46 protein-coding genes are annotated in these 57,671 nt (G+C 34.7%); 9 read left to right on the top strand and 37 right to left on the bottom strand.

Annotation, left to right across the window (positions count from 1 at the left end; translation table 11 throughout):
• Positions 1-328: 328 nt before the first annotated feature.
• The 7 genes from metF to BCR23_RS04645 form a co-directional block, all read right to left on the bottom strand.
• Positions 329-1,219: a methylenetetrahydrofolate reductase [NAD(P)H] gene (gene metF, locus BCR23_RS04675; protein WP_069634329.1), complete on the bottom strand. Its 891-nt coding sequence runs from the start codon at positions 1,217-1,219 to the stop codon at positions 329-331.
• Positions 1,220-3,484 (bottom strand): 5-methyltetrahydropteroyltriglutamate--homocysteine S-methyltransferase, encoded by a 2,265-nt coding sequence (gene metE / locus BCR23_RS04670; RefSeq protein ID WP_069634328.1) that lies wholly within the window; start codon positions 3,482-3,484, stop codon positions 1,220-1,222.
• 178 nt (positions 3,485-3,662) lie between these two features.
• Positions 3,663-4,382, bottom strand: a complete 720-nt coding sequence (locus BCR23_RS04665) for an epoxyqueuosine reductase QueH (RefSeq protein ID WP_069634327.1) — start codon at positions 4,380-4,382, stop codon at positions 3,663-3,665.
• A 34-nt stretch (positions 4,383-4,416) separates the two neighbouring features.
• A complete protein-coding gene (locus tag BCR23_RS04660; protein ID WP_069634326.1) occupies positions 4,417-5,334 on the bottom strand; it encodes an L-lactate dehydrogenase in 918 nt (305 codons plus the stop codon).
• A 161-nt stretch (positions 5,335-5,495) separates the two neighbouring features.
• Positions 5,496-6,794 (bottom strand): hemolysin family protein, encoded by a 1,299-nt coding sequence (locus BCR23_RS04655; protein ID WP_069634325.1) that lies wholly within the window; start codon positions 6,792-6,794, stop codon positions 5,496-5,498.
• 127 nt (positions 6,795-6,921) lie between these two features.
• On the bottom strand, positions 6,922-8,868 hold the full coding sequence (locus BCR23_RS04650) for a KUP/HAK/KT family potassium transporter (RefSeq protein WP_167352155.1): 1,947 nt from the start codon (positions 8,866-8,868) through the stop codon (positions 6,922-6,924).
• 892 nt (positions 8,869-9,760) lie between these two features.
• Positions 9,761-12,397, bottom strand: coding sequence for a calcium-translocating P-type ATPase, PMCA-type (locus BCR23_RS04645; RefSeq protein ID WP_069634323.1), 2,637 nt, complete (start codon positions 12,395-12,397; stop codon positions 9,761-9,763).
• Between the two features lie 703 nt (positions 12,398-13,100).
• Between BCR23_RS04645 and BCR23_RS04640 the strand changes: the two genes are divergently transcribed.
• A complete protein-coding gene (locus tag BCR23_RS04640) occupies positions 13,101-13,355 on the top strand; it encodes a helix-turn-helix transcriptional regulator (protein ID WP_010762625.1) in 255 nt (84 codons plus the stop codon).
• Between the two features lie 19 nt (positions 13,356-13,374).
• Positions 13,375-13,707, top strand: coding sequence for a hypothetical protein (locus BCR23_RS04635; protein WP_069634322.1), 333 nt, complete (start codon positions 13,375-13,377; stop codon positions 13,705-13,707).
• A gap of 42 nt (positions 13,708-13,749) precedes the next feature.
• Here the strand turns inward: BCR23_RS04635 and BCR23_RS14700 are convergent, their stop codons facing one another.
• The gene (locus BCR23_RS14700) at positions 13,750-13,917 is read right to left on the bottom strand and encodes a hypothetical protein (protein ID WP_167352149.1); all 168 of its coding nucleotides are present in this window, start codon (positions 13,915-13,917) and stop codon (positions 13,750-13,752) included.
• A gap of 81 nt (positions 13,918-13,998) precedes the next feature.
• Entirely contained in the window at positions 13,999-16,899 is a 2,901-nt protein-coding gene (gene lanM / locus BCR23_RS04630) for a type 2 lanthipeptide synthetase LanM (RefSeq protein WP_069634321.1), read from the bottom strand.
• A 479-nt stretch (positions 16,900-17,378) separates the two neighbouring features.
• On the opposite strand from lanM, the gene spx reads away from it, so the two are divergent.
• Positions 17,379-17,777 (top strand): transcriptional regulator Spx, encoded by a 399-nt coding sequence (gene spx, locus BCR23_RS04620; protein ID WP_069634319.1) that lies wholly within the window; start codon positions 17,379-17,381, stop codon positions 17,775-17,777.
• 146 nt (positions 17,778-17,923) lie between these two features.
• Here spx and queA read toward each other — a convergent pair whose 3' ends face one another.
• Positions 17,924-18,955 carry a tRNA preQ1(34) S-adenosylmethionine ribosyltransferase-isomerase QueA gene (gene queA, locus BCR23_RS04615; protein ID WP_069634318.1) on the bottom strand — a complete coding sequence of 344 codons (1,032 nt, stop codon included), beginning with the start codon at positions 18,953-18,955 and terminating at the stop codon, positions 17,924-17,926.
• Positions 18,956-19,115: 160 nt separating this feature from the next.
• Between queA and BCR23_RS04610 the strand changes: the two genes are divergently transcribed.
• Positions 19,116-20,006, top strand: a complete 891-nt coding sequence (locus BCR23_RS04610) for a VOC family protein (protein WP_069634317.1) — start codon at positions 19,116-19,118, stop codon at positions 20,004-20,006.
• Between the two features lie 960 nt (positions 20,007-20,966).
• On the opposite strand, the gene BCR23_RS04605 is transcribed toward BCR23_RS04610, so the two are convergent.
• The 6 genes from BCR23_RS04605 to BCR23_RS04580 all read right to left on the bottom strand — a co-directional run bounded on the left by BCR23_RS04605 (position 20,967) and on the right by BCR23_RS04580 (position 26,954).
• Complete coding sequence (locus BCR23_RS04605) at positions 20,967-21,482, bottom strand: hypothetical protein (protein ID WP_069634316.1); 516 nt, start codon at positions 21,480-21,482, stop codon at positions 20,967-20,969.
• Positions 21,483-21,634: 152 nt separating this feature from the next.
• Positions 21,635-23,182 carry a DUF4097 family beta strand repeat-containing protein gene (locus BCR23_RS04600; protein WP_240482532.1) on the bottom strand — a complete coding sequence of 516 codons (1,548 nt, stop codon included), beginning with the start codon at positions 23,180-23,182 and terminating at the stop codon, positions 21,635-21,637.
• A gap of 8 nt (positions 23,183-23,190) precedes the next feature.
• On the bottom strand, positions 23,191-23,508 hold the full coding sequence (locus BCR23_RS04595) for a PadR family transcriptional regulator (protein WP_069634314.1): 318 nt from the start codon (positions 23,506-23,508) through the stop codon (positions 23,191-23,193).
• A 186-nt stretch (positions 23,509-23,694) separates the two neighbouring features.
• Entirely contained in the window at positions 23,695-24,219 is a 525-nt protein-coding gene (locus tag BCR23_RS04590; RefSeq protein WP_069634313.1) for a hypothetical protein, read from the bottom strand.
• A gap of 38 nt (positions 24,220-24,257) precedes the next feature.
• The gene (locus BCR23_RS04585) at positions 24,258-24,947 is read right to left on the bottom strand and encodes a hypothetical protein (RefSeq protein WP_069634312.1); all 690 of its coding nucleotides are present in this window, start codon (positions 24,945-24,947) and stop codon (positions 24,258-24,260) included.
• Positions 24,948-24,965: 18 nt separating this feature from the next.
• Positions 24,966-26,954 (bottom strand): glycosyltransferase family 2 protein, encoded by a 1,989-nt coding sequence (locus tag BCR23_RS04580; RefSeq protein WP_069634311.1) that lies wholly within the window; start codon positions 26,952-26,954, stop codon positions 24,966-24,968.
• Between the two features lie 337 nt (positions 26,955-27,291).
• Here BCR23_RS04580 and BCR23_RS04575 point away from each other — a divergent pair, with 337 nt between their 5' ends.
• The 4 genes from BCR23_RS04575 to BCR23_RS04560 are packed head-to-tail and all read left to right on the top strand — an operon-like array spanning position 27,292 to position 30,713.
• Positions 27,292-28,473, top strand: coding sequence for a betaine/proline/choline family ABC transporter ATP-binding protein (locus BCR23_RS04575; RefSeq protein ID WP_205688493.1), 1,182 nt, complete (start codon positions 27,292-27,294; stop codon positions 28,471-28,473).
• A gap of 4 nt (positions 28,474-28,477) precedes the next feature.
• Positions 28,478-29,116, top strand: a complete 639-nt coding sequence (locus tag BCR23_RS04570; RefSeq protein WP_069634309.1) for an ABC transporter permease — start codon at positions 28,478-28,480, stop codon at positions 29,114-29,116.
• Positions 29,113-30,045, top strand: coding sequence for an osmoprotectant ABC transporter substrate-binding protein (locus tag BCR23_RS04565; RefSeq protein WP_069634308.1), 933 nt, complete (start codon positions 29,113-29,115; stop codon positions 30,043-30,045). Before BCR23_RS04570 ends, BCR23_RS04565 begins: the two co-directional genes overlap by 4 nt.
• The gene (locus tag BCR23_RS04560; protein ID WP_069634307.1) at positions 30,045-30,713 is read left to right on the top strand and encodes an ABC transporter permease; all 669 of its coding nucleotides are present in this window, start codon (positions 30,045-30,047) and stop codon (positions 30,711-30,713) included. The genes BCR23_RS04565 and BCR23_RS04560 overlap by 1 nt, the downstream gene beginning before the upstream one ends.
• Positions 30,714-31,260: 547 nt before the next feature.
• Here the strand turns inward: BCR23_RS04560 and BCR23_RS04555 are convergent.
• The 7 genes from BCR23_RS04555 to BCR23_RS04525 all read right to left on the bottom strand — a co-directional run bounded on the left by BCR23_RS04555 (position 31,261) and on the right by BCR23_RS04525 (position 41,106).
• Positions 31,261-32,163, bottom strand: coding sequence for a prenyltransferase (locus BCR23_RS04555; RefSeq protein ID WP_069634306.1), 903 nt, complete (start codon positions 32,161-32,163; stop codon positions 31,261-31,263).
• 142 nt (positions 32,164-32,305) lie between these two features.
• A complete protein-coding gene (locus BCR23_RS04550) occupies positions 32,306-34,129 on the bottom strand; it encodes an APC family permease (protein ID WP_069634305.1) in 1,824 nt (607 codons plus the stop codon).
• 361 nt (positions 34,130-34,490) lie between these two features.
• Positions 34,491-34,817 carry a hypothetical protein gene (locus BCR23_RS04545; RefSeq protein ID WP_069634304.1) on the bottom strand — a complete coding sequence of 109 codons (327 nt, stop codon included), beginning with the start codon at positions 34,815-34,817 and terminating at the stop codon, positions 34,491-34,493.
• Positions 34,818-34,962: 145 nt separating this feature from the next.
• A complete protein-coding gene (locus BCR23_RS04540; protein ID WP_069634303.1) occupies positions 34,963-36,126 on the bottom strand; it encodes a cation diffusion facilitator family transporter in 1,164 nt (387 codons plus the stop codon).
• A gap of 237 nt (positions 36,127-36,363) precedes the next feature.
• Positions 36,364-39,030 carry a YhgE/Pip domain-containing protein gene (locus BCR23_RS04535; protein ID WP_069634302.1) on the bottom strand — a complete coding sequence of 889 codons (2,667 nt, stop codon included), beginning with the start codon at positions 39,028-39,030 and terminating at the stop codon, positions 36,364-36,366.
• Between the two features lie 239 nt (positions 39,031-39,269).
• Positions 39,270-39,497: a hypothetical protein gene (locus BCR23_RS04530; protein WP_069634301.1), complete on the bottom strand. Its 228-nt coding sequence runs from the start codon at positions 39,495-39,497 to the stop codon at positions 39,270-39,272.
• Between the two features lie 265 nt (positions 39,498-39,762).
• Positions 39,763-41,106 (bottom strand): FAD-dependent oxidoreductase, encoded by a 1,344-nt coding sequence (locus tag BCR23_RS04525; protein ID WP_069634632.1) that lies wholly within the window; start codon positions 41,104-41,106, stop codon positions 39,763-39,765.
• A gap of 179 nt (positions 41,107-41,285) precedes the next feature.
• On the opposite strand from BCR23_RS04525, the gene BCR23_RS04520 reads away from it, so the two are divergent.
• Positions 41,286-42,767, top strand: a complete 1,482-nt coding sequence (locus BCR23_RS04520) for a helix-turn-helix domain-containing protein (RefSeq protein ID WP_069634300.1) — start codon at positions 41,286-41,288, stop codon at positions 42,765-42,767.
• A gap of 221 nt (positions 42,768-42,988) precedes the next feature.
• Here BCR23_RS04520 and lepB read toward each other — a convergent pair whose 3' ends face one another.
• The 14 genes from lepB to BCR23_RS04450 form a co-directional block, all read right to left on the bottom strand.
• Positions 42,989-43,837, bottom strand: coding sequence for a signal peptidase I (gene lepB, locus BCR23_RS04515; RefSeq protein ID WP_083241885.1), 849 nt, complete (start codon positions 43,835-43,837; stop codon positions 42,989-42,991).
• Positions 43,838-44,191: 354 nt separating this feature from the next.
• Positions 44,192-44,602, bottom strand: coding sequence for a LysM peptidoglycan-binding domain-containing protein (locus tag BCR23_RS04510; protein WP_069634299.1), 411 nt, complete (start codon positions 44,600-44,602; stop codon positions 44,192-44,194).
• A gap of 36 nt (positions 44,603-44,638) precedes the next feature.
• Complete coding sequence (locus tag BCR23_RS04505; protein WP_069634298.1) at positions 44,639-45,991, bottom strand: coiled-coil domain-containing protein; 1,353 nt, start codon at positions 45,989-45,991, stop codon at positions 44,639-44,641.
• A 32-nt stretch (positions 45,992-46,023) separates the two neighbouring features.
• Complete coding sequence (locus BCR23_RS04500) at positions 46,024-46,728, bottom strand: hypothetical protein (protein ID WP_069634297.1); 705 nt, start codon at positions 46,726-46,728, stop codon at positions 46,024-46,026.
• 409 nt (positions 46,729-47,137) lie between these two features.
• Positions 47,138-47,518, bottom strand: coding sequence for a type II toxin-antitoxin system PemK/MazF family toxin (locus BCR23_RS04495; protein ID WP_069634296.1), 381 nt, complete (start codon positions 47,516-47,518; stop codon positions 47,138-47,140).
• Between the two features lie 15 nt (positions 47,519-47,533).
• A complete protein-coding gene (gene alr / locus BCR23_RS04490) occupies positions 47,534-48,652 on the bottom strand; it encodes an alanine racemase (RefSeq protein ID WP_069634295.1) in 1,119 nt (372 codons plus the stop codon).
• A gap of 162 nt (positions 48,653-48,814) precedes the next feature.
• Entirely contained in the window at positions 48,815-49,168 is a 354-nt protein-coding gene (gene acpS, locus BCR23_RS04485; protein ID WP_069634294.1) for a holo-ACP synthase, read from the bottom strand.
• Between the two features lie 478 nt (positions 49,169-49,646).
• The gene (gene cshA, locus BCR23_RS04480; protein WP_069634293.1) at positions 49,647-51,182 is read right to left on the bottom strand and encodes a degradosome RNA helicase CshA; all 1,536 of its coding nucleotides are present in this window, start codon (positions 51,180-51,182) and stop codon (positions 49,647-49,649) included.
• 337 nt (positions 51,183-51,519) lie between these two features.
• Positions 51,520-52,887, bottom strand: coding sequence for a UDP-N-acetylmuramoyl-tripeptide--D-alanyl-D-alanine ligase (locus BCR23_RS04475; protein WP_069634292.1), 1,368 nt, complete (start codon positions 52,885-52,887; stop codon positions 51,520-51,522).
• Between the two features lie 119 nt (positions 52,888-53,006).
• Positions 53,007-54,083 carry a D-alanine--D-alanine ligase gene (locus BCR23_RS04470; protein ID WP_069634291.1) on the bottom strand — a complete coding sequence of 359 codons (1,077 nt, stop codon included), beginning with the start codon at positions 54,081-54,083 and terminating at the stop codon, positions 53,007-53,009.
• A gap of 326 nt (positions 54,084-54,409) precedes the next feature.
• A complete protein-coding gene (locus BCR23_RS04465; protein WP_069634290.1) occupies positions 54,410-54,886 on the bottom strand; it encodes a YaiI/YqxD family protein in 477 nt (158 codons plus the stop codon).
• A 29-nt stretch (positions 54,887-54,915) separates the two neighbouring features.
• On the bottom strand, positions 54,916-55,926 hold the full coding sequence (locus tag BCR23_RS04460) for a DNA topoisomerase IV subunit B family protein (protein ID WP_069634289.1): 1,011 nt from the start codon (positions 55,924-55,926) through the stop codon (positions 54,916-54,918).
• A 416-nt stretch (positions 55,927-56,342) separates the two neighbouring features.
• Complete coding sequence (locus BCR23_RS04455; RefSeq protein WP_069634288.1) at positions 56,343-57,353, bottom strand: sugar kinase; 1,011 nt, start codon at positions 57,351-57,353, stop codon at positions 56,343-56,345.
• 130 nt (positions 57,354-57,483) lie between these two features.
• The coding region (locus BCR23_RS04450) for a KDGP aldolase (protein WP_141706695.1) at positions 57,484-57,671 on the bottom strand (188 nt) is incomplete at its 5' end.

Below are 57,671 nucleotides of genomic sequence, written 5' to 3'. Positions count from 1 at the left end.
TATATGTGTGAAACAACAACGATAAATCATATATTTAAATATATAATTACATTTAATATCAAATAACACCCACTTAAATATTATTTAAATTGAAATTCAAGTTATTTTATTATCCAAAAAAATGTAATTATTCGTTATTTTAACAGTTATATCTATAAATAAAAAAACTCTATGTATACATGGGAAAATAAAAGAAACTAAAAATACTTTGACATCTATCTTGATCAAACCATCTATACATTTTTCTTGAAAAAAACAAAAAAGAGTGGAACAAAACTAACTTCCAGTTTTGTTCCACTCTTTTTGTTTAGTCCCTTTACGATTTCTTTCATTTCAAGATCAAACTTAATTTTGACTCCACTTCAAACAAGCTGCGTGTTGCTTCTCTAATTTTTTGTGCTACATAAGGATTATTCATCGTATACAAATGAATACCATCTGCACCTTGAGCGACTAAATCAACAATTTGATTAATAGCATAAGCGATCCCTGCGTCACGAATTGCTTCAGGATTATGTTCATACCGTTCCATCATTTTTAAAAACTTATGCGGTAGTGTTACATTGGACATTTTTAACATTCTTTCAATTTGCTTTTTATTAACAACAGGCATAATCCCTGCTTGGATAGGTACATCAATGTTAGCAATATCACATTTTTCTTTGAAGGTGTAGAAATAGTTATTATCAAAAAACAGTTGCGTTATCAGTTGATTTGTACCTGAATCAACTTTTCTTTTCAAATTTTTAATATCTTCAACTGAATTCTCGGCGTCTCCATGCGTTTCTGGATAGCAAGCACCAATAATATTGAATTCTCCTTGTTCATGAATAAATGTGACTAAATCATTGGCATGCTTGAAATCTTTTTTTGGTTTTTTATCTGGTAAAATATCTCCTCTGAGAGCCAGAATATTTTCTACTTTTTTCTGCTTTAATTCCTCCAAAATGGTAATAATCTCTTCTTTTGAAAAATTCACAGCCGGTAAATGTGCGACACTTGGCAAAAATTGTTCATCTTGAATCTTCTGTGCAATATCAGCAGTGCTTAAGTTATCTCCTGATCCACCCGCTCCTAGCGTTACACTAATAAAATCTGGTTGCTGCCCTTTCAAACGATCTAAAGTATGATAAATCGTATCAATGGGTGCAGTTCGTCTTGGCGGAAAAATTTCATAGGAAAAAACAGTTTTCTCCTTAAATAAGTCATCCGTTCTCATTTAAATCCCTCCACGTACCTTTTTCGCTGCAAGTACTAAGTTTTTTAAACTGGCTTCAGTTTCTGCTACACCACGTGTTTTCAGGCCGCAATCTGGATTGACCCAAACTTTCTCAATAGGTAATTTATTTAAAATATTATGAATCGTCATTTCGATTTCTTCTACCGATGGAACACGTGGCGAATGAATATCATATACACCAGGACCTACTTGTGTTTGGAAATCTATCGCCTTTAATGCATCTAAAATATCTAAACTTGAACGAGACGCTTCAAATGAAATGACATCTGCATCCATGTTATCGATATCTTGAATGATATCTGCAAACTCGCTATAACACATGTGAGTGTGAATTTGAGTTGTTGGCTGTACTTTGCTATGAACAAGACGAAAAGCTGGTATTGCCCAATCTAAGTACTCTGAGTGCCAATCTGTTTGGCGTAATGGTAATTTTTCACGTAAAGCCGCTTCATCAATCTGGATAATTTCGATACCGTTCGCTTCTAAATCTAAAACTTCTTCTTGAATCGCCAGCGCTAGCTGCAATGTTGATTCTCTGAGGCTAATATCTTCACGAGGAAATGACCAGTTTAAAATTGTTACAGGACCTGTCAACATACCTTTCATCGGCTTATTTGTTAATGTCTGGGCATATTGGGAATAAGCCACGGTAATTGGTCTTGAGCGTGAAATATCTCCCCATATGATTGGTGGTTTTACACAGCGAGTCCCGTAAGATTGAACCCAAGCTTTTTCTGTAAACAGATACCCATCAAGGCTTTCACCAAAGTATTCCACCATATCATTTCGTTCAAATTCACCATGAACTAAAACATCTAGCCCAATTTCTTCCTGAAAAGCGACACATTCAGCGATTTTGGCTTGATTAAAAGCCGTATATTCATCTTCATCGATTTCACCTTTTTTGAATTTTGCTCGATTTTGTTTGACTTCTATTGTCTGCGGGAATGAACCAATCGTTGTTGTCGGTAATACTGGTAGTCTTAATTTGTTTTTTTGAATACTTGCACGTTCAGCCAGCACTGGTAAACGAATAAAATCTTTTTCAGTTAAAGCATCGACTTGTTGAGCGACTTGTCCATTTTTAGAAAAACGTTCTTGATTAAATAAAGAAATATTAGCAGTCAATAAAGATTGATTTTCCACTTTATTTCCGATAATTTTCTTTAGGTCATTTAGTTCAGCCAATTTTTCAACTGCAAAAGCGAAATGATTCGTCACTTCTTTTTTTAATACTAACTCATTAACTAAAGTAAATGGCACATGCAACAATGAACAGGATGTGTTTAATACAACTTCGCCAAATGACTGAATTTTTTCTAGTAATGCTAACGTTTCCTGATAGTTGTTTTTCCATATATTTTTACCATTTACGATTCCAGCAAACAATAATTTATCTTCTGGTAAACCATAATTTTCAAGTAAATCGAGTGATTTCCGACCTTCAACAAAATCTAAACCAATTCCTTCAAATGGCAATTCAACCAATTCCTGATAGGTATCTCGAACGTCTCCGTAATACGTTTGTGCTAATATCTTTAATGTTCCTTTTTTAGCTAACAATTTTTGATATAGCTTTTTAAATTGCTGAACTTCATCAGGCGTTAGATCTAAAACTAAGGCTGGTTCATCTATTTGAAGCCATTCACAGCCAAGCTGAGTTAATTGCTGGATAAGCTGTCCATATGCTGTAATTGCAGCTTCATAAAAATCTTCTGCCTTTTTCTGCCCATGATATGTAGCTAATTTCAATAAAGTAAACGGTCCAAGTATGGTTGGCCGGGTTTTAATCCCCGCCTCTTTTGCTTCATTAAATGCTGTAAATATACTATCACCTACCAGTTTCAACTCCGTTTCGTCATCGATCTCAGGAACCATATAATGATAATTAGTATTAAACCATTTTTTCATTGCCAAAGCTGTAACATCCCCAGCTTCCCCCTGATATCCTCTAGCTAATGCAAAATAAGTATCTAAAGGCGATAATTGTAACTCTTGGTATTTTTTAGGTACGATATTTAGTAAGACTGCAGTGTCTAATGTGGTATCAAAAAAAGAAAAGTCTCCACTTGGAATAAAGTCGATTCCTTGATTAACCAAAAGCTGCCAATGTTTATTCCGCAACTCTTTTCCTACTGCTTCTAATTCTTCTGCAGTAATTTCTTTTCTAAAATATTTCTCTGTTGCAAATTTTAACTCTCTCAATTCTCCCACTCGTGGGAACCCGATAATTGATGTTTTCATACGTTTCCTCCTTTTAAAAAGTATTTCACCTACTTTAACATAAGAAAAAAATATAGAATAACACTTATTTTCTATCACTTAATATAGTTTTAAACTATATATTGAAAAATAAAATACGTTCCATAAAAAAGAGGATGATTTCCTAATACAAAGAAATCATCCTCTTTTTTAGTTGGTTTTATTGTTCAGCTAAAAACTCCTTGGCTTCTGTATTCACAGCTTTCAAATCAATCCCTTGTTTCGTAGCAGCAAACAAACAGCCGCAATAACATTGACGATATACATCGTACTCACGACATAGCTCAATCGAACGTTTATATCCATTGTTTTTCTTAAAGTCACTTGGTAAATAATTGGTTGCATAAAATTTTTGAATATCAATCCCTATCTCATTAATTAATTGGCTATCTTTCTTTGGTGACAACGTCAGCGCACTACCAAAGTAATCGTATTTCAATTCCTGCGCTTTTTCTGCAACAATATCTAAACGCATTTGAAAACAAGACGAACAACGTTTTCCGCCTTCTGGTTCTTCAGTTAGCTCTTTTTCCCGCACCATTTGAATGAATTTATTCGGTTCATACGGGGCAGCTAAAAATTGCACTTGATTGTTTGTTCGTTCATTGAAGTCCTCGACAAATTTCTTTTGAACGATTTCTCGGCGCTGATATTCTGCTCTTGGATGGATATTGGAATTAGCAAAGAAAATCGTCACATCTGCGTATTGAGTTAAGTATTCAAGTGTATACGTACTACAAGGAGCACAGCAACTATGAAGCAAGATAGTTGGACGTATAGTTGCTTTTTCCCATTCTACAATGATTTTTTGCAACACACGATCATAATTGATTTTTTGATTCGGAGACATCTTCTCCATAATTTCTGTTAAATTTATCAATGTTTTGCCTCCAAACTCCGTCTGATGATCCGATTTATTTTTTTAAAGGTAATTTAGTCAGTGCTGTTTTAATGATTTGAGCAGAACTAGCTAAAAGATCATTTTCTTCCTTAGATAATGGACAATCAATAAGGGATTCCACACCATTTCTCCCAATTACGACAGGTTGCCCGTAATACACATCAAACTGTTGACTATAGGTAGAAACAGGTACAATGGTTTTTGAATCATTAAAAATCATTCTGATCAGACGAGCCCCACAAGTTGCAATTCCATAACTTGTGTAGCCTTTCCCGGCAAAGGCATTCCAACCGCCAGCTCGAACATTGTCATCTAACACGTCTAAGTCAAGTTCAGTATTCCAAGTCAAAAGTGGTCTATCACCAACTGTAATTGTTGACCAAGCAACAAATTGGGAGTCTCCATGTTCACCATAAACATAGCCGCCAACATTGCGGCTATCAATTGCTAAACTTCGACCTACAGCCTGTTTCATCCGTGCGGTATCCAACATTGTTCCTGTACCAAATACTTTATTCTTTGGAAATCCTGTTAATTTTTGCATATATGCTGCAATTACATCACAAGGATTTGTGATAGTTATAATAATCCCATCGAATCCTGATTGTTTGATTTTAGGGGCAACTTCTTCCACAATTCGACTTGTAATCTCAAGTTCCTTAAATCGATCGCCATCATCTCCCAGCGCACTAATCTGTCCTGCACAAAAAACGATGATAGATGCATCATTCAACGCCTGATAATCCTGAATGACAATATTCGTTTTTCCAGTCATATAGACCTCAGCATCTAATAAATCATATTCTTCAGAAACAGCTATTTTTTCCTCTTTATCAATCAAAACAAGTTCATCAACTAATCCTTCAATTACTAAAGTATAAGCAAGTGTTGCACCTACATGACCTAATCCAATAATCCCTACCTTACGCATTCTGTCACTTCCTTTTTATTTAATCCTAGCTGAATAATAGCATCACGTCAATCTGATTTGAGTTATTCCGTGATAACGCTATTCAATTTATTGACTTAAATATTTCCTAAAAAAATAAATGCCTCCAAAGAATATTAACCATTCTTTGAGGACATTTATTTTTATTTATCTGTTTTAGTTACTTTAAAATAATCAATGTGAGCTTGTTCATAATCCATCACTTCAATCATAAATCCTTCAATTGCAATCTGATCGCCGACAGCAATCTGATTATTTTTTTGTTCCACAATAAAGCCAGCTAATGTAGACATATCCGATTCTTCAAATGAAGAAATTTTAACTTTAAAAAACCGCTCAAAATCATCAAGAGTAATTTTCCCCGAAACAATGTAAGAGTCTTCCGTCGTTTTAGAAATCAAAGCATTTTCCAAATCTGTTTCATCTCGAATATCGCCGACTAGTTCTTCCAAAATATCTTCGATCGTTACCATTCCGGTTGTACCGCCATATTCATCTTTTAAAATCGCAATATGTTTTCCTTCTTTTCTCATCACTGTCAATAATGTTTTGATTGGGATCGTCGCCAAAGCAACGATCGGCTCTTCAACCATGTCACTGACCTTTTTCTGATTATTTATAAATGATTCTTTAATCAGCGCTGGCAACGTGACATAGCCAAGCACATTATCTTTTGATCCTTCAGTGACTGGATAGCGCGTATGACCACGCTTAAGAGAATGTTGGATCGCTTGTTCTACCGTTTCATCTGATGCAAAAACTTCCATCGACGTCCGATCCACTTGAATATCTTTGGCTAGTGTATCATCAAATTCAAATACATTTTCCAAATATTGATATTCTTCTTTTGTTAGTTCCCCTTTTTTATAAGAATCATCCGCTACATACAATAACTCTTCTTGAGTTAACGTTTCTTCTCCTTCGGATACTAATCGAATCCCAAATAATTGACCCAACTTAGCGGCTGAATGATTTAATAACCAAATAAATGGATACATCACCTTATAGAAATAATGGAGAGGCTTAACAACTGCCAACACCACTTTCTCTGGTTGAGCAATACTGTAACTTTTAGGGAATAATTCTCCCACTACAACCACAACATAGGTCACAATTACAAATCCCAAAACTATAGAAATTGTACTACTGATTGCACTACTGATCGGCAAATCACCCAACAATGGATGCAGTAGCGCTGCTACTGATCCTTCACCTACCCAACCAATGATTAATCCTGTCAAAGTAATACCTAATTGGCTTGTAGATAAATAGGCATCTAAATGGTGCGTGACATGAATCGCCAACTCTGCATTTTTTACACCATCTTTCTTTAACTGCTCTAATCGCGACATCCGAATTTTTACTAATGCAAATTCACTGGCCACAAAAAATGCAGTAACTGCAATCATTAATAGTAATATTAAAAAATTTATTGCAAGCATTTTTTACACCTCATTCTTCTTTATTCTCTTTATCATTATACTTGTCCTTCTAGAATAGTGCGAACAAGAGCTGTTATCTCTATAAAAAAATCTCTAAGTTCTTTAATCAAACTTAGAGATCTTCCATTTATGATAAAACTTTTCTTTCCCTTAATCTTGTTTTCCGTGTATCACCAATGATTAATGGAACAGATTCGTATTTCACTTCACTGTACTCCAAACCAAACCAGTTTTCTGGAGAAGTTGTTCTTTTTTTAATAGCTAATTTTAACTGCATAATTTGACGATCCCATTTTTTCAGTTCCGTTACTTTTGATAACTCTTCACTAATAATGATAAATTGGAAGTCACCCACTTCACGGCCAGGTGTCAATGAATATTTCTGCGGTTGTTTAGGCAAGCGTCCTTCCTTCATAAGATCATGAACAATTTGACGAATATAGACATTAACTTCTTGAGCTACATGGAAACCCAGATAAAGTTGAACTTGAACGATAAAATCCGTGTCCATCATATCAACTGTATATTCTTTCGTAAATGGTTCATCTGTCACTTCAACATTCACAAACCAGTACACATTTGCTCGTTTTGGTTGTTTATCTAAGATTGAATAAATAATTTGACGTCCGATTTCATCCCCAATTTTATCTGGTGTCATGAAAACGACATTCGTTTGAGATTTTGGAACCGTTGGATCATCTTTTAGCATCCTTAATTGTTCTACGTAATGTTTAAGTGGAACAGTATCAGATGTTTTCTCTTTGATAATATTTCCCCATTCCCAAATCGTCATAACAGTCAAAATCAATAAAGCGATTCCTACAGCAACATATCCACCATGGAAGAATTTCGCAATACTCGACACAAAGAAAATGGATTCAATACTTCCAAAAAACAACGTAATTAAATAAGCAACCCACTTCGGAGCACCTTTTTGTAATAAATAAAACATCAGTAAAATAGTCGTCATCAGCATCGTCACAGTAATGGAAAGACCATAGGCTGCTTCCATGTGTGTGGACGTTCTAAATGTTATTACAATTAATGAACAAACGATCCATAGCATCATATTGACTGCTGGAATGTACATTTGACCAATATTTGCACCAGGATAAATGATTTTTAATCTTGGTAGTAATTTTAATTTAATCGCTTCTGAAACTAATGTAAATGAACCTGAAATCAAAGCTTGAGAAGCAATTACTGCTGCAACTGTTGCAAAAACAACGCCGATCAGCATTATACTATTTGGCATCATTTGGAAAAACGGGTTCAAATTTTGAATTTCTAATGTTGCTGGATCATTTTTTACATTTAAAATCCACGCAGCTTGCCCTAAATAGTTAAGAATTAGACAAACCTTGATATAAGGCCAACTAGCACGAATATTGTGTTTACCCACATGACCTAAATCTGAATACAACGCTTCTGCACCTGTTGTTGCTAGGAAGACATTTCCCAATACGAATATCCCCAATTTATTATCTGGACTAAGCAGTAAATGTATCGCATAATACGGATTCAATGCTCTGAGTACTGTCCAATCCTGTCCAAAATTAATCAAACCCATTACGCCTAAAAAAGTGAACCAGGCGAACATGATTGGACCAAAAGCCTTACCGACAGCGTCAGTACCAAAGCGCTGAACAGAAAACAATATAAGGATGATAACTAATGTAATAATAACGATAATATTTTGATTATTGCCAAAACGATCAAAGAAAACAGGAATCCCTCTCAAACCTTCAATCGCAGTAGTAACGGTTACTGCAGGAGTCAATACCCCGTCAGCAAGCAACGCAGCTCCACCGATCATAGCGGGAATGATTAGATATTTTCCTTTTCTACGTACCAATGTGAATAAGGAGAAAATACCTCCCTCCCCATGGTTATCTGCATTTAAAGCAATGACAACATATTTGACTGTCGTTAAAATAGTTAACGTCCAAAAAATCAATGATACCGCACCGATAATGAAACTTTCTGATACATTCCGAAGTCCACCATTATCTCCAACGATCGCTTTCATTACATACAGCGGACTTGTTCCAATATCACCATAAACCACACCCATCGCAACCAATAAACCAGCAGCAGTCAATTTCTGATGATGGGAAACTTTTGAATTCTCTACCACAAAATTCTCCTCCTAAATTTAAAAGCTGAACAGGCTCAATCAACCTCGACTAGAAAATAGGAAAATATGAATGTGACGCTTTTAGTCACAAACAGATTTTATCTTTTTCTCGAGAGGTTAGCCTGTGAAGCTAGATAATACAAAAGCTGAACAGGCTTGTTCAACCTCGACTAGAAAATAGAAAAATATGAATGTGACGCTTTTAGTCACAAACAGATTTTATCTTTTTCTCAAGAGGTTAGCCTGTGAAGCTAGATAATACAAAAGCTGAACAGGCTCGGTCAACCTCGACTAGAAAATAGAAAAATATTGATGTGACGCTTTTAATCACAAACAGATTTTATCTTTTTCTCGAGAGGTTAGCCTGTAAAGCTAGATAATACAAAAGCTGAACAGACTCAGCCAGTGAAACTAAACATCAAGACAAAGGCGACTTCAGCCTAATCCTTTAAAAAATAAAACAAGAGACCTAAGTGAAACGCCACTTGGCCCTTACACTTAGGTCTCGCAATTATCATTCTTAGACCCGTGTTTGCACACTTGCTGTTGAACTAAAAACATAGATAAACTATGCCGTTGCTCCCCTAAGGTTTTTACTTGAATATTCAAATAAAAACATCGGTTGTGATTTTCATTTAATTAAAGAAAACTAAACTTAAAAAAAATTAAAACAACTGATTTTGATAACAACTATAATACTCCTTAAACATTTTAGCAAGTCTTTTATGTAAATAATTTCAATAGTATTTTCAAACGAACATTTCAATTGTCTAAATACTATAAAAAGAAACGGAAAAATGCTGAACAACTAAGCATTTTTCCGTTTCTTCTACGCTACATCTTCCTCTGGTGAATAATGGAATTTAATCATCTCATTCACAAAAATTGGTATGATTGATAATCCCATAACCAACAACCAATGATTGATTCCAATCGGAACTAAACCGAATAACTCTTGTGTGAATGGCAGTAAAGCAATCACTGTTGTAATAATAATTGCCAACACAGCCATTTCAAAAAGTGATTTGTTCGTTGATAACCTTACTTTAAAAATCGATTGCGTACTTCTCACGTTAAAAACATGTAAAATTGATGAATAAGCCAAGATTAAAAATGCTACTGTTTGGCCAATTTCATAACTAGCTTCGAAAAAGTAAGAAACAGAGTCAACATTTGCACCTAAATAAAACCCAAATAATGTAATGACAGTGAATACAAAAGCATTAATTCCAATTTTCTGCCATAACCCACGGGCAAAAATCCCTTCGTTTCTAGGAATTGGCGGTTCATCCATGATTCCATGTTCAGCTGGCTCTTTTCCTAAAGCAAACCCTGGAAGACCATCCGCAACAACGTTAACAAACAATAATTGAACAGCCGTAAATGGTGCTCCCCAACCAAGCAGCATAGCAATCAAAACAATAAATATCTCTGAGATATTACAACTTAGTAAAAAGTTTACCGCCTTACGAATATTTCGATAAACAGCTCTACCTTGCGCCACAGCATCAACAATCGTTGCAAAATTGTCATCAGTCAAAATCATGTCAGCTGCACCTTGTGCTACATCTGTTCCTGTAATTCCCATCGCACATCCTACATCACTAGCTTTCAGAGCAGGCGCATCATTGACTCCATCACCTGTCATTGCAACAACCGCACCTGTACGCTGCCACGACTTAACGATCCGAATCTTGTCTTCTGGTGTAACTCGGGCATAAACTGATAAAGATTTCACTCGTAGATCCAGTTCTTCATCTGACATTTTTTGTAGTTCTGCTCCTGTTAAAGCTTCACTTTTGTCTGTTAAAATTCCTAGTTCTTTCGCAATTGCCCCAGCAGTTACTACATGATCTCCTGTGATCATAACTGTTTTGATACCTGCCTTCTTAGCTCTAGCAATTGCTCCTTTACTCTCAGGTCTTGGCGGATCAATCATACCAATCAATCCTAATAGGCGTAAATTCTTCTCTAAAACCTCTGAAGTGATTTCTGTAGGTTCTTCATCATAGATTGCATAACCCACTGCTATCACACGCAATGCTTTTTTTCCAAAACGATCATTTACTACAGCTGCTTGTTCAACATCACCAAAACGAAAACGAGTCAGTAAAACATCAAAAGCACCTTTAGTAACTGAAATATATTTTTTCCCCATCTTATGAACCGTGGTCATCATTTTACGCTCTGAATCAAATGGAATTTCACCAATTCTTGGGTATTTTTCTTCAAGTTCAGCTTTAGTATGATAGTTTTCCTCTACCGCACGAACGATTGCTGCTTCCGTAGGATTCCCTTGAATAACTAAGTCATCTCCATCTTTGTCAACAATAACATCCGTACAAAGTGAGGCCATTTTTAATACTTCCATTGCTTCATCAGTCATAGCATCTTCTGTATCAGTTACCTCATCTCCACGAGACCAAACACGCCTAACACGCATTTTGTTTTGTGTCAAAGTACCTGTTTTATCAGAACAAATCACATTAGCAGTTCCCAGAGTCTCCACAGCTGGTAAGCGACGGATAATCGCATGTTTTTTCGCCATCTTCTGTACGCCGTATGCAAGAGTTAGCGTAACAATCACCATTAATGTCTCTGGTACTGCTGCTACAGCTAGAGATACTGCTGTCATAAACATTTCCAACATCGGTTCACCTTGCAGCTCACCAATGATAAATACTACTACTGCCGCAGCCAAAGCGATCAGACTGATTCGTTTTCCTAGCTGATTCAAACGTTTTTGTAGCGGTGTTTGCTGCGTCACATCATCATTCAATAATTCTGCAATTTTACCCATTTCGGTTTGCATTCCTGTTGCTGTAACAATTGCTCTACCGCGACCATTAGCCACAGTACAGCCTTTAAAAACCATATTTAGTTGATCTCCAAGGGGTGCGTCTTGTTTCACTATGTACTCGGAATTTTTTTCAACTGGTTCGCTTTCTCCAGTCAGTGCCGATTCTTCCACTCTAAGCTGGCTAGCTTGAATCAAACGTGCATCTGCCGTAATCATGGAGCCTGACTCTAATACAAGTACATCTCCAACAACAACGTCTTCTGCATCAATGGTCTCTACCTTACCATCACGTAAAACTGAACTGCTTTGCTTGTTCATATCCTGCAATGCTGATAACGATTTTTCTGCATTTCCTTCTTGAACAATTGCTAAAACCGCATTGATGATTACAATGGCGATAATCAAGATTCCTTCAAAATAATCCCCATGATCTGTAGCAATTGCTGTATAGAATGAAATAGCTGCAGCAACTAATAAAATAATTGTTGTGAAATCAGACAAGCTATGTAGAAACTTTTTTAATATAGAGTCTTTTTTCGCTTCTTGAAATTTGTTAGCGCCATACTCATTCAGCCGCTTTTTTACTTCCTGTTCCGTTAATCCTTGTTCTTTATTTGTGTTCACGTCTTTGATAATTGTCTCGATAGGTTGTTTGTATGCGTCCATCCTATCCCCCCATTCTTATTTTTTTCCTTCTATTAATATAGTACCTATATTCACTATAACATGTTTTTTTTTCAAACTTCAATAGATATTGCGAATTTTTCATATTTTCTACTATTTTTTTGACCTTCAGGTTAATAACTCAACAAAAATAGGGTAGGATCGTTCTTAAGAAGACTTTTAACTTGAAAGCGTTTTCTTTTTATGATAATATAAATTTAGAAGGAAGGAGGAAAAGTCAGTTCTATTGAAGAATTTCTCGAAGCGTGAAAATAATAGACACAAAATTGTTAGAAGAACACGATTCACCTTTCAAAAATTATATATGCGGAGTATAAAAATCATAAAAAACATCTTTAAAAATAGTGAATATGTGTAAAAAATGGGAAATTTAATCCCAAAAAAACAAAAAAACACATATAAAGATAGTTTGATTGAAAAAAATTTAAGTGGCGAAAAGTAGATAATGTTATGAAAGCAAAATTTGGTTTATGAACAAGAAATTCAACTAATTACTTTGCATGTGTAACCAAAAGTAAAAAAAATATCATTCGATAGACTGATTCCTTCCAGAAACAGAAGCCAAGCTAGTCGAGAAGCTTGGTTTTTTTCTTTGCATGATATTTGTAAGTGAAAGTAAGATATGGTATAGTGACTATGCGCTTTTTATTTGATACATAATTTTAGACTATTGGAGGGATTTGCATTGCCAAAAAAGAAGAACTCATCTTTTGAGAGTTCCATTCACGTCTACAGAGCCATGAAACGCATGACCCAACAGGAACTTGCTGATAAGGTGGGAGTATCTAGACAGACAATCATTCAGTTAGAAAGAAATAGGTACAATCCTTCCCTTTTACTGGCTCACGACATAGCAGACGTCTTCGAAGTGCCGATTGAACAAATCTTCACTTTTAAGAAATTGACTGAAGACGAGCAAACGAACGAAGAAACCGACTAACGGAAGGAAAGGATAAATTATGACCGAATCACTCAAATCTTTTTTTGATAACTTGCCTGTGAATCACTGGAGTAGTTTCCTAATAATTGGATTATCATTGATTTTTATTATCTACTCTGTTTATTTTTTCTTCAGCAAAGAAGGAAAAGACGAACGTGGAAAGAAAATTATTTCAACAGCAAGTTTTATTTCATTTATTGTTACAATTGTCCTGTTATTCATCTTAGGTACTACACTTTATGATGTTGTAGCCTATAATCAAGTTTCGTATTACTGGATGATAAATTTAGTTTTACTGTTTATATCTGGAACTGAAGCTTTTGGTATCATGATTTTAAAGAAATCAAATTAATAAAAAAAAAGAACTAGATTAATCTAGTTCTTTTTTTTATTTTTAGAAGCATATAAGTACAGTATACCAACCAATTGCTGCTTCACTTTTTTCAGATTTATCCATCATATCTTCTGAAATTTTACTTCTTTCAAATGAAGCTCCTACAACTGCATCCACTTTTTTTAAGTCTTTTGCTACTTCCATTTTTTCAATAGATAATTTTCTCATGATATTATTTCTCCCCCTTGCGTTAATAATTAAATTATAAAACGTTCTCCGTAATAAGTAAAGTTCTTTTTTCAGTTTGTGTCAGTTAATAAATAACAGGGATCGAACACCAAACGAATCGTATGCGCGTAATAGTTGATAACCAACACCTGATAATCCACAAAAAAGGCTGATTGGACTATTTTCTGGATCAGATTTTAATGTAACCACTTCTTCCTTTAGTAAATCAATATTATTTAAATAATTATCTGAACTTCCATACTGACCATGACACAAACAAGAATCTGCTAACTCTCTACTCATCCCTTTTTTTACTTTTTCAACAGGCATCGAAAGATTGATCAGCTTACAAACTTCTTGAATTCCAAATGCCCCACGACACCATGATGCATTCGCTATTTCCTCAGTTTCAAGTTTCTTTTCAAATTTTTTTTGGTACCAGTCAATTTTCTTCCCAACCTCAACTTTTTTTAGTATTTGATTGGCTTTGCTTAAACCGTAAAGTACACCAGCATATCCGTGGGCAAAGCTATTATCTTCCATTTCTTCACACCTTATTAACTGTACATAATATAAAAGTAATTCATACGCTTCCTTGCTATGAAAAGTTTGATATATAGCTGCTAAAACGGATAATAAGCTTGCTTTCCCATAAAGCCACTCGTCCAACTGATTCTCTTTTTCTTTTGGAGCGTTTTTTAGCGCATTTAAGCTACGTTCCATATATAATCGATGTTTATCATCTCTAAGCAAGTTTGTCACGTAAAAAGCGACTGTTAGACGCATTCCTTCGCCAAAAAAAGCACTATCATGTATGTTGGTTTCATTCTCAGTTAAAAATAGTTCTTTTTCCAATAAATTAATCACTTTTTGATAACTGTCTTTAGGAACAAAATCGTTCAAATAAACGAAAAATAAATATACACCACCGCTCCCATTATAAAGATCTGTATCAGGATAAGTAATACCTAATTCACCATCAGATTCAGGAAGAACTGATAGCCAGTCAACTTCACCAGACTCTTGATTTAAGTCAAGCTGATCTATGATTTTATCACCAATATCTGCGGCTTTTTGCAGTAATGGTTGCTCAACTGAACGATTTCTCGCGGGAATGATGACATCTTGTTCCCCATATTCTAGCGTGCCTAAACTTTCTTTCAACAAGAGATAAGAAAAATTACTTGTTGTTTCTGTGATTTGCTCCATATGTGCAACTGTATCTTGGAGAGGCGTCTTTTTTAACAGTTTAGGTATCTCTTGGCCATTAGTGTATACATTTGTTGAAGAAGTATTTGCTGTAAATAAAGGTACATCATGATCCTGCATTGCTTGAACTTCAAAAGGAATCAATTCTTTTGGAATAATTTTACTTGCCCAAAGATTTTCAATAATTTTTTCACGTTCAATATAATTAGACATACATTCTGTGTGCAATGTATAGTGTAATAAATTACCATAATCCTGTGTATCTCTATAAATCAAACGAATCGTTGTATCAGCAAACAATTCTTTGAATTTTTGAATAAATTTCGTTTTATTATTTAATAAAAGCTGATTCATCTCTTTAAATCCATTTTGTATCACATGACTATATAATTGATAGTCAACTTCTTTTCCATTCAGACGGGGAATATTTTGGGCACCATCCAAATAGGCTTCTTCTAATTGAAAAGCAATATCACTAGAGCCATCATTTCTCAGTTTTCGGATTTTTTTAGGTAATTTTTGTTTGGTGCCGGACAACGCATCCATTTCCAGTTCTCGTTTCCATTTTTTCTTTTGTGGGAGTAACCCAGAAACAATCACAGAATGTTTTTCTATCCGTGTTTGTTTGGATAATTTTTTGGATAAGATAAACATTTCAGGGCGAATCAACGTTTCTACATCGATCAACACTGGGTGTGATCCGTGGGCAATCAAATTCTCCATGTGCAAATCTGTTGCACCTAGCCAATACACAATCGCTAAAAGTTGACCATAATTTTTATAAAAGCTCATCACTTCTGTTTCATTTTTACATTCTCCATAGGTGACTTTTTCTTCAATCGTAAATGTAGGCTGAATAATTCGCTTGATTTTATAAAAAGACAATGTGGGATTCAGTTCTTCTAGATACGTTAATAACTCGTTGAACCCCGTACCTATTGCCAAATTTTTAAATTTAAAAATCAGTGCTATTCCTTCTATTTGAAACTGAATAACTGTTTTTCCACGCTCGTGACTATCACCTTGTCCTAGCTCGATTTCTGTGATATCCATTGGTATTGATACATCAAATGTCTCTGCCAATTGTTCAATAGAGTCACTCAATGAAGCAATAAATTCCTCCATTGTTTTACAAGCAAACATCAGTCTAACCGCAAGAAGTTTAGCAAGGGTTGGATACTCACCGTAAAAAAGGTAAGTTCGCTGTTTGTCTCCAAGAAATTCTTCGATGTATTTAGTAAACTCTTCCTCTTTTGATTCTGCTTGCAATTGATATTCTTCGATCATTTGATGAACATCCCATACCAATGTTTTTTGTGCTAAGAAAAAGAAATCATCCCTTAGCTGTTCCACCAGTTCCTCAATTACTTTTTCAGACAGCTGAATCAATGGAAACTTTAGTAACATACTCCGAATATGATTCTCATAGTAGTTTGCGTGAAAACGTAACGCAGCTTTTAATCCCAATTCTTTGATTGGAATTTCAGCTTCAAACAAGTATTTATGCAATTGGAACCAGTCACTTTTTTCAATAGTCGGCAACAATAATTGTGCACGTTCTTCAGTGAACGGCAGAAGCCCTCGACTAAAAGTATGTTCGTTCAACTGATAATACTGAAACATTTTATCGTAATCAGCAGCTTTTAATAGACTTTTTCGTGACTGCCACTGCTTCAAATACAGCTGTTCATCTTCTTCAATGCTAAGGTCTTTCCAATCCTGAATTCTTTCTGAAATCGTTGTTGCATAAGTATATGTCAACTCTTCACTCATCTTTGTCTCTCCTTTAACATGATTCCTCTCTTAATAATAATAAAAAAATAGAAGAAATACTATGGCAATTTTATTTTAACTGTATGCCAATAAAAAAAAGCATTGTATAAGACAAAAAACAACGATTTTTGTCTTATACAATGTTTTGAATAAATTTCATGTCCGCTTTTGATTAGTGTCCCTTCAAAAGACCAAGCATTTCATAAACTCAAATTCAGGGAGAAAACGTCACCAATATTGATAAATAAATGCTTATAAAACTGAAAAATGACATAACAGCCAGTATTTCCTAAATTCTCAGCTAAGATTGCACTTTCTCTAACAAAAATAACAACCGTTTGTGAATTTTTAGTTATTTCTTTCATTTGATAGAAAAAAACAGCCATTTTGAAAGCATTTATTTTGTTAATTCTTTACTTTTAGTATATTATAGTTATTAAGAGGTATGTACCAATATTTTCGAAAGGATATGAAACCATATGTTAAAATTATATACGACAAATAGCTGTACATCATGCAGAAAAGCACGGAGATGGCTGATTGACCATGATATTCCATTTGAAGAAAAGAATTTTGGCACTACTCCTATTACATTAGACGAACTAAAAAATATATTAATTCTTACAGAAGAAGGTACTGAGGATATTATTTCCATCCGGTCCAAAATTTTTCAAAAGTTAGCTACTGATATTAATGAACTGCCATTACATGCATTATTGGAGTTAGTAAAAGACAATCCTGGATTACTACGTCGTCCAATTATGATCGATGAAAAAAGATTACAGATTGGTTTTAACGAAGATGAAATTCGTTGCTTCTTACCAAGATCAGTTCGTAAAAGAGAGCTATCGCAAACATTACTTCTAAGCGGATTATAAATGTTACTACCTCGAATATAAAAAATCAGAAAAAACTCACTCTCAATTAACTCGAAAGTGTGAAATAAACAAGCTGTGAATCATATAGCTCATTTATTCCTCCCACTGACTCAGTTAAAGGCAGAATGAGTTTTTTTCTGTATTTATTACTTTACAAACATCGCATCTCCAAAACTAAAGAACCGATACTTTTCATCAATAGCATGTTGATATGCTGCAAGCGTTAAATCTTTTCCTGCAAATGCACTAACTAGCATCACTAATGTTGATTTTGGTAAATGAAAGTTAGTTGAAAAAGCTTGTACCACTTTGAATTCATATCCCGGAGTAATAAAAATATCTGTCCAGCCACTATCTGCTTTGATTTGTCCATCAAATTTTGTTCCGATTGTCTCCAATGTGCGAATCGACGTTGTTCCTACCGCAATTATTTTTCCGCCATTTTTCCGAACATCATTTAATTGTTCTGCTGCATCTTCTGTCAAACGATAAAATTCGCTATGCATTTCATGTTCCGCAATATTATCCACACTAACGGGACGGAAAGTCCCTAGACCGACGTGTAAGGTCAAATAAACGAGCTTCACGCCTTTTGACTGGATTTTACCAAGTAGTTCTTGGGTGAAGTGTAAACCAGCCGTAGGGGCCGCAGCAGAGCCGTTTTCTTTTGCATAAACTGTTTGATATCGTTCAGGGTCTTCTAAACGTTCTTTAATATAGGGCGGTAAAGGCATTTCTCCCAATGATTCTAAAATTTCCAAGAAAATTCCTTCATAATTAAATGTCACAATTCGCCCGCCATGTTCTAGCTCCTCAATAACAGTTGCCGTTAAACGCCCGTCACCAAAGCTGATTTGCGTTCCTACTTTTGCCCGTTTAGCTGGTTTGATTAAGGTCTCCCAAGTATCCCCTTCTGTATTGGTCAAAAGAAGTACTTCCAAATGTCCCCCAGTCTCAGGTTTTTCTCCATATAGACGAGCTGGCAATACTCTTGTATCATTCATGACTAATGCGTCTCCTGCATTTAATTCATCAATGATATCGTGAAAGTGTTTATCTTCAATTTCTTTTGTTTCACGATTTAAAACCAACAGTCGTGAACTTGTTCGATCTTTTAAAGGTGTTTGAGCAATCAGCTCTTCTGGTAAATCAAAATCAAAATCTTCTGTACTAAGCATATTGGTCACTCTTTCTACTGAATTTGTCTTGGCTATTCTACCATTTTTTAGGATATATGGCTACGAAGAAAACTACAGTATAAAGGCAAAATACTTGAAACTATTGTTTATAAGGAATAAGCTTACTTTTAGTAAGTGATCAATTCAAGGAGGTCTTTTAATGTTTGCACCTATTCACCATGTATCATTATTAACAAGGTTTGCTAACGAAAATCAGTTTTTTTATACACACATTCTAGGTTTGCGTTTTGTAAAGAAAACAGTCAATCAGGATAATCACAAAATGCTTCATTACTATTATGGAAATTACACAGGCGAACCTGGTTCTGTCATTACATTCTTTGTCGTTCCCTCACTCGCTCAGCGTTATGACAATGAACATTTTTTAAGCTCAATTGGACTAAAGATCCCTCAAGGTAGTATTTCATATTGGGAACAACGTTTAACTAATGCACAGATCAACTACACTAAAAAGGGACATCAACTTTATTTTACAGACAATGATCAAGTTGAGCTTCGCCTAGTTGAAGTAGAGCAAGAACCTTTAGCCCAAGAATTTCAAGTAAAAAATGACATTCCTGGAGAAAAACAAATTCTAGGGCTTCTCTCTACAGAAATTTATGTTTCTGAACCTAATAAGACAGCTGATTTTTTCTTTCAGTTATTAGATTGGAAATCAAAACAGGGATGTATCCAATTAAACGAAACTGATTTTATTCAGATTTTACCCACTGGAACATCTGAAAAAATGCGGATGGGTCGAGGAAGCATAGATCATATTGCATTTTCAGTTGAAAATGAAAAAAAGCTCCATGACTTGTATGAAAAAGCTAAAAAACAAGGTTGGTTCATTGAAAAAATCGTTCATCGCGGCTACTTTAAAAGTCTATATATTAGAGAACCAGGTGGTAACCGTATTGAGTTTGCTACTTTAACACCCGGATTTACAGTTGATGAACCTTTGGAGTCGTTAGGTGAACAGCTTGCTTTGCCATCTTTTTTAGAAGAAAACCGATCTGAAATAGAAGCAGGAATTTATAAAGAAAAATAAAATAAGAGATCCTGATTTTTTTACTTATCAGGATCTCTTATTTCAGTTTTTCAAGATAGTAAAAAAGTTAGCTTTTATACTTCAAAATATACGAGGTCACTTAGATATATTGCTTTTCAACAATTAACACCAATTGATTATTTTTAATTATGAAAGTAAGTGTTTTAGTTGAAAAATTTTAATTCAGAATGTTAAAATCTAATTAGCTTTTTCTTCTCTTAAAGATACAAACAGGCGCTTAGGAGAAAAAATAAACTGACTTGCTCTGAATAAGTCACCTCTCTTTTTACTCCTTTACTCCTGTTCATATCCCTGAAGTTTCAAAGTTATACAGTTGGCTAATAAGAACATTACCTCTCCAACGATTCTATTAGTACTTGTCTATCTTTGATTCTTCTGAAATTGCAAAGCGACGGTTGTATTTATCGGATAACTACAGGCTGTCGGCTTCAGCCATTCACTATCCTCAATACAACTCATCACCATTTTGCAGATAGAAACAAAATAAAAAAATGGTGCTGGTAAACTCTACCAACACCATTGCATGTTCAACAAATAGGCATCACATTATCCAGCTCACCATCTAGAGAAAAAAGTTCTAGATATTTGTCCAAAAATTGAGTAAAATGGAATATGTCGATGTTACGCATTGACATGGGCAACTTGATTGGTCAGCGTTCTCTGACTTTTCAGGGCTTCATGGATCAGCGCCAACTGATCTGTGAAGTGCCTTTTTTATTTTATTCGTTTCTATCTATTACTCATTTTAAAGAAAAACAATTTCATAGTCAACAAAGTGTCAGCAGATTTTTTATTTATCTTGTTTTATTATTAAAATAAATCAATTTTACTTTAACAATTATTACTCTGTATGAAACTTCCTTTCATTGTGAAGATAATAATAAAAAAGCCTAGAACAAAACGAGAAAGTAATTTCGTTTTAGACTTTCCACTCTTGAATTAACTGATGCTCGGTGTATCAATATAATCTTCATAAGACCATAAAGTGTCGGCTTTTACCGTTTCTCCTGTCGCATTTAACACTTTTTTTGAAGTTATCATTGCTTTATAATTAATCTGTTCTTCGTCAATAAGATATATCCAGTTCTTACCGTCTCTTGCTTGAATTACATCGGTAAAATCTATCATATTTTTTTTCAACCATTGCTTTATATCTATTTCAACGTTTGACTCATCATGAAATAATTCTTTTTTTAATAAAACAAACTTCGCAGAAAAATCCATTCCTGCTGCCATCCGATAAAGTAACTCAGCTTCTTCAAAACACCTTTCTTCGCTGTAAATATCTCCGAGTAAGACCAATGAACTGAAACAATCATTCAGTCGAATCCCTCCATGTTTGATACTTGTTTCAATAACCAACTTAAAAAAATAAACAGCTTGTTGATGATTTCTTTCAACCCAAGCTAGTTGTCCTTGATTAAACCACTTTTTTATTTTCCTCTTATTAAACATTTTTTTCTCCTTAAACTTTTTCCCTGAAAAAAGAAGCTGGGACAAAACTAATTTTGTCCCACTCACTTCTATAACTATGAATTTCAGTACCAACTATTCCCTATGATCATAGGCTTTTAGAAAAACTTTCTAACTATCAGATCTTGTTGCTTTTATTCAACTTTTTCGAGAATTTTAATATCTCCGGTTTTAGATTTCACATCAATTTTATACTTTCCACTATCAGACGCCTTTGAGAAGTCATTTTTCAATTCTCCGGTCTCTGTGTTGGCTGTAACCTTGACCGATTGATCGGGATCTTGCAGCCATTTGATGAATCCTGATTGACTTGAAACATTTGCATTTACTTTACTGCTTTGTATAACAATGGTTGGACCATATCCATTTCTCAATTCTAATGTTCCTTGATTTTCTTCTGAAACAATTTTACCTTGTTCATTGGCCATCAAAAGATCACCTTTTGTTCGTTTAACGATTACTTGACCCTCTGTTGCCGTTGCTGCGAGTTTCTTCGTTTCAGAATCTTCTAAAATCATTCGACCCGAATGATTGTTTAATACGACATTGTCAGAACGTAAGAATTTCAAAATTGATAATCCTTGATCCCCTTCAATCATTAAATCACCTAACATACCAGTAATAACTGTTTTACCAGAAATACTTTTAACCTTTAAATTCATTGCTGATTCCTCTATGATGACATCTCCATAGTTACTATCTATATTCCCTTCATCTGCGATAATATTTTTCGCGTAGACATCGCCAGAGGTCAAATCTAAATCAAAATTTTTTGTTTGAATATCCAATAAACGTAGATCTCCCTGACTTAATCCTAAGTGGAAATCATCAAGAATTGTTCCTTTTGGAATAAAGAAAATCACCTCTGAACGACCTGTTCGAGTGAATGTATCAAAGATGTTTTCTTCGTCTAAAGTCAAGTTTACTTTGTTATCATACGATCCATTTTCTATTTTTTGAATGTCACTTTCTTTGAATCGACCTTTGACCATCAAACTTGGTTTTTCAGTACTAGACACTTCTACAGTCGTAATCTCAACATCAGCATCTGAATCAAAACTGAATGCAGCATGGTTATTAGAAGATAAATTGATTTCTTTATAATATTGTCTGCCTGTATACATCAACTGACCAGTTACTGAAAAAAACAACAGCAGTACCGCTCCAATTGCTACAAAGCTAATTGATAATCCATTGACCCAACGTCTTTTTTTACTGACCCAACCTTTTGCTAATTGTAAAGAAATTGCCAATAGTAATAAGCATAAAACCGTTGGAATCCCAGCTAGATTTCGTTCTTCATTAATCTCTTTTACTATATATATAAAGAAAAAAGAAAATAAGACTAGCAACACTAGCAATAATAAGGGTTTTAATACCTTAAACACGGTTTTTGCAAATTTTTGCATTCTTTTTTTCTGTGTTTGAATAAATACGTCTTGAATTTCTTCTCTAGGAACGACAGAAGTTTTAGCATTGATTGCAGCATCTAAACTTAAATCTGCGTAGTAATCTGCTGCTATCTCTTCTGGAGGTGCGAGTCTTGCGACAACCTCCGTTTCTGTCTGTCCCTCTTCTAAACAAATGGCCAACTGCTCCAACAAATCTTCCTTTAGTTCATTAAAATCTTCTATATCTTCTTCAGCAAAAGCAGCTTTTAGTTGGTTTAAATACTCTTCCATCGTGCTCACTAATCTGCCTCCCTCAGTTTACTCACTTGTTCCACGAATTCATCCCAATCACGCTCTAAAGTTTCCAAATATTCTATTCCTTTTTCCGTCATTTGGTAATACTTTCTGGAAGGACCATCTGGTGATTCTTTAGTATAGATGATGCAATAAGACTCTTTAACTAGTCGACGCAAAACTGGGTAAAGCGCCCCTTCGGTAATTGGTATAAACTGATTCACTCGTTGTGTTAACTCGTAACCATATCGATCTTCTTTTTTTATAAAATGAAGTACACACATTTCTAAAGCACCTTTTTTAAACTGGCTTGAAGCCCTCATCGCTCAATCCCCTTATCACAGTTTTGACTGACGAATTACCCACTGTTTCCATAAACATCCACTGAAATAAATAGACTACACGATGAGCAATTATGGCTAATTATTTTGATTTTTTTCTACAAAAATATCAAAATCAGCCCCGCACTTCAATGCTTTTTGCTTTAGAACACAATAGTATTTATTCCTTTATCGGTGGTTATTGCGGTTGTAATTCTTTTTCTCTTGAATAATACCTTGACGCTCTTCTCGTGTCAAATTAGGATCTTGCAGCTGTTCGCCCCACTCTCTATTTTTTTGACCTCTTTCACGTCCAATGGCAGAGGCACCAGAAACCGCTTCGGCTTCTTCCTGATTACTTGCGGTTGCGGTATCTTCACCTTGTGTCGGTTCTATAGTTTGATTTTGTGTTATAGTTCGCTCTTTTTCTTCCTCTTGTATAGCTTTCTTTTTGTCTTCTTCTGCTTTTTTGTCGGTCTCTTCTTTTTGCTTTTGTATTTTCTTTGCTTCTTGTTCTTTTAATTTAATTTTGATTGAATTTTCAACGTGAGCTATTTTTTTGGTGACAATCTCAGATAGTCGCTCTTTTTTTAATGCAAACCGTTTTCTGACGATTTCATCTTTAGAAAAAGCAGCGTCCGCAGTATTTACCGTCTGGGTCGTTCCAACTCCTATCATCAAAAGAGCTATGCAAAATACTATAAATTTTTTCATTCTAACTTCTCCTTAATCAACATATTTCTTTATTGTCGTTATCCTTGGAAAGCATCTAGTAATTCATTAAATCGCTTTTCTTCATCTACAATAATCCAGTACTTTTTCTCTTTTTTATCGGGTTCCAGTTCTAGGTGAATCGTTTTTGGTTTACTTGCTGCTTTCAATTCTTTAAACGTCTTTTTAAGTGCTTCAAATTGGATTTGATTAAGGTCTTTGTCATTTAATGTGTTTAATTCTTTTAAGATATCGTTTAACTGCTTTTCATCGGAAATTTTATCAATATCATCTAAATGATTGATCTTATCATGACCTTTCTTTTTTAACCATTGAACTAATTCTTCATCCGTATTTTGATCAACAATCTGATCAAACTTTGTCTGATCCAGACCTGTGACACTCACTTGTGCTTTTTGTTTTTTCGATGTAGTGTCTTTAATTTTTACAGAAAAACTTGTCTCTTTTTCAAGTCGTTCCTGATAAATAGTTACTAATTCTTCTGCTTGTTCTTTTGATAAATCAAATAGCTCAGAAAAATCGCGAACTAAATCAGCTTGACTCGGTACTTCTAATTTATAAAAGTACTTCTCAGCTTCTTCTTTATCTATACCATAAATGGCATTATTGATGAAAGCTGTAGTAACATCTTTAGGATCTGCAGATTTTGCACATCCAGTCAAAACAACAACCATAAAAACTAACATAATAAATACTTTTTGTTTTTTCATACGTCTAATTGGCTCCTTTTATGACAACAACTGTTGATTTTTTTGTGCATCTTTTCTATTTTTAAATATATATTTAAAAATCGTATAAAATTTTACTCTGATGGAATGGACATCTCCTACTCTATACTTTGTATCCGAATAAATAAGTCCTAACCAACGGTAATGATTATTACGTGAAAATTTTTGAATCTTGAATGTTATCTCAACTTTCCCTGCTATATTAATAATACGTGAACGAATCACTTTTACATTTTTTATTTTTTGAAAAGAAAGCAATGCTTCCTCTTGATTCAGTAATAGATTCAAAAATGGGGCTTTTTGATCCACTGTGACAATCACACTTCGTTCTCCCAAATAATTGATTTGAACTGGAATAACCTGATTTTCCTTCACTAATTTCCCTTGGTACTCAACAGGAATATTCATCGGCAAGCGTGGTCGTTCATAGGCAACACAGACGGCAACCGTTAAACTGATAATGTTATAAAACAGCCAGTAAATATTAATAGAAAAAATCTGCCACCACTGCAAAGATTGCCAATCTAATTGCAGGATGTAATAAATCAATGCAAAACAGTTTACTGCTAATAACAGGATTTGAACTTTACTGTTGCGCCAATCAAAATAGCTTCTTTCCCCTTGAACTCCTTTGATGGTCACATGAAATTTTTTGTTCTTTTTCTGACTGAATAGCGTTTCTTTCCAAACTGCCCATGAAACCTGCGGCGCCGTAACTAATTCATAAATATTACTTATAAAGGAATTGTATTTTTTTCTGGCAACTGATTTATACATTAAACTACCTGACAGAAAAGCCGGCAGCCAAAACACAACTAATTGTGCTAAAGTCGTGTTCAAACTAGGAATATTCAAAACTAAATATAAAAATGGACTAAGTAAATAGACCAACTTATACATCCCGGAATACCAATACATCACACCATCAATATAAAACCATTTTTGAATAAATGTTAAATTTTGTAATTTTTTCAATGTATATTTTTTAGCAACCTGTACATTCCCTCGTCCCCAGCGATCGCGTTGTTTTACATAATCAGCTAAAGTTTCTGGAGAAAGTCCTGAAGCTAGGGCTTCATTGACAAATACTCCTTGCCAACCATTATTTTGTAACAATAAACCTGTAGCCATGTCTTCCGTAATTACACCCGTTGTAAATCCTCCAATAGAATCCAGCGCATCACGTTTAAATAATGCGTTGCTACCCACATATAAAACCGCATTAAATTGATCTTTTCCTTCTTCCAAAGTACGCATAAAAAAATCTTGTTCATTATTAATTTCGCTGTCTAAATACAGATTATGCTGAAATATATCTGAATTAAAGAAGGTTTGAGGCGTCTGAATAAATCCGACTTGATCATCTGTAAAATACCCCAACGTCCGTTGTAAAAATTCTCGTTTTGGTACCATATCAGCGTCTTGCGTTACTATGATCTGTCCATTCGTTTTTGTTAACGCATAATTTAAATTCCCTGCTTTGGCGTGTTCATGTGTTGGACGAGCAATAAATTCAACTTGATGTTTTGCCGCCAACTTTTTTACCAGTTGTCGATTTCCATCGTCACAAAGATAAATCTTCACTAACTCTTTCGGATAATCAATGGACAAACAGCCTACGACGGTTCTCTCTAAAATTTCAATATTTTCATTATATGTGGCTATCAAAATATCTACAGTCGGTAATCTTTCCAAATCATCCAAAGATTTTTCAGGACGTTTATACGGTTTCCAAAATAAGAAAACCAACGTAAGTGACTGAACAAATCCCATAAATTCAGCCAAGTATAATAGACTTCCAGCAATTATTTCAGCAATGCTACCATTAGGTATCGTAACCATAAAACGCCATACCAAGTAAATAAGCTGAATAATGACAAATCCCAATAAAACGAATTTTCGATAACTTTCATCCTTTTTAGAAAAAATGTAAAATAAAAATAAATAACCTAAACTAAATACCAAGTAAACTAACCCAATTTTTTCCATTTCTTTCTCCTTTTCACTCCCTATTAGTTATAAAATAGTAGCTGTTCTAGTCAACAATATACTAAGATTCTCCACTATTGTCAATAGAATAATAGTGGATTAAAAAAACTACCCGTCTTTTTGATCTAATACACCGAAAAAATCCTCTGATTTGTCCAAATCATTGTTTTGTAGCATACTAGTAGTAGAAACGTTTGTTAGGAAACACCAAACGAACCTAATTTATTCGGAAAGAAAAATCGTAGAAAATGACCGAATAGTCATACTCTACGTCCATTTTTCTTCACTGAATTCGATTAGGAAACAAGATCAAGAAAAAGAATTTGAGGTGAGAAAGTTGATCGAATTTCAACATGTTTCAAAAATTTACAAAGGCGGTAAAATCGCTGTAGACGACATCAATCTGTCTTTTGACAAAGGTGAATTTATCTGCTTTATCGGAACCAGTGGCAGTGGAAAGACAACTTCCATGCGGATGATCAATCGTATGACTGATCCATCAAAAGGAAAAATTTTGATCAATGGTGAAGATATTCAGACAATCAATCCAGTAGAACTACGAAGAAAGATCGGTTATGTTATCCAAAACATTGGGTTAATGCCACACATGACAATCAGAGAAAATATTGTGCTTGTCCCCAAGTTGCTAAAAGTCGATTTAGAAGAACGCAATAAAATTGCAGAGAAAATGATCGATTTGGTTGAATTACCTAGAGAAATGCTGGATCGTTATCCAAATGAGCTCTCTGGGGGGCAGCAACAACGGATCGGCGTGGTCAGAGCCTTAGCTGCAAATCAAGATATTATTTTGATGGATGAGCCCTTTGGTGCCTTAGACCCAATCACGAGAGATTCTTTACAAGACCTAGTCAAAGATTTACAAGAACGTTTAGGTAAAACTATTGTTTTTGTAACTCATGATATGGATGAAGCGTTAAAATTAGCCAATCGTATCGCCATTATGAGTGAAGGTAAAGTCATTCAGTTTGATACACCGGATAATATTTTACGTCATCCAGTGAATGAATTTGTTGAAGAATTAATTGGTGAAGATCGCTTGATTCAAGCCAAACCGGATATTACAACAGTTGGTGAAGTAATGCTAAACAATGCGATTACAATCACACCAGAAAAATCATTATCAGAAGCGATCAAGCGAATGAGAGAGAAACGCGTAGATACATTATTAGTTGTTGATGGTACTGGTGTTTTAAAAGGCTTTATTGATGTTGAAACTATAGACCGCCGTAGAAATACCGCAACAAGTGTTAGTGATATCATGAATCCAAAAGTATTCTTTGTAAAAAAATCTTCTTTACTGCGTGATACCTTGCAGCGAATTTTAAAACGTGGTTTAAAATATGTTCCTGTTGTGGATGATCAACAAAAAGTGGTTGGCATCTTAACCAGAGCTTCTTTAGTTGATATCGTTTATGATGTTATCTGGGGTGAGGAAGAAACAGACATGCTTAATGGAACCGAATCAACCGATGTCAAACAACCTCAAGCGGAGGTGTAAAAGAATGAATCAGTTTCTTTTAGAAAGAGGAAATGAACTTGTTACAAAAATAGGTGAACATATTTTTATTTCTGGTGTGGCACTTATTTTGGGGGTTTTCTTTGCAGTACCAATCGGGATTTTACTAACCAGAACCAAAAGAACCGCCGCTATCGTTATTGGACTGACCAGTGCTTTGCAAACTGTTCCTTCATTGGCATTGCTTGCTTTAATGATTCCAATTTTTGGTGTTGGAAAAATTCCAGCGATCATCGCACTGTTTATCTACTCATTACTTCCCATTTTACGGAATACTTACATTGGTATCAAAGAAGTCAGTTCTGATTACAAAGACGCCGCAAAAGGTATGGGCATGACAAATGTGCAATCAATTTTCATGGTTGAATTACCCATTGCTATGCCAACCATCATGGCTGGAATTCGATTAGCCGCAGTTTATGTAATTGCTTGGGCAACATTGGCTTCTTACATTGGGGCTGGTGGTCTTGGAGACTTTATTTTCAGCGGATTAAATAATTATCAACCTGATTTGATTTTCGCTGGAACAATTCCTGTTACCATTTTAGCTTTAATTGCAGACTTATTGCTCGGTCTGTTAGAGAAAAAATTGACTCCTAAAGCACTAAAGGAGGCCGAACAATGAAGCGAACTATAAAATTATTACTTCTCTCATTTAGCAGTATACTATTATTATCTGGGTGTTCTTTACCAGGATTATCTTCAAATTCGGATGATTCTACAATTTCAATTACTGGTGGAATCACCTCTGAAGCACAAATACTAGCAAGTTTAGTTGCCGGTATGATTGAACATTACACAGATGAAAAAACAAACATTATCAATAATTTAGCTACTACGACTATTAACCATCAAGCAATGATGAATGGTGATGCTCAAATCTCAGCAGCTCGTTATACTGGAACGGATTTAACCACAACGTTAAATATGGAACCTATCAAAGATCCTAAAAAAGCGTTTGAAGCCGTACAATCAGAATTTCAAAAAAGATTTCAGCAACAGTGGTTTAGTTCGTACGGATTTGCTAACACCTATGCGTTTATGGTTACTCAGGAAACAGCTAAAAAGTATAACTTAAAAACAATCAGTGATCTAAAAAAAGTCGGCGACCAATTAACAGCTGGCGTAGATACTTCTTGGATTGATCGAAAAGGTGACGGCTACAAAGGGTTCACCGAGACCTATGGATTTGATTTTAAACGTGTGTTTCCAATGCAGATTGGTCTCGTTTATGATGCTGTAGCTGCAAATAAGATGGATGTTGTTTTAGGTTATTCAACAGATGGACGCATCGGTAGTTATAATTTAGTCATTTTAGAAGATGACCTCCATTTCTTTCCGCCGTATGACGCCTGTGCTGTAGTAACAGATGCCTTACTCAAAAAACATCCAGAATTAAATGATGTTCTTGCTAAATTGTCTGGGAAGATTTCCACAGAAACCATGCAAAAACTAAATTATCAGGCAGACAATGACTTGATGGAACCTGAAACTGTAGCTGATAATTTCTTAAAAGAAAACCATTTCTTCGAATCTGATGGAGGTGGAAAATAATGCAGAATTTACAAGATATGAATTTACTGCAACAGTTTTTCTATTACTTCGAACAAAACGGCAGTTATGTATTGAGTCAATTTGTCCGGCATTTTCTAATTTCTGTCTATGGCGTATTGTTCGCTGCTATCGTCGGGATACCGATTGGCATTTTCATTGCCCGTAGAAGAAAAATGGCCGGTTGGATTGTTAGTATCGCAAACTTAATTCAAACAGTCCCGTCTCTTGCAATGCTTTCGATTTTAATGCTTGGTCTAGGACTTGGCGTAAATACCGTTATTGTCACGGTATTTCTCTATTCTCTTTTACCAATCATCAAAAATACTTATACTGGAATGATTCAGGTTGATCGTAACATTTTAGATGTAGGTAAAGGTATGGGGATGACAAAATGGCAACGCCTTTATATGGTGGAATTGCCTCTATCCGTTTCTGTCATTATGGCAGGAATCCGTAATGCTTTAGTTGTCGCTATTGGAATTACAGCAATCGGTGCTTTTGTAGGAGCTGGCGGCCTTGGTGATATCATTATTCGTGGAACCAATGCAACAGATGGCACAGCAATCATCCTTGTTGGAGCCTTGCCTACTGCTTTGATGGCAATCATTACAGATTGGGTATTAGGAATGATAGAACGCCGATTAGACCCGGCGAGTAAACATTCATAGAAAAGCGCAATGAGCTGTTCAGCTCTAACTGAAAAATAGGAAATCCTGTTGGTGATGCCCTTTATCACTAATAAGATTTATCTTTTTTCCGAAGAGCTAGCTCATGCAGCTGGATCATAGAAAAGCGCAATGAGCTGTTCAGCTCTAACTGAAAAATAGGAAATCCTGTTGGTGATGGTCTTTATCACTAATAGGATTTATCTTTTTTCTGAAGAGCTAGCTCATGCAGCTGGATCATAGAAAAGCGCAATGAGCTGTTCAGCTCTAACTGAAAAATAGGAAATCCTGTTGGTGATGGTCTTTATCACTAATAGGATTTATCTTTTTTCTGAAGAGCTAGCTCATGCAGCTGGATCATAGAAAAGCGCAATGAGCTGTTCAGCTCTAACTGAAAAATAGGAAATCCTGTTGGTGATGGTCTTTATCACTAACAGGATTTATCTTTTTTCTGAAGAGCTAGCTCATGTAGCTAGATTATAGAAAAGCGAGTAAAAACCACTTCACATTCTTACTCACTTTTTATTCGTTCACTTTAAATTACCTCTGTTCACTTAATACAAGCCCCAATCAAATAAACAATAGGATAACCTAGCATTATTAAAGACATCCCTTTAAGCACAAGAGGAAAGGTTTGTTTTTTTATTTGCTGTTTAAAATATGGACGTAACATGCCTAACGTCACAGGCAGTAGGAGAATCATCCCCAATGTTAATTGTGGTGCTTGCTTAAAATAAACTGCCACTATAATAGCAGCATAGCTTAAACAGGTCAAAAGACTAAGTAAATACACACTATTTCTCTTTCCAATATAGTAAACTAGCGTTCTTCGTCCATTCTTGATATCTTCTTCAAGATCACATGTATTATTTGCCAATAAATTATTAAACATACAGAAAAACATCGGTAAGAAAGCAATTAACATTGCCCCAAGAGAATGAAAAGTCATTTTAACCTCTCCATAATTCGCTAAATAAGCACTTATAATCGGAATCATAAACCCACTTAACATAGCAGGAATGGTTTCAGCAATCGGTAAACTATTGATTGGTCTTTTGCCATAAGAATAACCAAATCCAACATAATAACCCAGAATACCTAAGATTAACACCAAGACATCTGTACTAAAAACCAAAATAGCACCAAAAACTAAAGAAAGACTAAGAAAAATTAAGTACGTTTTTTTGACTGTCTTTAAAGAAAGATTCCACTTACTGAGTGTACTCGTTTGCTTTTTATAATCGTCATCCTTTGCATTTTTATAGTCCATATAATTATTAAACGTGTTCATGGTGATGTGGTACAAAAATAAGATCACTAAAAAAATAAGAATTCGCCAATTGAAAAAACTTCCTTGCAAATAGTAACTATACGCCATTCCTAATAAAACTAAAAACCAATCTAAAGGAGTCGTATAAATCTCTCCTAACTCCCACAAAATTTTAACTGACATATTTACTCCCATCTAACTCAATTTATTTTCACTTAAATACGATTATAACTTCTTTCAAAAAAAAAGAATAACATTACCTTTTTACAGGAAATAAAAAAGCCGTAAAATCATTCAAATAATGAACAATCTTACGACTTTACTGCTACTTCTTCAAACGATAACTAAATGTCGAAACAACAATATTTTCTCGCCAAGATAAACGCAGACGTAAACGTAAACTAGTCTGATTATGCAAAATATTTTGCCATCGTCTATTAGGAACAAATTGTGGAATCAAAACAGTCGTTGTATAATTCCTTTTTGCAGAATTTTTACTAACGATATCAACATAACGCAAAATTGGATTAGTTATTGAGCGGTAAGAAGAATGAACGACAGAAAAACGAATATCTGGAAAATGTTTTTTGAACTCTGCTTCGATCTCTTTTTCCTTTTCAATATTTTCATCTAATGATACATGCATAGCAACGACATAGTCACCAATTGAGCGGGCATAATTGACTGCTCCCACGTTTGCCTGAGTTGCATTTCCTACTAAAACTATGACGGTATTTCCATAAAATTTTTGCTGTTTCACTTTTTCTTCCAAGCGTAATTGTTCCGCTACATTTTGATAATGAGCATGGATACTGTAGAAAATAAAGATCAAGACAGGCATAATAATAAAGAATGGCCAAATATCACCTAAACGATACAAGAACAAAATAACAATAATCCCATAGGAAATGAATGCTCCAACAATATTGGCGATTGATTTGGTTAACCATTTCTTTGTTTCTTTTCGCCATTTGATAACCATCCCTGTCTGAGATAAAGCGAATGGAATAAATACGCCAATCGAATACAACGGAATTAGTCGTTCTGTTGACCCTTGAAAGATCAACAACAAGAAAACAGAGCCTGCTGCCAAAGTCAAGATTCCATTAGAATAACCTAAACGGTCTCCACGATCCATATACATATGAGGCATAAACTTGTCTTTCGCTAAGTTATATGCCAAAACTGGAAAGGCTGAAAATCCCGTATTAGCTGCTACAGCCAAAATCAAAGCTGTTGTAAACTGCAGTATATAGTAAAGCAGATTCTGACCAAATACAGCTTTTCCGATTTGAGCCAACACAGTGACTTCTGTTTGAGGTACGATTCCATACCAATAGTTGATAAAGGTAATTCCTACAAAGAAAAAACCTAAAATTCCAGCCATCAATGCTAACGTGCCAGCTGCATTTTTCGCTCTAGGCTTTTTAAAAAAAGGCACTGCATTACTAATTGCTTCTACACCGGTCAAAGAAGAGGAACCAGATGAAAAAGCTCGTAAGATCAAGGCAATCGTAATACCAGGTACTACGGCTCCCGGAATTGCCGTTGCGTGGAGAGGAACGGCACCTGTCACGATTTTAAATAAACCAGTAACAATCAGCAATGTAATAACTGCGATAAAACTATACACAGGTAACATCAAAAAGCTTGCCGATTCTCGTAATCCCCTTAGATTCATCAACATAATCAATAAAACAATACCAATAGAAATAGCTACTTGATGCCCGTATAACGCAGGTACTGCTGAAATAATTGCATCAGCACCAGCAGAAACTGAAACCGCAACAGTTAACATATAGTCCACCAATAAAGAACCTCCTGCGATTAAACCTGCATTTTTCCCTAAGTTTTCACTACTTACTACGTAAGCACCGCCGCCATGAGGATACGCATGAATAATTTGCCTATAAGATAATGTTAATGAAATAAGTAAAATAATGACAAAAGCAGCAATTGGCAACGAATACCAAATGGCAGCAGCGGATAAAGTAACTAGCACGACAACAATTTGTTCTGTCCCATAAGCAATTGACGATAATGCATCAGATGACAACAACGCCAATGCCGCAAATCGACTTAATTTATGCTCATCATTTTCAGCAGATTTTAGTGGCTTTCCGATGAACAATCGTTTTAAATAATCCACTTTTTTAACCCTCTCCTTCTTTGATTTTTTTTAGAAAAAAGCACGTATTTTTCCATAAACAATCACATATGCTACGCTTCTAGTCTAAAATTGTCAATTATTTACTTATTGAACTATTTAAATATTCATCCCTTCCTCTTTTTCTATTAAAGAAATTCTCAGACCCTTGATTTTCTTTAATTCATTGCGTTTGTTTTAGCGTTCCATGGATAATAAAAAAGACACAGACTTTTATGCAGTCTGTGCCTTTTTCATTATTAGACCAATGTCTATGATCCAAGTAATAATAGAAAGAACGATTTCTTATCACAAAAGGACTAGCTCAAAATCTCCAAGCTATTTCGGCCAGTCTTTTTTTTGATCAATAGTAGTCTTGATTCATACTTCTTAATTCATCTAGATGCCACTCTTGAACAATTGGTTCTTCTAATGAATAACTCTTTGGTTGTCCTAACTGTTTGTGGTAGTGGGCATTTGAATTCAGCATATGAGAAATTGTTTCATCCTGCATTTTTATTATATGTTTTAAACGGACTTTCTCCAACTTTAAATCCATTATTTCTTCTTGTTGCTTATCTTTTTTCACCAACAAATTTTGTATTAATTGTTTATCTCTTACCGTGACCAAAGTCAAAACAACGATTACAACAACCATTAAATATAGAATAACTAATAAATTTATATCCATTTACAACTCCTCCTAACATACATACCTATGTTAACATGTTAGGGAAGGGAGTTTTTTTCAAATTTTTAGTTAAAATAACTAATTTTAGATGTTTTTTGAGAAAAAACAAAAATAATTCACTTTTTTAATATAATTAAGATAACATTCATAACAAATAATTGTGATCAAATGTCACTTCAACTGTATAATCACCAATTTTTCTATAAACTTGTTCTTGAATACGTATTTTTAATTCTTGATCTGTTGCTTTAAAATCGTTTGGAACAACCAAATCAAACAATATACGAGGTTTCCCACCATGATGAACCAAACGAATATCATGACCTTTTAATTCGCTATTGATTCCTTTAATAATTTTTTTCAGTTCTTGATGAATGAACTGCTGTGTTTGATCGTACAAGTTTACTGGATCAATATGACAAACTAGATCAACACCTAATTGTTCTTTAAATTTATTCTCAATCTCATCTATCGTTTCATGAGCCTGCGTTAAATTCCAACGATCATCTATTTCAATGTGGACTGACGCAAATGTCTTATTGGGCCCATATTGATGGATCAATAAATCATGATAACCAACAATTTCTGGAACAGAAGATAGATATCCCTTCATTTCATCAATAGCTGCTTGATCGGGTCTTATTCCCATCAACTCATTCACAAATTCCCGAATCAACTGCAGACCGCTATAAATAATGTAACAAGCAATCAACAGCCCCACATATCCATCGATTTTAAGACCAGTAATCCCTTCTACAGATGCTGAAACTAAAACGGCAACCGTCGTATATACATCATTAAAACTATCTTTAGCGGTTGCAACCAACGTATTAGAATCAATTTTTTTAGCAACCCGTTGATAAAAAACACCTTGCCAAACTTTAATAAAGATAGAAACTAACAATACTATCAAGATCACTGGCGTCACTTTGATGCTTTGCGGTTCTATGATTCGATCGATCGATGTCATAAAAAATTGAAAGCCGACAAACGTAATCAACAATGAAACCAACATTCCACTAATATATTCAAAACGTTCGTGTCCATAAGGATGTTCTTTATCCGCTGGTTTCCCTGCTATATGAAAGCCCACTAAAGTCAAAACAGAAGAAATCGTATCCGATAAATTATTCATCGCATCTGCCATGATCGATACACTTCCTGAAACCAAACCAATCAATAACTTACTTACAAAAAGCAACATGTTAGATAATAAGCCGATAACTCCGGCAAAAACACCAAATGCTGTTCGAATATCTGATTTTTTTTGTTGTCTCTTTTCAAAATGATTAATTAAAACATTTATCATAACAATCCCTACCTCGTTTTAGCATTCTTAACACTATAAAATGATTTCAATTCTTTGTATAGTAAAACCTTTTGTTTTTTAGTGACTTTTTATTGTTTAGCACAACCCAAGTTGATTGATCGGAGATCTTTGTTTTTTTATTAGGTGCACCTTGAAGTCGTAACTTTAGCAAAAAAGATTGAAACATCCTTATAAAAGGACTGCCTCAATCTTTTTTATCTGATATATCACTTATCTTTAATGGAAAATACGACTTTCATGAGAAACATTTGCCAATTTTTTCGTCTTTTCTTCAATAAATGGATATAAGAAAATCCCTAATACACAGAAAACGATACTGATCATAGCTAAAATAATGATCGCTTTCCAAGCGTTCGGCCAATAGATTCCTCCAGCAGACTCCCTCAGTAAATTCACTGCATGGGTAAATGGTAAAAATGGATTAATAAATTGGAAGAATTTTCCAGAAACTTGGATGGGATAATTCCCTCCTCCTCCAGAAATGGAGAGAACTAAGATAATAATCGCAGCACCTTTACCTACATTTCCAAAAAGTCCTACTAGTACATACACCATCATCATAAAAGAAAAACCAATTAACAAGGCAAACAACACACTATAAACCGGTTGTCTTACGTCTACACCTAATAAGAAATAATTTCCTAGAGTAACAATCAAGGCTTGTGCCAACCCCATCACTAAGAAAGTCATCATTCTCGCAGAAAATTGTTCCCGTTTTGAATATTTCCCGCGGTCTTTTTCGTCTAGATAAAAATCAGTTGTAGCAACACTTGAAAATAAAACAGCTCCTACCCATAAACAAAGTGCTGTATAAAATGGTGTACTAGCAGATCCATTATTAGCAATTGGATAAATTTTATTCTCAGCAATTTCTACTGGTTTCGTAAAGAAGTCACTTTCAGCTGTAGCATCCATTTTAAGCAGTTTTATAACTTCGCCAAGGTCAACATCCTTTTCCCCTTTGCGAATTGCTTCTGCGGCTTTATGGAGCCCTGATTTGATATTTGGCCAGTCATTTTGGATTAAGTCATTCGCTTTATCCAAAGCGGCTTCCAGATCTGGCATTTTTTCGTTCACTGTTTTTAATGTACCAGTAATGTTTTCTTTAATTCCTGGATAGTCATTTTGAATGAACGAGGCAGCTAACCCTAATTTTTCTTGGATAACTGGTAATTCATTATTATATAAATCGGCTCCTTTATTAATGCCATTTACAATCGTATCCATATGACCGTTCAATAGAACATTCGCATCATGGATTTCTTGTTTGATTGCGGGTAATTCCGCTTGGTATTTTTCTAAAATTCCAATTGCGTTAGATACAGTTGCTTCCGTTGAACTTAGTAACGCAGCAAAATCAATTTGTTTTGCTTTATTCAGCAGATCTTGTGCCGTACTAATGGTGCTGATTAATTTAGTTAAAATATTATTGACCATTGTTGAAACTGCATCAACATCAATACTTCCAGCAGTTGCTGCAATATCATTTGCAGTATTTTGAATCGCTTCTAAATCGGCATCAGTAATTGCATTTACATCCAAACTATCAACTTTAGCTTTTAAAACTGAGATCATGTTGTTAACTGTATTCAGTTTAGCAATGGTCGGCTGTAACTCTTGATTTCCAGCAGCTTCTTGAATCTGAGTCATGGTTTGGATCAGTTGTTGAATGACAGCTTGTTGACGCCCTAAGCTATCAGATAGCTGTTGTTTTAATACTTCGCGTTCTTCTGGTGTCAAATGATTGTTCCGCAATTGCTCAACGACAGAGGCAACACTCGAACTAATGGTTGAAATTGCTTGGAGTGTTACTTTCATGCTACTAGTGATACCCGGCAATGCTTCTTGTAATTTTGCAGCACCTTCAGACGTTGCAGTTGCTAGACTGTCCGCTTGATCACCTAATTTTTGAATCTCCGGCAATGCACCTTGAACGCCTTGAATAATCAGCAAGCCTTGTTTTGCTTCATTTATTCCTTCATTCATTGTTTGTTCAACAGAAGCGAAATCTTCATCGATCATTGCTAATTGTTTACCAGCATTTTGGATTTCAGGTATTTTCTCCTGCAGTGTTAATATAACTTTCGCCTGCTCTTTGATGGTCGGCATTTTATCATTTAGATCGACTAGTTTTGCACCTAAGGCATCCACTTGAGGAAGGTATCCCACAAACTCATTGGCTTTACCTAATTTTGTTTTTAACTCGGGTATTTTTCCATGAAGTGCTACAACTTCTTGTGTATATTTATCAATTTGATTAATATTTTCATCTGTTGAAAGAATCATGTTTCTTACTTTTGTGATACTGACTAAATTAGAATCTAGATTATACCCAATTTCATTAAACACACTAACTAATGTACTGCTAGCTGTTTGAATAAATTGATCTGTGATTTGTGCTTGCAAAGAAGATGCGCCTTTGTCTGCAATTTTTGGTGCAATGGCATTAATCTTTTCATTGATTGAATAGTCTATTTTAGGCTTTGTGATCTCTCCAGTGGTAAAGCTTAATAGGTCTTTAGAAAAGTCTTTTGGTAAATAAATACCTGCATAGTACTTTCCAGATTTTACCCCTTTATCCAATTCTTGTTTTGAATCAACAAACTTCCAGCCTAACTGCTTATTTTCATGAAGATTTTTAAGCACTTCATCACCAATATTCACTTCTTTGCCTTTAAAACTTGCAGGTTTATCATCGCTATAAACTGCTATCGGCAATTCTCCTGTGTTCGCATACGGATCCCACAAAGCTTTGATATTGAACCATGCATAAAGCGATGGAATAATCATCAGTGCAATAATCAAAAACGTAGCGATTGGGTTTTTAAAAATGCGTTGCCAATCTAATTTAAATAACTTCAATGTATTTTTTATATGTTTCATTCTGTTCACCCATTCTTTTTAATGACTGATTTACTTTAGCATAACTTTTTTATCAATAACAAATGAAAAAACTGATTTTTGTCTATTTCTACGACAAGTTTCCTGAATTGTCGTAGAGATCTCAAAATATGTACTTACTATTACACACCAATTAAGTGATTTTCCACTATCAGCTCTTCCTGACACTCTAAAAAAGGCAAACTCATCCAAATGAATCAGCTTGCCTTTATTTTTTTAGCTTATAGTTTTGCTGAATAATCTGATACTACTTTTTTCACTTCATTAACTGAATCAGGATCTAAATAAGAAAGTGCTCTAGGGACCACACTCATAAGATACATCTTATCGAGTTTATCCGTTGATTTTCTTTCCATCAATTCTGCTAGCAAATGCTTCATGTCTTCTTGATGATCGGCTTTGGTTCGATCTATTATGAAGTCATAAAATTTCTTTTCTTCTGCTTTCATCGGCTATCCCCCCTAGAATTTTATTCTATTATAAGCTTAAATAATAATAAGTAGAAGTAATTTGCTTTTTTTTCAGATAATATTAAAATTGTACAAACAAGTCCTGAAAATAAAAAGCCCCACTAGACTTAAAACAACCGAGCAGACTTGAGCATCAATTCTATCCTCTTTTAAAGAAATTAGAAGAAGATAGAATGTCTTTTAATCATTCTTATGTCTAAACTTCTATTTAATAAATTTAACGTAAAACTATGTCATGAAACATTTATACTCTGTACTTTTCAATCAAAAATTCATATGCCGCTCGGCTGATAATATCCATTGGTTGATTAATTGCTGGATTAAAATAAAAATCCATCGTAACCAATTCTTCCAAACTTGTTCCTTTGTCGATTGCTAAAGATAGAGTGTTTATTGATTGTGTAATATCCTTTTCAGACATCAACTGACCACCGATCAACTTTTGGGTACCTTTTTCGAAGACCATTTTGATATGTACTTCTTCTTGCAATTCAAGATAAGGCAACTGGCATGGCAATGTTAAAAAAATACTTTCGACTTCAATTCCTTCAAATTTTGCTTCTATCTCTGTTAAACCTGTACTAGCAACATAGTTGTTGAAAATTTTAGTTGCTGTTGTTTTTTGAGTCATATTGTATTTCATTGGGTGACCCAATACGTTCACGGCTGCAACAGTGGCACTCCTTACAACATTGTTTACCAAAGGAATAAATGATTTTCGATAACTATTACGAACCGGATAAGCAATCACATCTCCTACTGCAAAAATATCAGGATCACTTGTCTGCATCTGTTCGTTTACACGAATCGTTCCATTTGCTTTTAAATCTAAGAATTCTTTTACTAAAGACGTATCTGGACGAGCATTCACTGCAACTATGACATAATCATTTCTGATTTCTTCGTTAGTTGTTTTCGTTATAAACATTTCTTCCTCAACATCTGAAAATCCAATAACACTTTCGTTCAGATGAAGAATTACTCCAGATTTTTTAATTTTTTCTTCAATAATTGAAGAAATTTCTTTTCCTAAATAACGAAAAAGCACTGAATCAGCACTTTCAATCAAATGAATTTCTTTTCCCAGATCTTTTAATGCATCACACAACTCTACTCCAATATATCCACCACCAACAATTGAAATAGATTTTGCTTTTTCCAATTTTTCCAACACTTCCACAGAACTAGGATAGTTTTTAAATACAGTAACTTTCTCTTTACTTGGCAGTGTTAGATTAGTAGAAAATTGGTTTGAACCTGTGGCAATAATCAATTTTTCATAGCTTACTTCATGTATTTTGCCTTGAGAATCTTGATAGACAATTATTTTTTGGTCTGGATTTATTGTAGTAACTGTAGCATTAAGTAACACATCTACACCTTTACCAATCAATTCTTCTGAAGTAAGATACCTTACTTTATTCAGTTCATCAACCATTTGATTCATTCTCAAAACAATCCCGCTTGACACAAAACTGACTTCACTTCTCTTATCAATTAAAATAACCTCAGTTTGAGAATTTAATTTTTTTAATGTTAATGCTGCCTGAAGACCGCCATGCGAGGCCCCAATAATTACTACTTTCACCAAGATTACTCTCCTTTCAATCAAATAAATCATCGTAAAAATCATATAAACAAAAAAACACTCTGTTTGGTTATATATAAATCAATTTTTTTAACATTAATACGTTACATATTTCTTTTTATAAGTTGCGTATTGCCATTTTCCTATGAATCAAGTATCCTTAAAGTGAGGTGTCTATTATGCTAAAACGAGATTTTTTAGAAAAGCCCTTCGATTATATGAATGATATACTATTATTTTTATACAACAATCAAGGCAATGCGACAAAAAATGAGTTAGTCAGTGAGTTTCAAATTAGCTTACCAACTTTGAATGAATATTTATCTTTCCTGCAAAGTTTTCTTGAAGAAAATAACGTAGATAAAGAAGTCGAAATAACTCTACAAGGTGAAAATATTTCTTTGAAAAAACACCCAACATTTCCATTAAAGAAAGTTGTTGTTCTTTTTCTAGAAAAATCAATTAAATTTCAAATGGTCAATCAGTTATTCACTAAAGGTGAATTGACCTGTGATTATTTTCAGCTGAATTATGCGATCAGTTCTGCAACCTATTATCGTAAAATTACTGAGTTAAATGAACTCCTAAAAGAATTTCATTTACAAATCAAACGTGGAAAACTGATCGGCGAAGAAAAGCAGATACGCTATTTCTTCTTTAGCTTCTTTTGGTTTCTTTTTGAAGATAAATCCAGTTTGGAAAAGGAAACCGCTAATCAATATCTAGGATTTGTAGATATTTTAAAAGAGTCTCTTAATCTAGCTTTTGATCCAACTGAAGTTCTTCAGATTAAATTGTGGATGAAAATTTCCTTCAGACGACTCACTACTGAATTCAATCCGGTCATCAGTCCAAATTACGATTATCCCGATCGGCCGTTATTTGAAGAAATTAATTTAGCCTTACATACATATATGAAAAAGATCGATCGTCCATATACTATTTACGAAGCGTACATGTTTTATGACTTCTTTTGTTCTTTGCATAATTTTTCGCCTAATTCTTCATTTGCATTCAGATTGGCGGAAAAACAACGCAGAGAAAGTTCTTATTTAAATTATATGAATAAAGTTATCTTAAAATATTTAAAACAACAAGGCTATTTATCAAGCTATGCTTCATCGGCTCGTTTGTTGTATATTGAAAATTTGTTATTTCAGCTACATTCTCAACTTTATTATTTTGATGGTTTCATCCTCCCTTTTGACAGCTGGACGATAAAATCAATCGTCAATGCACATCGGCATCCATTTTCGGGTAATGAAGTTTTTGAATTGATGGATATCGCTACAAAAAAGTTTGATCAAGATGGCGAAAAGGGCAGCTATAAAAATAAATTTACTGAGATTCACTATACAATTATTTTAAATCATATCGCTGAGCTAAACGAAGAAAAAATTGCAATTGGTGTCTATCATTCGTTGAATCCTTTTATTGGTGATTTAGTTATCCAACATTTAACCAATGTTTTAGGTCATAAATATCCTATTAAAGCAGAAGCTTGCAAAGAAGATAGCCACTACGATATACTACTGTCCAATATTTATAGTGAATCAATCTCTGAAAAACAAGAATTAGTCTATATCTTTTCAGATATCGGTAATAGCTATGATATGACAGAAATAGAAAAACTGATTATAAAACTGATTGACACAAGATGATTAGTACCTTATTTACGTATCACTAATTGAAATTATAACAGAGAACACCAACTGGATGTTCTCTGTTTTCTATGCACCCATTAAATTTAATGAGAATAGTCATAATTATATAGTAGCATACGTTCTTATTTTATTTTTTTTATTTTTTAAAATCCCCATAAAAATAATAACATTTTGATTTTTCTATAAAATAAAAAAACAATAAAAATCTATTGTTTTTTTTATTTTATCCATCCTATGTGATCAAACGGCGCAAATCTAAACGAAACTACCCCTTCAATCGCCTGGCCATCCACCAAACCAAAGGCTCTACTATCACTAGAGTTGTTTCGATTATCTCCTAATACAAAATAATGTCCCTTGGGAATTTTTTTCAGTTGTGACATTTGATCCAAAGACTCTTCTGATACATTTATTTTGATTGTTCCATCAGGTAATTCATTCGCAGCAGATAATTCCGATGCTTTGGGTAAGGATTCTGCCTGATGATTAATGAATAAATCGTTTCCTTCTGTCCACACTAGATCTCCTGGCATACCAATAATCCGCTTAACATATTGAAACTCACTTTTTACGGGTGGTTTAAATGTAATAACCTCATATCTTTTGGGTTCTTTTGTACGGCGAACGATAACCCTATCCCCATTTAATAATGTTGGTTTCATTGAGTCCCCATCTACCATGTGAGGAGACGTGTTTAAGATGAAGAAAAAAACAAATACTGCAAATATCACTATTGGAAACATAAATTTGATGATTTCAATGATATTTTCTTTTCTTTTTTTCTTCTTTCTTTTTTCAAATTCTTCTTTCGATAACTTTTTCTTTTTTCTTCTTTTATTGGAAGGAACAGATTTTCTGACTAACTCTTCCTTAGGTCTTGATTTGATAGTACGGTCTTCTCTTACTGAACTCACTCGTTCTCTTGGTTCCGGTCGTTTCTTTTTAGCTAAAGAGTTAGATTGCGAGTTTTTTCTCTTTTTATTTTTACTTTTTGTTTTTTTAGTATTATTAAATTTCCTTTTTAATTGTCGTTTTAGCAGTCTAAAACGTTCGTTTATTTCATCCATGGCACACCTCAATCATCATACCGATTAATACTCTTAATTAAGAATAACAGACTACTGTGAAATTTTCCATATAAAACCCATTGGAAATATCCAGTATTAATTCCTACATTACTACCACTAACTGGACTTTTCAGCATCTTTTAAAGTATCTTTTAATTTTTATACACTTCTTTAAACATGTCAATAATGATCTTATTCGATCAACTTAACCTTACGTGCATTCTTTCGGATTTAAAAAAGCGAGTGGCACAAAACTTTGAAAAAGTTCTGTGCCACTCGCCAAACATCCATTGAACATCTAACGAAAAGTGCAACGTTCTATTTCATCTTAGCAACTTAACAATGCGTATCTGCTCAATCAAATACTAATTCTTGTCCTTCAATAATGACACCACTACTAAGCTGATTCTTATTCATTAACGTTTGAACCGACTGGCCTGAGTCTTGAGCAATCTCCCATAACGTCTGACCGTCTTTTACAATGTATACTTCCTTAGGTGCTTCACTGTTCTTGTTCTCAGCAGAAGAAGTAGAAGTACCCTCAGCGGTTGTTTCTCTTTTAGGGGGATCTATTTCCTGAACTGACGGTACAACGGGCGCTGGTGGTGGTGCATCAGCGCCAACACCTGCAGTTGGTACCGAAACAGCTCCGCCTGCTGATGCGCCTAAAACAACTGAATCAGAAATAGAGTAAATAGCAGTACTAAACAATATTGTCGAAAAAATCAACAAGACAGAGTATTTTTTATTGATTCGTTTTTTCATATTGTTCTCCCCTTCATTTGGCGTATAGTAAGTGAATTAGTTTCCAGTTTTATCTAAACGTGATAGCTTGCTTAAACGTTCTTCTAACTCACGATAAATTGTCATTACTTCATTCTTAGATTCTTCTACTTCATTAGAGATATTTTTCGCACGGTTACCAATATTTAGCATTTCAAGCTCTGCTGAATTAATCATATGCTTCGCTTCAACTTGTGCTTCACTGATAATTCTATTTGCTTCTTTCTTGGCAGAAACCATTACTTCACCGATTTCTTGTTGTGATTTCAAGGCTTCTTCTTGTAATGATTGATTTTTCAATAATAAATCATTGATTTGTTGTTTCGCCTGCAATAGTTCAGCTAATTGATTTCCAGAAGCTTCACCTGTTGCTGACATATTACGCATTGTTTCTAGTTCTGCATTTAAACTCTCTAGTTCTTCTTCTTTTTCTTTATAGATACTTCTTAGTCCAGCTAATTCAGATTCAAAGACATTTTTTTGAATAGAATATTTATCATTCAAACCTTGGATACGGCCTAGATTAATTTCTAATTCGCTCTTATCTTTTAAAACTGTTTCTAATTCTTTCTTCAAGCCTTCAACACGGCTATTATCAACAGAAACATCGCTATTTGTTGCTAATGAAATCTCTTTGTCTTTTAATTCTTGATTTTCTTGTTGTAGTTGGCGCATTTGTTCTTGAAGAACAGAAAGTTTTTGTGTCAACTCTTGATTTTCTTTATCAGTAGTTTGAAGTTTTTCATTCAATGATTCTAATTCCATCTTCACCGTCTCCAATGCTTCTTGTTTTTCTCCGATTGATCCTCGGGCTGCTAGATCAGCTTGTAGTTGTTGTATCTCTTTTTCTTTTTCTAGAATTTGCATTTCTAACGCTTTGTCTTTTTCAACAAGCGCTGTCTCAAGATAAGCAATCTGTTCTTGACCACTGATATTCTCTTTTTTCAGTTCTGCTATTTGTGTCTTCAAACGATTGATTTCTTCTGTGGAATCTGCTGATTCATTGGCATCTTCTAATTCAAAAATTTCTGTTTCTTTTTGATTTAGTTGTGTCGCTAATTCATCATTCTTCTCTTTTAATCGTTCAAGTTCATCTTGATTGCTTTCAACTTTGATTACTAATTGTTTATTTTGTTGAGATAAGCGGAAATTTTCTTCTTTATTTTGTTCGAACTCAGATTCTTGCATTCTGTATTCTTCGATTAGTTCTCTTAAACGAGTAATTTCTTGTTCCTGTTCTGCTACCAAACTGCTATTGTTTGCTGTTACAGTAGTTCTTGGTTGCTCACTCTCCGTATTAAAATCAACATCCTGTGATAATTCTTCTTCGGAAACCTCGTTAATTTTCTTAATTAACCGTCTCTTTGCCATACTTTTTACACCCCGTCTTTTATTTCTCTACTCTATTTGTCTAATACTACTTTTTCTAAGTTACCGTCTTTCGACTCTCTTGAATAAACCGTTGACTGTTTAGATAATTTGTTTGTTTTATCTCGATATGTAAAGTTAAAATCAATCATTGTGATTTCTTTTACTGGTTGCAACTCTTTGATAAAGGTTTCAATATTTTTCCCAGCTGTTTGAAAGTCACTAAATGTCAAAGCTGTTGGAAACACCGAAACTGTCAAGGTTTCCGTTTTTTGGCTGATTATAATTGCTACATTTGCCTCTCCAAAAAAAGGCTGCCAATCTCTTAAAAGTTGAAGTTCGTAATTATCTAAAGCTTGTGCATCTCGGCTTTCTACCACTTTTTTCCAAGGGAATTCTGCCAATTTCAATGTATTTTCTTTATAGCTCTCAATTTCAGCGCCAGAAGAAGCTCCTCCTCTGGCATCCTTGATCTCTTCAATCTTCAATTCTAAATCTTTATTGTCTTTTCTTAAACTATCTTGATTGTAAAGTACGCCAAAAAGTATTAAACAAAAAATAATTGCTGCAATCATTAAAAACAACAATGACCGGCTATTCTCTTGATACTTATAAAAATTAATCTTGCGCTTCATTTTTGGACTATCAGAATCTAAACTCTCTAGCTGGAATCGAACATACAACTGATAACTGAAGAAAAGAAACAGTATTACAACTAATACAAACATGAAAATCGTCATCAAATATAAACTCCTTTATCCCTTAATAAAAAAACACTAAATATATCTACTTTTTTGAAAGTTATTCACTTTCCACCCAATTATACATAGTTTATTGTAACATTACGTTGCGTTATTGCCAACTTTTTTTTATAAAAGCGAGTAAAAGTCAATAAATTCACCATGTCATTCAGTAAATTTTAGCATTTTTTTATTATTTTAACCAAGAAAAGCAATTTATACAGTGTAGATTTTCTATCTCTATTTCTTGTTATAAGTTTTTTTGTTATTTTAGTATCAAATAACAAAAATCAGTAGTCTATAAGTAGTCAACAAAATGATACTTTGTACTATTCCATTGAATCAAACAATTATTCTTCACAAAACTGTAAGACTTGTTCTATGTGTTCAATTAAATGTCCCGATACACTTAACGATATGTACCTAGATTTTCTTCTTCTAACTCCGCTTCCAGAATTCCCACGCTGACGCCTAGCGCCCTATTTACAGAGTCCATAATATCTATGCTTAGATGACAAACTTTTTCTTTTAAACGTATTTTATCGATGGTTCGAATTTGTTCTAATAAAATGACAGAATCACGTTCAATTCCAGTTTCTTCCGAATTAATTCCTATATGTGTAGGCAATTTTGGTTTTGCCATCTTTGCCGTAATTGCAGCTACAATGATGGTTGGACTAAAATGATTACCTAAATTATTTTGTATGACAAGTACTGGCCGTACTCCCCCTTGTTCTGAGCCTACAACAGGGGATAAGTCTGCAAAATATATGTCACCCCTTTTGACCATTTGAAACCTCCTATTCTATTTGTATTCTCTGGGCAGACGTTCGGAAAACATACATGCCACTTCGTAGTGGATTGTTTCCAACTTATCTGCTACCATCTGCATCGTGATATTTTCTCCATGATCGTTCCCAATTAGCGTGACTTGTGTTCCAACATTTACTTTTCTCGGTAACCGAATCATACATTGATCCATACAAATTCTTCCGATAATTTCACATTTTTCACCATTAACAAGTACTGAAAATCCTTGCAAATGACGTAACCAGCCATCTGCGTAACCGATCGGTACAATACCTATCCATTCGTTTTCACTCGTTGTATAGGTATGCCCATACCCTATTCCTTCTCCTGGTGGAAGTTCCTTCACTTGAATCAATCTTGAAACTAAGCTCAAAGCAGGTTTTAATGGATAAACTTCCGGCAACTCATGCCCAGATGGATTTAGTCCGTACATCCCTATACCAAAGCGAATCATATTCCCTATGCTTTCAGGATGCCAAAGTGCTGCAGCACTATTGCTTACATGGACATATTTAGGCAGTTCATTCAGCACAGCCAATACTGCTTGAAACCGTCTGTTTTGTTTTTCAAAATAGCTTGCATCTTTTTCATCTGCTGCAGAAAAATGAGTAAATAAGCCTTCCCAAATAAATTTCTGTGATGTTTGCACTAATTCGACTGCTTGCTTTGCGCCCTCAGGTGTAATAAACCCAATCCGCCCCATACCTGTATCAACTTTTATATGTACTTTTAATGGTTCCTGTGTTTCTATATGGCCTAAATAATCGATTGCTTGTTCCAACCATTCTTGAGTTGCTACCGTGACGGATAGATCGTATTTTAGTAACAAATCTATGTACGAAACATCTACGATACTTAAAATGAGTATTGGTTCTGTAATACCAGCCTCTCGTAGCTCTATTGCTTCATCTACGATTGCTACACAAAATCCTGTAGCGCCTCCCTTGATAGCTGCTTTTGCAGTTTGAACCGCTCCATGTCCATAACCATTCGCTTTAACTACAGCAAACAATTCTGTTCCTTGCGGCATTCGTTTGACTTCATTACGAACATTTTCCTGAATTGCCTGTGTGTCGATTACTAACTTTGTGGGACGATGCCATCCTACCGCCATATATGTCCTTCTTTCTTAAATAGCCTGAGCAGAATCAGTCAAATCAACTTATAACAATTATAGCCTAGCTTTATTAATTGATTTTTGATTAACAACTTCTTTCTCAATTTCTATTCAAATTTAGTAGATAAAACAAAACTATTTTTGTAAGTTCCTATTCCTTTAGGGAGTTTCCAAAATAATTTGAGCAACTGCAAAGGTATCTGTATGTGAGATGGAAACAAACACCTTACCGTCATGAGGAGATTTTGTAACCGTTGGCGCTCCACTGTCTTCTTTCAAAATTTCCACATCTTGCAACCCTACATTTCCAATACCTGTACCCCAAGCTTTAGAAAAAGCTTCCTTACAAGCAAAACGACCTGCCAAAAATTCTACTTGACGTTTATGCGGTAAGTTTTGAAAAATTGCATATTCTTTATCGGTAAGAACCCTTTTTATAAAAGAAGACTTATTTATAATAATTTTTTCTATTCTTGAAAGTTCTACCATATCTATACCAATTCCTTTTATCATTCTCCCAAGCCCTCTTTTTTATTTTATAAATTACTCTTATTCTATCAAATTTCAGCAAATTTTCCACATAATAATGTAAAAATTAATAAAAAGCTGAATTTGTTGCTGAAGCTACACTAAATATAAGGCTAAACTAGCTAGTTTAGCCTCGAAAAAAAAACAAGAAACTATAATCTTATTTCAATCAAGTTTTATCTTTTTTCCAAAGATCTAGTCGGTAAGGAGATTAAACCAAAGAAAAGGTATGAGACAAAAGTAAAAATCACTTTTGCCTCATACCCTAACTGCGACTAAACGCTGGGAGCACAAGCAATCTCTTCGGAAAGAAGCCTAAATTCACAAAAATTTGAAGAATACTTTTTGCGGATTCCTTCTTACTTCTCGGGATTTAACGCTTCTGTCCCAACCTCTCGTCTAAATCTACATAAATATGATGTAGAAACAAGTTAACTCTTGTTTCTATTTTTTTATGAATTTATTAATTTGAGTTATCTCTAATAACAAAGCTGCGCTTTTTATCGTTGTGGCGTTTTGCTGAACGGTTGTCTTTGCTCTTATTGAAGCCGCCACCGTTTCCGCCTGTGCCTTTGTTATTTTTATTACCACGGTAGCCACCACCACCGCTCTTATTACGATTACGGCTGTTTCCACCGCCGCCGCTGCGATTATTTTTGTTGAAACCTTTTTTATTAGATGGCAAAGGTCGTTCTGGTGTAATTTTAACCGGAACAGCATCTGATGGATCTTTAGAAATAGTTTTTAGTAGTAATGCTGCTAAATCTTCAGCAGAATATTTTTCTAAAAGATTTTCAGCAGATGGCAAGTAGTTTTCTAGACCATTTTCTGCTAATTTTTCTTCAACGGTTTCAATAGCTGCACCTAATTGTCCTTTAAATGCTTCTTTTTCACTTGGCGGACGTAATGGTGTCATACGTTTTTTCGTTAATTCTTCAATAACATGAAGGTAGCCCATTTCATTAGGTGTGACGAAAGTAACAGACATTCCGCCTTTTCCTGCACGACCAGTACGACCGATACGGTGAACGTAGCTTTCTGGGTCTTGTGGAATATCGTAGTTGTAGACGTGTGTCACGCCTGAAATATCTAATCCACGTGCCGCAACATCTGTAGCTACTAAAATATCTAAATTACCATTTTTAAATGAACGTAAAACGCTCATACGTTTTTGCTGTGATAAGTCTCCGTGAATTCCTTCTGCTTTGTATCCACGTGCTTCTAAACCACGTGCCAACTCATCTACACGGCGTTTTGTACGACCAAAAACGATTGTTAGTTCTGGTGTTTGTACATCTAACAAGCGAGTCATGATGTCGAATTTCTCAAAATCTTTTGAGCGCACATAGTATTGATCAATTAAATCAGCAGTCATTTCTTTTGCTTTGATCTTCACATGTTCTGGATCTTTCATGAATTTCACGCCGATATTTTTGATTGCAGGCGGCATTGTTGCTGAAAATAGTAATGTTTGACGTTTTGCTGGTATTTTAGAGATGATCTTTTCGATATCTTCTAAGAATCCCATGTTTAACATTTCGTCTGCTTCATCTAAAACTAATGTTTCGATTGTTTCTAGTTTTAGTGTACGGCGATTGATGTGATCTAGTAAACGTCCAGGTGTTCCTACAACAATATGTGGATTATCTTTTAGTCCGCGAATTTGGCGACCAATATCTGCTCCACCGTATACTGCTTGAACACGAATTTTTTTATCGCGTCCTAAACGGTATAATTCTTCTTGTGTTTGGATCGCTAATTCACGTGTTGGTGCAATTACGATTCCTTGTAATACACGGTTTGATGTATCGATTTTTTGCAACATAGGCAAACCAAAAGCAGCTGTTTTACCAGTACCTGTTTGAGCTTGTCCAATTACATCTTTTCCTTGTAGCGCTAGAGGGATTGTTTCCTCCTGAATTGGTGTTGCTTCTTCAAATCCTGAACGTTCGATCGATGCCAATAATTCTGTTTCTAAGCCAAGTTCTTTAAATTTCAAATGATATCCTCCTAAATAGTGTTTGTTCCAGAAGAAATTTTTTTCTTCTTAAATTGTGTTACAGGTGATTTGACTTTCACTAATTTCAAAAATGTTCATGGTGCTCAAAAAACCTTCAACATAGGTTTATTTTATTTTCTCATTAGTGTTACCGAAAAATCCACCTTATGAAGCTACAGGCACTAGAAAAGCCAAACGACTTCGTTCAGCTTTTTTAATCTTTATATTCAATAGAGTATTCTCATTGAATGAGACAATCTATTTTTTTACTTCGATCTTTCGGCAATAGGTTATTTTAGCATAGTTTTATATTTTCAGCAAGTTTTATGAAAACTTGTTAACTTTCAAGTAGTTCTGCCACAACATCCTTTAATCCCATCCCGTTACTTGCTTTTAAAACGACCATATCAGCAGGTTCCAGAAGTTTTTTTAAGGTGTTTATTAACTTGTCTTTCTCTTCTTTATTGAAGTAATAAAGCTGTTTTTCCGAGTATTTTTCTTTCAGAATTTGATATAAAGTTTTCATTTCACTCCCATATAAAATAACTTCTGAAATTTCATCTGGATTCAAATGCTCACTGACAGACCCATGCATAGAAGCCGAATCTGGTCCAAGTTCAAGCATATCACCTAACACCGCAACCCGTTTTCCTTGTGTGGACATTTGACTAAAGCTATCCAGCACTAAATTCATTGCTGTTGGATTGGCATTATAAACATCACTTAAGATTTCGATTCCTGTACTTGTTTTTAACCACTCCGTGCGATTCTTAGTCAATTCAAAATCAGCTAATCCGTTTTGGATTTTTTCTTCAGGGATCTTAAGCCATTGACCAATACTGATAGCAATCAAGGCATTTCCCACATTGTATTTACCTGGAACTGGAATCGTAAATATTCTAGTTGATCCTTTGATTTTAAAGGTCGTCTGCTCTTTTTGAGCTTCAATGATCTCTGCTTGACAGTCAGCCTGCTCAAAACCAAATGTTTTGATGGTTTGCGGTAATCCTTTTGTCAACGGTACTAACAACGACTCTTCGGCAGGTATGAGCAGTAATCCCTCATCAGAAAGTCCAGTAACGATTTCCATCTTAGCTTTAGCAATTCCTGCTCTAGAACCAAGGTTTTCAATATGTGCTTCACCAATCATAGTAATTGCAGCTACGTCAGGCTGAGACAATTTTGATAGAAAATCGATTTCATTCGCATGATCCATTCCCATCTCTAAAATAAGTTTTTCTGTTTCATCCGGCATATGTAAAATAGTATAAGGTAAGCCGATGTCATTGTTATAGTTTCCTTGAGTCTTGTAAGTTTTAAACTGTTGAGCTAAAACCGCTTCTGTCATGTCTTTCGTGGTTGTTTTACCGTTACTTCCTGTAATTGCAATCACTGTAGGCTTCATCTTCTGTAAATAGTAAACAGCTAAATCCTGCATCGCTTTTAAAGTATCTGTTACTTGTAAAATCGGTAATTGGCTAGGTGGAACTTCTAGTGCACTCCAAAATGCAGCTCCAAGGCCTCTTTCCATAGCATTTTTAATAAATGAATGACCGTCATTTTCACCTTTTAACGGAACAAATAAATTCCCTTGTGTAATTAAACGGCTGTCAAATTCAATACCAGTCAAATCAAAATCTTCCCACTGTTTCCAATTGTTGGTAGCTTTTGTCGCTTCAGCTACTTCCCAGAAAGTTAAGTTCATTGGTTTCTCTCCTTTTAAACATAAAATAACTTTTCTAATCAAATAATTTCTATAAGGCGGCTAACCATAAAAGGGCTGAGACAAAACTTCTAATGTTTTGTCTCCTCCCTTTCGATAGTCTATCTTTCGTAAAAACTTTGTCTTTGCTTAAAACGATTTAAAGCTAATTGAATCAATTCTTCGATTAAATCATTATATTTTAAGCCCATATTTTCCCATAACAACGGATACATACTGAACTCTGTAAACCCTGGCATTGTGTTCAACTCATTTAAAAACAATTCGTTTTTACTAGTTAAAAAGAAGTCACATCGACTTAAGCCACTGCCATCTAAAATAGTATATGCTTTTTTAGCATATTCTTGTGCTTTTTGATGTACCTCATCTGGTACTTCTGCTGGAATCTGCATCGTAATTTGATTATCGATATATTTTGAATTGTAATCATAAAAATCAACATCTTTAACGATTTCCCCTGGTAATGTTGTTCTTACGTCCTCATTACCTAAAATGGCTACCTCAATTTCCCGTGCTTCGATACCTTGCTCAACGATTGCTCTAGAATCATAACGATAGGCTTCTTCTAAGGCATTTTGCAATTCTTCACGATTTTCAGCTTTACTTATTCCAACACTGGAACCCATGTTAGCTGGTTTAACAAAAACTGGATAAATCAATGATCCTTCGCATTGTTCAAAAACTTTTTTAGGATTTTCCTTCCAGTTACTTTTTAGTACGGGAACATAAGGTACTTGAGGAATTCCAGCTGTTTGTAGTAGGTATTTTGTCATGATTTTATCCATTGCATTCGCACTTGCTAAGACACCTGCACCCACATAAGGGAGTCCTAATGTTTCTAAAAATCCTTGGATCGTTCCATCTTCACCATTAGGTCCATGCAGCACAGGGAAAACGATCGTATCTTCTTCTTTAATTTCACAAGGCATGATCACCTTACCTGTAAATTCTCCCCATTTATCTATTTCGCCACTATCAGACCAAGTTAACTTAAGAACATCTGCACTTTCTGGTTTTTCGGATAGAAGTGGACCTTTGACCCACTCACCTTCTTTACTGATAAAAACCAATTGGACTTGGTAGTAATTATAATAAATCGCATTTAAAACGGAATAGGCAGACAATATAGATACGTCGTGTTCTTCACTTCTCCCACCATATAGCAATGTAATCTTCAAATGCTTTTCCTCCTAAATTTTAAAGTGTGACAAGCTCATTCAGCTTCGACTGAAAAATAGGAACTAGGACTGAAATACGCTTTCCTCATTCTTATTTTATCTTTTTTCAAAGACAACGCCTGTAGAACTAGATAACACCATTACTATTATTGTTGTATCCAATAGAAAAATTCAAAATAGCTCTTTCATATTTTAGCATAAAAGTTTTAGTCCGAATAGAAACAAATAACGAAATAGAGGAAAAAATTCCACTTCGTTATTTTTTCAAACGAGAAGAGTGTTTTAAATTACCAAAAAAATGACCTTTATTATGAAAAAACAGACATTCATTTTAGGATGTCTGATTCTTCGTTTGGCTCGTTTACTTCTTTGAGTAATACGATAAGCTTCTCTTTGAACTTTTCGCGGTCGGCCTGTGTAAAAGCTTTAGGCCCTTTGGTATGACCACCACTCTTGCGAACCTTCGCACTAAAATAGCGTTGCTCCAATAATCCGGCAATATTCTCTCTTGTATATTCATAGCCCAGTTGATGCAAGACTCGTACACCTTTAGGAAGTACTAGAGAGGCGAGTCCATAATCTTGTGTCACTAAAACATCACCGCTTCTAATCAACTGAACAATCTTATAATCGGCTGCATCTGCTCCTTTGTCCACGTATACAAAAGAAACGTTTTTAGGATATTCTTTCATAGAATAATGATCAATACTTGTCACAATCAACACATTGATTGAATAAGCAAGAGCTATTTCAATAGTACTTTCTTTCACTGGTGAACCATCACCATCTATAAAAATTCTCATAGCTGCACCTTTCAGTCATTATCGATATTTTAATTTAAATACCAAGCAGGATGACGTTTCAAGAATGTCGAAACTTCCCCAAATACGGCTTCTTTTACGATCTTATATAATTCTGGATTTCTGATTTTCTTTTTGATAGCTCCTGTGTATCTCGGTCGTTTGACTTTAATCGAAAGAACCATATCAAACCGTTCATCAAAATTATCTGTCGTAAGATATTTCAGACGGTTCGTTTCCTCAAGAAATTGATTGATTGCCTCTACTGTTCCTTGAACAAAGCCATCAAAATGCGTTCCGCCATCAGACGGTAAATGTCCGTTTACAAAACTATCTTTGACACTAGTTGAACCGTTTTTGGATATGACTGCTTGGATAGACACACCTTCACTGACAGTATTGATGATCAATGGTTGACCACTTCGTGTGATACTATCATCCTTTTGGAATATATAATCTACCAGTCCTTGCTCATAGTAGAAATAATTTTTTTGTTTTTTACCATCAGTTAATGAGATGGTTAAACCACTGTTTAGCATGGCCAATTCTTGACAACGATTAAACAAAACGAAGTAAGATAATGGTTTATTGCCAAACAACGTTTCATCTGGGGTAAATGCTAATTCAATTCGTTGCCCTTCATCTTCTGACGGAATCAATGCTTTTTTATTCAATTGTCCATTTTGATAAATCTGAATCGTTCTTTTCCCCAATTTTTCTATCCCAAAGCCCAACTGTTCAGACAATGCGTTAACGACAGAAAGAAAAAGATAAGGAGGTGTATATTGCTCTGTCGGACTTTTATCTAAAAACAATCCTTTTTTACTAAAAAAAGAAAAAATAAATTGCTTCTCTGAAAGTTCGATCGAAAGTTCCGCTTGCTTCATATCAACTGCCAACTGCAGTAAATTATCCAATACTAATAATACCATGCTTTCCAAACCAGTCGGACCAATTCCCCCAATGTACATACTTGGTCGTTTTCGAATACTATCTTTTAAAACATCATCGTCTAGCGCTTTCCAAATATTTTCATCGGTCATGTTGATCTCCTCCTGTATACAGACTTATTTTCCTGATATTAAACTTATGAATGCAATCCTAGTAATAACTTACTAAGCATAACAATTTATCTGATCTGCGTAAATGTTTTATCTAAATTTACTTATCTCCCCTATTATAAAGAAAAACAAGCCAGAACGAAAGAGGTTGAGATAAAGACTTTGAAATTCAATCAATTAGGCTAAATTCAGCAAATATTTAAAAAGCCATCCTCAATTGCTCAGAGGCTAGCGTATGTTTTTATAAAACCCGTTGTACCTTATAATCTAACAATCAATGTTTAATTAAGTTCTGCTACAATAATGCTATCAGAATTAACAGAAAAAACCAAAAAAAGACGCATTTTGACTAATATCATCAAAATTGCATCAATTTTTTATTCACTTATGGAACTCTTCTAGCGAATGATATCAACTGTTGGCTGTTCCATCATATGTCTGACTTGTTCGATCGTCGTCAGGGGTACATCTCCTTGAATTGTATGAGCTAAAACGCCGTTAGCTGTCGCAAACTCTACTGTTTCCATTAACGACCACTCATCACTATAACCCAACAATATACCTGCTGCATAGCCGTCTCCTGCACCAATTCGATCTAAATTAACAACTTCCCTTGGTTCCGCCTGAACGTAGGTTTCTGCGTCAAATAAAAATCCAACTAAATAATGTTTATCCGCTTCGCTTCGACGAATCGTTCCAGCAAAGCTCTCAATTTGGTACTTATCCATAAATCGATGAACCAACTCTTCAAATTGTTTAGAAGAGTCCAAAGATTCATTAACAGGCATTTCTAATAGGTCAGTTAAATCACGTTGGCTTCCAAAAACTAAGTCACAATAGGGTAATATTTTTTCATATTGTTCCTTCATAAACGAAATATCATGATCCTCATTTAAGCTAGGACGAAAATTAAAATCAAAACAAACCTTCTTCCCTTTTTCATGGGCTTTTTTAGCTAAAGTAAAAGCGGCATCACGAGTCGCCTCCGTTAAGCTTAATGAGATTCCACAAATATGCACTAAATCAAATTCCTCTAAAAACGTATCAAAATCATAACTTGAAGCATTGCTCACACCAAATGAACTATTCCTACGATTTTGATAAGTTACTTGAGTTGGTCTTGGCCCAAATCCCATTTCAGCGAAATAAGAGCCAATATGATCACCAGCGACTCCAACCCATTGATCTTGAATTCCCAACTGACGCATACTTGCCTTGGCGGCTTGTCCTAAACGATTATCAGGAAGATTTGTTATCAAACTTGTTCGACAGCCAAAATGAGCTAAATTACTTAAAATGTTTACTCCCGTACCAGTGAAGTCCAAACGCAATTCTTTGGTTTGTTCTAACATCAGATATTCTGGCGGAGTCAAACGCATCATTATTTCACCAAAAGCTGCAATTTTCATTATGATCCCTGCCTATTTCTAGCTTCACGAGCTGGCACTTCGGAAAAAAGACAAAAACTGAAGGAGGCAAAAAGCGCCTCAGTCAATTTTTCCTATTTTTCTGTCAATGCAGAACGAGCTCATTCAGCTTTTATTTTTTCAATGTGTTTTTCATCATTCCAAGCAATGTTTTCACGTCTTCTGGTCTGGTATCTCCTGTTTCTGAATCAATGATTGAGCTGTATACGTGTGGAATGATTTTTTTCACGCCTGCGTCTACTGCGATTTGAACGATTTCTTCAAAGTTCTCTAAATCAATTCCTCCTGTTGGTTCTAGGT

The sequence above is a fragment of the Enterococcus quebecensis genome, assembly GCF_001730365.1.
Lineage (GTDB): Bacteria > Bacillota > Bacilli > Lactobacillales > Enterococcaceae > Enterococcus_L > Enterococcus_L quebecensis.
This window is presented reverse-complemented; position numbering and strand designations above follow the sequence as displayed.

What these genes read in the sequence shown, in the direction of transcription:
- BCR23_RS04605 (WP_069634316.1), bottom strand. Translation starts at nt 21,482, where the DNA reads ATGTTTAATAAGAGGAAAATAAAAAAGTGGTTTAATCAAGGACAACTA.
- BCR23_RS04555 (WP_069634306.1), bottom strand. Translation starts at nt 32,163, where the DNA reads ATGTCAGTTAAAATTTTGTGGGAGTTAGGAGAGATTTATACGACTCCT.
- BCR23_RS04635 (WP_069634322.1), top strand. Translation starts at nt 13,375, where the DNA reads ATGACCGAATCACTCAAATCTTTTTTTGATAACTTGCCTGTGAATCAC.
- lepB (WP_083241885.1), bottom strand. Translation starts at nt 43,837, where the DNA reads ATGGATGAAATAAACGAACGTTTTAGACTGCTAAAACGACAATTAAAA.
- BCR23_RS04540 (WP_069634303.1), bottom strand. Translation starts at nt 36,126, where the DNA reads ATGATAAATGTTTTAATTAATCATTTTGAAAAGAGACAACAAAAAAAA.
- BCR23_RS04535 (WP_069634302.1), bottom strand. Translation starts at nt 39,030, where the DNA reads ATGAAACATATAAAAAATACATTGAAGTTATTTAAATTAGATTGGCAA.
- BCR23_RS04660 (WP_069634326.1), bottom strand. Translation starts at nt 5,334, where the DNA reads ATGCGTAAGGTAGGGATTATTGGATTAGGTCATGTAGGTGCAACACTT.
- BCR23_RS04580 (WP_069634311.1), bottom strand. Translation starts at nt 26,954, where the DNA reads ATGGAAAAAATTGGGTTAGTTTACTTGGTATTTAGTTTAGGTTATTTA.
- BCR23_RS04650 (WP_167352155.1), bottom strand. Translation starts at nt 8,868, where the DNA reads ATGGGTGTGGTTTATGGTGATATTGGAACAAGTCCGCTGTATGTAATG.
- BCR23_RS04545 (WP_069634304.1), bottom strand. Translation starts at nt 34,817, where the DNA reads ATGGATATAAATTTATTAGTTATTCTATATTTAATGGTTGTTGTAATC.
- BCR23_RS04600 (WP_240482532.1), bottom strand. Translation starts at nt 23,182, where the DNA reads ATGGAAGAGTATTTAAACCAACTAAAAGCTGCTTTTGCTGAAGAAGAT.
- BCR23_RS04595 (WP_069634314.1), bottom strand. Translation starts at nt 23,508, where the DNA reads ATGAGGGCTTCAAGCCAGTTTAAAAAAGGTGCTTTAGAAATGTGTGTA.
- lanM (WP_069634321.1), bottom strand. Translation starts at nt 16,899, where the DNA reads ATGAGTGAAGAGTTGACATATACTTATGCAACAACGATTTCAGAAAGA.
- BCR23_RS14700 (WP_167352149.1), bottom strand. Translation starts at nt 13,917, where the DNA reads ATGAGAAAATTATCTATTGAAAAAATGGAAGTAGCAAAAGACTTAAAA.
- BCR23_RS04570 (WP_069634309.1), top strand. Translation starts at nt 28,478, where the DNA reads ATGAATCAGTTTCTTTTAGAAAGAGGAAATGAACTTGTTACAAAAATA.
- BCR23_RS04475 (WP_069634292.1), bottom strand. Translation starts at nt 52,887, where the DNA reads ATGAACTTAACTTTCTGGGAAGTAGCTGAAGCGACAAAAGCTACCAAC.
- BCR23_RS04465 (WP_069634290.1), bottom strand. Translation starts at nt 54,886, where the DNA reads ATGAGAATTTTTATAGATGGTGATGGTTCACCAGTGAAAGAAAGTACT.
- BCR23_RS04610 (WP_069634317.1), top strand. Translation starts at nt 19,116, where the DNA reads ATGTTTGCACCTATTCACCATGTATCATTATTAACAAGGTTTGCTAAC.
- metE (WP_069634328.1), bottom strand. Translation starts at nt 3,484, where the DNA reads ATGAAAACATCAATTATCGGGTTCCCACGAGTGGGAGAATTGAGAGAG.
- BCR23_RS04530 (WP_069634301.1), bottom strand. Translation starts at nt 39,497, where the DNA reads ATGAAAGCAGAAGAAAAGAAATTTTATGACTTCATAATAGATCGAACC.
- BCR23_RS04500 (WP_069634297.1), bottom strand. Translation starts at nt 46,728, where the DNA reads ATGACGATTTTCATGTTTGTATTAGTTGTAATACTGTTTCTTTTCTTC.
- BCR23_RS04505 (WP_069634298.1), bottom strand. Translation starts at nt 45,991, where the DNA reads ATGGCAAAGAGACGGTTAATTAAGAAAATTAACGAGGTTTCCGAAGAA.
- BCR23_RS04520 (WP_069634300.1), top strand. Translation starts at nt 41,286, where the DNA reads ATGCTAAAACGAGATTTTTTAGAAAAGCCCTTCGATTATATGAATGAT.
- metF (WP_069634329.1), bottom strand. Translation starts at nt 1,219, where the DNA reads ATGAGAACGGATGACTTATTTAAGGAGAAAACTGTTTTTTCCTATGAA.
- BCR23_RS04510 (WP_069634299.1), bottom strand. Translation starts at nt 44,602, where the DNA reads ATGAAAAAACGAATCAATAAAAAATACTCTGTCTTGTTGATTTTTTCG.
- BCR23_RS04645 (WP_069634323.1), bottom strand. Translation starts at nt 12,397, where the DNA reads ATGGACGCATACAAACAACCTATCGAGACAATTATCAAAGACGTGAAC.
- BCR23_RS04495 (WP_069634296.1), bottom strand. Translation starts at nt 47,518, where the DNA reads ATGGTCAAAAGGGGTGACATATATTTTGCAGACTTATCCCCTGTTGTA.
- BCR23_RS04455 (WP_069634288.1), bottom strand. Translation starts at nt 57,353, where the DNA reads ATGAAAATTGCAGCTTTTGGTGAAATAATGATGCGTTTGACTCCGCCA.
- BCR23_RS04585 (WP_069634312.1), bottom strand. Translation starts at nt 24,947, where the DNA reads ATGAAAAAACAAAAAGTATTTATTATGTTAGTTTTTATGGTTGTTGTT.
- alr (WP_069634295.1), bottom strand. Translation starts at nt 48,652, where the DNA reads ATGGCGGTAGGATGGCATCGTCCCACAAAGTTAGTAATCGACACACAG.
- spx (WP_069634319.1), top strand. Translation starts at nt 17,379, where the DNA reads ATGTTAAAATTATATACGACAAATAGCTGTACATCATGCAGAAAAGCA.
- queA (WP_069634318.1), bottom strand. Translation starts at nt 18,955, where the DNA reads ATGCTTAGTACAGAAGATTTTGATTTTGATTTACCAGAAGAGCTGATT.
- BCR23_RS04560 (WP_069634307.1), top strand. Translation starts at nt 30,045, where the DNA reads ATGCAGAATTTACAAGATATGAATTTACTGCAACAGTTTTTCTATTAC.
- BCR23_RS04655 (WP_069634325.1), bottom strand. Translation starts at nt 6,794, where the DNA reads ATGCTTGCAATAAATTTTTTAATATTACTATTAATGATTGCAGTTACT.
- acpS (WP_069634294.1), bottom strand. Translation starts at nt 49,168, where the DNA reads ATGATAAAAGGAATTGGTATAGATATGGTAGAACTTTCAAGAATAGAA.
- BCR23_RS04590 (WP_069634313.1), bottom strand. Translation starts at nt 24,219, where the DNA reads ATGAAAAAATTTATAGTATTTTGCATAGCTCTTTTGATGATAGGAGTT.
- BCR23_RS04460 (WP_069634289.1), bottom strand. Translation starts at nt 55,926, where the DNA reads ATGACCGATGAAAATATTTGGAAAGCGCTAGACGATGATGTTTTAAAA.
- BCR23_RS04565 (WP_069634308.1), top strand. Translation starts at nt 29,113, where the DNA reads ATGAAGCGAACTATAAAATTATTACTTCTCTCATTTAGCAGTATACTA.